49 protein-coding genes and 1 pseudogene (1 of these 50 only partly in view) are annotated in these 41,326 nt (G+C 33.5%); 29 read left to right on the forward strand and 21 right to left on the reverse strand.

All coding sequences use genetic code 11. The features are described 5' to 3' along the window. The 4 genes in view from IPK14_13740 to IPK14_13755 are tightly spaced (at most 17 nt apart) and all read left to right on the forward strand, a layout consistent with a single transcriptional unit that may run on beyond the window. Positions 1-167, forward strand: partial view of a tetratricopeptide repeat protein gene (locus tag IPK14_13740; protein MBK7994394.1) — the 3' portion only. The gene continues 7,471 nt to the left of window position 1, outside the view; 167 of the gene's 7,638 nt are visible here — the last part of the coding sequence; its start codon lies beyond the left edge, outside the window; the stop codon is at positions 165-167. 17 nt (positions 168-184) lie between these two features. After that, positions 185-1,105, forward strand: a complete 921-nt coding sequence (locus IPK14_13745; protein ID MBK7994395.1) for a hypothetical protein — start codon at positions 185-187, stop codon at positions 1,103-1,105. Between the two features lie 6 nt (positions 1,106-1,111). Further along, on the forward strand, positions 1,112-1,273 hold the full coding sequence (locus tag IPK14_13750; protein MBK7994396.1) for a hypothetical protein: 162 nt from the start codon (positions 1,112-1,114) through the stop codon (positions 1,271-1,273). Continuing rightward, positions 1,267-2,967 (forward strand): hypothetical protein, encoded by a 1,701-nt coding sequence (locus tag IPK14_13755; GenBank protein ID MBK7994397.1) that lies wholly within the window; start codon positions 1,267-1,269, stop codon positions 2,965-2,967. Before IPK14_13750 ends, IPK14_13755 begins: the two co-directional genes overlap by 7 nt. A gap of 8 nt (positions 2,968-2,975) precedes the next feature. On the opposite strand, the gene IPK14_13760 is transcribed toward IPK14_13755, so the two are convergent. Together IPK14_13760 and IPK14_13765 are read right to left on the reverse strand one after the other, a co-directional pair. After that, complete coding sequence (locus IPK14_13760; GenBank protein MBK7994398.1) at positions 2,976-4,070, reverse strand: hypothetical protein; 1,095 nt, start codon at positions 4,068-4,070, stop codon at positions 2,976-2,978. Between the two features lie 165 nt (positions 4,071-4,235). Beyond that, on the reverse strand, positions 4,236-4,412 hold the full coding sequence (locus tag IPK14_13765; protein MBK7994399.1) for a hypothetical protein: 177 nt from the start codon (positions 4,410-4,412) through the stop codon (positions 4,236-4,238). A gap of 668 nt (positions 4,413-5,080) precedes the next feature. Here IPK14_13765 and IPK14_13770 point away from each other — a divergent pair. The 4 genes from IPK14_13770 to ccsA all read left to right on the forward strand — a co-directional run bounded on the left by IPK14_13770 (position 5,081) and on the right by ccsA (position 9,005). Continuing rightward, positions 5,081-5,236: a hypothetical protein gene (locus IPK14_13770; GenBank protein ID MBK7994400.1), complete on the forward strand. Its 156-nt coding sequence runs from the start codon at positions 5,081-5,083 to the stop codon at positions 5,234-5,236. A gap of 170 nt (positions 5,237-5,406) precedes the next feature. Next, positions 5,407-6,300 carry a tetratricopeptide repeat protein gene (locus tag IPK14_13775; GenBank protein MBK7994401.1) on the forward strand — a complete coding sequence of 298 codons (894 nt, stop codon included), beginning with the start codon at positions 5,407-5,409 and terminating at the stop codon, positions 6,298-6,300. A gap of 53 nt (positions 6,301-6,353) precedes the next feature. Then, a complete protein-coding gene (locus tag IPK14_13780; protein MBK7994402.1) occupies positions 6,354-7,235 on the forward strand; it encodes a hypothetical protein in 882 nt (293 codons plus the stop codon). 120 nt (positions 7,236-7,355) lie between these two features. Continuing rightward, the gene (gene ccsA / locus IPK14_13785) at positions 7,356-9,005 is read left to right on the forward strand and encodes a cytochrome c biogenesis protein CcsA (protein ID MBK7994403.1); all 1,650 of its coding nucleotides are present in this window, start codon (positions 7,356-7,358) and stop codon (positions 9,003-9,005) included. Between the two features lie 76 nt (positions 9,006-9,081). Here ccsA and IPK14_13790 read toward each other — a convergent pair whose 3' ends face one another. Genes IPK14_13790 through IPK14_13800 form a run of 3 tightly spaced genes read right to left on the reverse strand, consistent with a single transcriptional unit; the run spans position 9,082 to position 10,926 of the window. Beyond that, complete coding sequence (locus IPK14_13790) at positions 9,082-9,870, reverse strand: ATP-grasp domain-containing protein (GenBank protein ID MBK7994404.1); 789 nt, start codon at positions 9,868-9,870, stop codon at positions 9,082-9,084. A 32-nt stretch (positions 9,871-9,902) separates the two neighbouring features. Further along, on the reverse strand, positions 9,903-10,328 hold the full coding sequence (locus IPK14_13795; protein ID MBK7994405.1) for a hypothetical protein: 426 nt from the start codon (positions 10,326-10,328) through the stop codon (positions 9,903-9,905). Between the two features lie 31 nt (positions 10,329-10,359). After that, a complete protein-coding gene (locus IPK14_13800; GenBank protein MBK7994406.1) occupies positions 10,360-10,926 on the reverse strand; it encodes a DUF1684 domain-containing protein in 567 nt (188 codons plus the stop codon). Positions 10,927-11,168: 242 nt separating this feature from the next. Here IPK14_13800 and IPK14_13805 point away from each other — a divergent pair, with 242 nt between their 5' ends. From IPK14_13805 to IPK14_13815, 3 genes are all read left to right on the forward strand, one after another. Continuing rightward, positions 11,169-11,693: a hypothetical protein gene (locus IPK14_13805; GenBank protein MBK7994407.1), complete on the forward strand. Its 525-nt coding sequence runs from the start codon at positions 11,169-11,171 to the stop codon at positions 11,691-11,693. Positions 11,694-11,851: 158 nt separating this feature from the next. Continuing rightward, a complete protein-coding gene (locus IPK14_13810) occupies positions 11,852-12,193 on the forward strand; it encodes a CoA-binding protein (protein MBK7994408.1) in 342 nt (113 codons plus the stop codon). 22 nt (positions 12,194-12,215) lie between these two features. After that, positions 12,216-12,659, forward strand: a complete 444-nt coding sequence (locus tag IPK14_13815) for a hypothetical protein (GenBank protein MBK7994409.1) — start codon at positions 12,216-12,218, stop codon at positions 12,657-12,659. Positions 12,660-12,723: 64 nt separating this feature from the next. Here IPK14_13815 and IPK14_13820 read toward each other — a convergent pair whose 3' ends face one another. The 3 genes from IPK14_13820 to IPK14_13830 are packed head-to-tail and all read right to left on the reverse strand — an operon-like array spanning position 12,724 to position 14,126. Next, entirely contained in the window at positions 12,724-13,527 is an 804-nt protein-coding gene (locus IPK14_13820; protein ID MBK7994410.1) for an anti-sigma factor, read from the reverse strand. 2 nt (positions 13,528-13,529) lie between these two features. Continuing rightward, on the reverse strand, positions 13,530-13,688 hold the full coding sequence (locus IPK14_13825) for a hypothetical protein (GenBank protein MBK7994411.1): 159 nt from the start codon (positions 13,686-13,688) through the stop codon (positions 13,530-13,532). A gap of 42 nt (positions 13,689-13,730) precedes the next feature. After that, complete coding sequence (locus IPK14_13830) at positions 13,731-14,126, reverse strand: hypothetical protein (protein MBK7994412.1); 396 nt, start codon at positions 14,124-14,126, stop codon at positions 13,731-13,733. Positions 14,127-14,471: 345 nt separating this feature from the next. On the opposite strand from IPK14_13830, the gene IPK14_13835 reads away from it, so the two are divergent. Next, positions 14,472-14,948 (forward strand): hypothetical protein, encoded by a 477-nt coding sequence (locus IPK14_13835; GenBank protein MBK7994413.1) that lies wholly within the window; start codon positions 14,472-14,474, stop codon positions 14,946-14,948. Positions 14,949-15,268: 320 nt separating this feature from the next. Here IPK14_13835 and IPK14_13840 read toward each other — a convergent pair whose 3' ends face one another. From IPK14_13840 to IPK14_13855, 4 genes are all read right to left on the reverse strand, one after another. Continuing rightward, a complete protein-coding gene (locus tag IPK14_13840) occupies positions 15,269-15,916 on the reverse strand; it encodes an amidohydrolase (protein MBK7994414.1) in 648 nt (215 codons plus the stop codon). A 24-nt stretch (positions 15,917-15,940) separates the two neighbouring features. After that, entirely contained in the window at positions 15,941-16,519 is a 579-nt protein-coding gene (locus IPK14_13845; protein MBK7994415.1) for a TetR/AcrR family transcriptional regulator, read from the reverse strand. A gap of 132 nt (positions 16,520-16,651) precedes the next feature. Continuing rightward, entirely contained in the window at positions 16,652-17,191 is a 540-nt protein-coding gene (locus IPK14_13850) for a hypothetical protein (GenBank protein ID MBK7994416.1), read from the reverse strand. Between the two features lie 29 nt (positions 17,192-17,220). Beyond that, positions 17,221-19,323 (reverse strand): hypothetical protein, encoded by a 2,103-nt coding sequence (locus IPK14_13855; protein MBK7994417.1) that lies wholly within the window; start codon positions 19,321-19,323, stop codon positions 17,221-17,223. Between the two features lie 16 nt (positions 19,324-19,339). Between IPK14_13855 and IPK14_13860 the strand changes: the two genes are divergently transcribed. After that, positions 19,340-19,498, forward strand: a complete 159-nt coding sequence (locus IPK14_13860) for a hypothetical protein (protein MBK7994418.1) — start codon at positions 19,340-19,342, stop codon at positions 19,496-19,498. Positions 19,499-19,678: 180 nt separating this feature from the next. Here IPK14_13860 and IPK14_13865 read toward each other — a convergent pair whose 3' ends face one another. Both IPK14_13865 and IPK14_13870 read right to left on the reverse strand, forming a co-directional pair. Beyond that, positions 19,679-20,521 carry a VCBS repeat-containing protein gene (locus IPK14_13865; GenBank protein ID MBK7994419.1) on the reverse strand — a complete coding sequence of 281 codons (843 nt, stop codon included), beginning with the start codon at positions 20,519-20,521 and terminating at the stop codon, positions 19,679-19,681. 126 nt (positions 20,522-20,647) lie between these two features. Then, positions 20,648-21,190 carry a pseudouridine synthase gene (locus IPK14_13870; GenBank protein ID MBK7994420.1) on the reverse strand — a complete coding sequence of 181 codons (543 nt, stop codon included), beginning with the start codon at positions 21,188-21,190 and terminating at the stop codon, positions 20,648-20,650. Positions 21,191-21,439: 249 nt separating this feature from the next. On the opposite strand from IPK14_13870, the gene IPK14_13875 reads away from it, so the two are divergent. From IPK14_13875 to IPK14_13890, 4 genes are all read left to right on the forward strand, one after another. Continuing rightward, positions 21,440-22,222, forward strand: a complete 783-nt coding sequence (locus tag IPK14_13875; protein MBK7994421.1) for a hypothetical protein — start codon at positions 21,440-21,442, stop codon at positions 22,220-22,222. Between the two features lie 364 nt (positions 22,223-22,586). Next, on the forward strand, positions 22,587-23,741 hold the full coding sequence (locus IPK14_13880) for a carbohydrate binding family 9 domain-containing protein (GenBank protein MBK7994422.1): 1,155 nt from the start codon (positions 22,587-22,589) through the stop codon (positions 23,739-23,741). Between the two features lie 68 nt (positions 23,742-23,809). Then, positions 23,810-23,998: a hypothetical protein gene (locus IPK14_13885; GenBank protein ID MBK7994423.1), complete on the forward strand. Its 189-nt coding sequence runs from the start codon at positions 23,810-23,812 to the stop codon at positions 23,996-23,998. 272 nt (positions 23,999-24,270) lie between these two features. Then, positions 24,271-24,993, forward strand: coding sequence for a hypothetical protein (locus tag IPK14_13890; GenBank protein ID MBK7994424.1), 723 nt, complete (start codon positions 24,271-24,273; stop codon positions 24,991-24,993). A gap of 44 nt (positions 24,994-25,037) precedes the next feature. Here IPK14_13890 and IPK14_13895 read toward each other — a convergent pair whose 3' ends face one another. Together IPK14_13895 and IPK14_13900 are read right to left on the reverse strand one after the other, a co-directional pair. Further along, on the reverse strand, positions 25,038-25,502 hold the full coding sequence (locus IPK14_13895) for an alpha-glucosidase C-terminal domain-containing protein (GenBank protein MBK7994425.1): 465 nt from the start codon (positions 25,500-25,502) through the stop codon (positions 25,038-25,040). Then, positions 25,429-26,934: a maltodextrin glucosidase gene (locus IPK14_13900; GenBank protein ID MBK7994426.1), complete on the reverse strand. Its 1,506-nt coding sequence runs from the start codon at positions 26,932-26,934 to the stop codon at positions 25,429-25,431. Before IPK14_13900 ends, IPK14_13895 begins: the two co-directional genes overlap by 74 nt. Before the next feature lie 255 nt (positions 26,935-27,189). Here IPK14_13900 and IPK14_13905 point away from each other — a divergent pair, with 255 nt between their 5' ends. The 4 genes from IPK14_13905 (at position 27,190) to IPK14_13920 (ending at position 30,247) form a co-directional block, all read left to right on the forward strand. Next, entirely contained in the window at positions 27,190-28,668 is a 1,479-nt protein-coding gene (locus IPK14_13905) for an ImmA/IrrE family metallo-endopeptidase (protein ID MBK7994427.1), read from the forward strand. Positions 28,669-28,892: 224 nt separating this feature from the next. Further along, entirely contained in the window at positions 28,893-29,081 is a 189-nt protein-coding gene (locus tag IPK14_13910) for a hypothetical protein (GenBank protein MBK7994428.1), read from the forward strand. 151 nt (positions 29,082-29,232) lie between these two features. Beyond that, positions 29,233-29,499 (forward strand): hypothetical protein, encoded by a 267-nt coding sequence (locus IPK14_13915; protein MBK7994429.1) that lies wholly within the window; start codon positions 29,233-29,235, stop codon positions 29,497-29,499. After that, positions 29,471-30,247 carry an FHA domain-containing protein gene (locus IPK14_13920; protein ID MBK7994430.1) on the forward strand — a complete coding sequence of 259 codons (777 nt, stop codon included), beginning with the start codon at positions 29,471-29,473 and terminating at the stop codon, positions 30,245-30,247. Before IPK14_13915 ends, IPK14_13920 begins: the two co-directional genes overlap by 29 nt. An 11-nt stretch (positions 30,248-30,258) precedes the next feature. Here the strand turns inward: IPK14_13920 and IPK14_13925 are convergent. Continuing rightward, positions 30,259-31,010 (reverse strand): annotated as a pseudogene (locus IPK14_13925) (NAD-dependent deacylase). A gap of 142 nt (positions 31,011-31,152) precedes the next feature. Here IPK14_13925 and IPK14_13930 point away from each other — a divergent pair. The 6 genes from IPK14_13930 to IPK14_13955 all read left to right on the forward strand — a co-directional run bounded on the left by IPK14_13930 (position 31,153) and on the right by IPK14_13955 (position 36,388). Further along, on the forward strand, positions 31,153-32,526 hold the full coding sequence (locus IPK14_13930; protein ID MBK7994431.1) for a PrsW family intramembrane metalloprotease: 1,374 nt from the start codon (positions 31,153-31,155) through the stop codon (positions 32,524-32,526). Continuing rightward, the gene (locus IPK14_13935) at positions 32,526-32,918 is read left to right on the forward strand and encodes a hypothetical protein (protein MBK7994432.1); all 393 of its coding nucleotides are present in this window, start codon (positions 32,526-32,528) and stop codon (positions 32,916-32,918) included. The genes IPK14_13930 and IPK14_13935 overlap by 1 nt, the downstream gene beginning before the upstream one ends. 62 nt (positions 32,919-32,980) lie before the next feature. Further along, on the forward strand, positions 32,981-33,901 hold the full coding sequence (locus IPK14_13940; GenBank protein ID MBK7994433.1) for a bifunctional 5,10-methylenetetrahydrofolate dehydrogenase/5,10-methenyltetrahydrofolate cyclohydrolase: 921 nt from the start codon (positions 32,981-32,983) through the stop codon (positions 33,899-33,901). 24 nt (positions 33,902-33,925) lie between these two features. Continuing rightward, the gene (locus IPK14_13945; GenBank protein ID MBK7994434.1) at positions 33,926-34,537 is read left to right on the forward strand and encodes a dephospho-CoA kinase; all 612 of its coding nucleotides are present in this window, start codon (positions 33,926-33,928) and stop codon (positions 34,535-34,537) included. A gap of 70 nt (positions 34,538-34,607) precedes the next feature. Continuing rightward, positions 34,608-35,513, forward strand: coding sequence for a universal stress protein (locus IPK14_13950; GenBank protein MBK7994435.1), 906 nt, complete (start codon positions 34,608-34,610; stop codon positions 35,511-35,513). A 194-nt stretch (positions 35,514-35,707) separates the two neighbouring features. Continuing rightward, positions 35,708-36,388, forward strand: a complete 681-nt coding sequence (locus tag IPK14_13955) for a redoxin domain-containing protein (protein MBK7994436.1) — start codon at positions 35,708-35,710, stop codon at positions 36,386-36,388. Positions 36,389-36,466: 78 nt separating this feature from the next. Here IPK14_13955 and IPK14_13960 read toward each other — a convergent pair whose 3' ends face one another. Beyond that, positions 36,467-36,970: a hypothetical protein gene (locus IPK14_13960; GenBank protein MBK7994437.1), complete on the reverse strand. Its 504-nt coding sequence runs from the start codon at positions 36,968-36,970 to the stop codon at positions 36,467-36,469. 167 nt (positions 36,971-37,137) lie between these two features. On the opposite strand from IPK14_13960, the gene IPK14_13965 reads away from it, so the two are divergent. After that, positions 37,138-38,340 (forward strand): MFS transporter, encoded by a 1,203-nt coding sequence (locus IPK14_13965; protein ID MBK7994438.1) that lies wholly within the window; start codon positions 37,138-37,140, stop codon positions 38,338-38,340. On the opposite strand, the gene IPK14_13970 is transcribed toward IPK14_13965, so the two are convergent. Next, on the reverse strand, positions 38,329-38,802 hold the full coding sequence (locus tag IPK14_13970; GenBank protein MBK7994439.1) for a DNA starvation/stationary phase protection protein: 474 nt from the start codon (positions 38,800-38,802) through the stop codon (positions 38,329-38,331). The two genes, IPK14_13965 and IPK14_13970, sit on opposite strands and share 12 nt — an antisense overlap. Before the next feature lie 29 nt (positions 38,803-38,831). Beyond that, positions 38,832-39,521 carry a pirin family protein gene (locus IPK14_13975; GenBank protein ID MBK7994440.1) on the reverse strand — a complete coding sequence of 230 codons (690 nt, stop codon included), beginning with the start codon at positions 39,519-39,521 and terminating at the stop codon, positions 38,832-38,834. Between the two features lie 190 nt (positions 39,522-39,711). Between IPK14_13975 and IPK14_13980 the strand changes: the two genes are divergently transcribed. After that, on the forward strand, positions 39,712-40,653 hold the full coding sequence (locus tag IPK14_13980) for a hypothetical protein (GenBank protein ID MBK7994441.1): 942 nt from the start codon (positions 39,712-39,714) through the stop codon (positions 40,651-40,653). A 24-nt stretch (positions 40,654-40,677) separates the two neighbouring features. On the opposite strand, the gene IPK14_13985 is transcribed toward IPK14_13980, so the two are convergent. Continuing rightward, positions 40,678-41,326: cholesterol oxidase (locus IPK14_13985; GenBank protein ID MBK7994442.1), on the reverse strand; the 649-nt coding region annotated here is incomplete at its 5' end.

Raw genomic sequence — 41,326 nt, forward strand, 5'->3', positions numbered from 1 at the left:
GTCTAGGAGATTTTGAGCTAGCAATAAGGTTTCTTAAAGCTATGCAACCAATAACAAATAAAGAAGTAGAAGCCAAACTACAAAAGCGGATTGATGATTTAACTTACCAAAAGGAAGCTAAATCCAAAAACAGCCAAAAAGTAGAAACTAGTTCTTTATCCAGATAAATAGAAAAGTGGTTATTATGAAATTATGGAAAGGTTTTTATTCAAGAATTTTTGCTTTTACATTCTGTTTTATGTTAGGAACAGTGATAGCAATATTAATTATTAAAACTCCTGATAAATTAAAAATAGTTATAAAAGAACCTGTTGAAAATAAACAGGTTAGTAAAGCTTATCCTAGCCCAGAACATATAGTTAGTTTGATTACTCATCCTGAGCCAATAATAAGACGAGGGATTTATCAAGAGCTATTTTTAAGGCCAAAAAAAGACAATATCTATTATGACTATCAAAGAGATATTGAATATCCTGAACGCGCCGACAATGTAAAACTAGAGTATATAAAGCTAGACAAAATATCAGAAACAGCCGTTATCAAATTTGTTCATTTAGGAAACCCTAGCGCGATTATTTTGCAAAAACAAATTAATGGATGGGTAGTAATTGATTGCCTTAGTAGTTGGGGAAAATCTTTTGATAAAAATTTAGATAGCTGGTTGCAAACAGTATCTTTAATTGAACCAAATGTTTATGAAATATTAGTTAGAGAAGTTACAACTGATGCTAGTAGTTATCATAGTCAATTAAGTATCTTGAAATTAATTAACAACCAGCTAAAAAAAGTTGGAGAGTTGCCAGAACTTGTTGTTAAACAACATCCTAATAAGAAAAAAGATTGGGCTGATATTAAGAATTTAACAGTTACTACTTACCAAAAACCTAATAGCTCTAACCCAAATTTTTTATTAAACATCAAACAAGAAATAATCTATTACATAGGAGAAGTACCAGAATATATATACTGGTCTGATATAGATAATTCTTGGCATACAGCTAAACAGCATTGGCATAACCGGGCTTATAAAGTTTTAGAGGTTATTGATCAAAAAGAAGTAGTTTTGCAATGGAGCAGTGAAAAACAATATTTTGTTAAAAAGTAGGTTGTTATGAAAATACATAAAATTTTAATTACATTCTCAGCAATAATTATTATTGTCACTTTACTTATTATTAACGGTTATTCGGCTCGTAATGTCAGGTCGCTAGCAGCCGACTTTCCACGAGGCGTGCTAGTTTTGCACAATTTAACGATTTACCCACAATGTTAAAAAGTTGGAATAACTCAGAACTTAAAGAGCGTTATTTGTCTAGCACAAATTATCAGCAATTTACAGAAAGACATTTAGGCAGAAAAATATCAGATCGTTTTACTGATCTTAGCCAAGGGTTAGGGATAGAAATTAATGATCAATTTTTGGATGAAATAAGCGAAAAACAAGCCGCTATAGCAATTTATGATATTGGTCGCTTAGATGTGGTTTTTATTGCTCCTTTAACAACAGAAAAATTTTTGCTTTCTAACTTACTTGCTAATAAAAGTAACTTTGAAGAAAACAAGCTAAAATCCGGTGCTAAATATTTTGTAAAAGAAATAAAAGTTGATCGAGAACGTCAAACACAACGGATAAGTTTTGCTTTAGAAAATGGCTATTTTATTTTGACTACTAATGAACAATTGATGATTCGTACTCTAACCAATGTAAGCAGCAAAATAACTTCGCAATCTACAGATAGATTAACTTCAGAGCCTACTTATCAAAATTTGATTAAAAAAATAACTCCTCACTATGCAACTATTTGGGTAGCACAAGAAAAACTGAATAAAGATTATTATTTTCGTAACTACTGGATAATGAAAAACTTAGATGAGCTAAAAAATATCCAAGCTGCAATTTTTGATATTGAATTAAAAGATAAAGAATGGCGTGAAGAACGATATTTTTTAACAAAAACAGACCTAACAGCTAAACAAATTCCTTCTTTGGAAGTAAAACGTATCAATCAATTTATTCCTGATGATCTGCCTTATCTAAAAATAGAGGCTGTAGATCAAGAAAATAAAATTTCTAAAACCATACATAACTATTTGTTTGATAATGACTTAGAACCAGCAAAAGCAACAAAACGCCACTCATATTATTACTATGCTGAAGCTGAACAATCCGAACCCTCGGATTATTACTATAATGATTATGTAGATTACTATTTATATGAGTATGATTTTAATAAACAGATAAATGATCCAGTAGATGCTGATGATTTAGAAATTACTCCAAAAACAAGTTATTACAAGCGTGCAAGTGTTTTGGAAAAACTTGATCAAATTTTTACAAATGCAAAAACTGTTGCATTACTTCAAGAACCACAAGCTATAGACGGGCCGCTATTTGCAGAATTTCATAAAGCAATTATTGTTAGTTTGGAAGATGCTGCAAATTTTGATCAATTAGCTTTTGAAACAGTAGTTTCTAAGCTAGCGTCTGATAGCACGATGATTGCAGGCAATAGCAATAATCTTTCTTGGCAAAATTTAAGCGGTCAAACCAGAATTTTAACAATGCCAATGTTGGGTTGGGAGATTTGCTATCAACTAAAAGGACAAGATTTAATTATTAGCAATAATAGAAATTTACTTAAAAAAATGGAAAAAAATGCTAGCAGCAAAAGAAAACTAGAAAATATTTCTAGCAAACCGATTACAAATTTAACTGTAATTGATTTTACTCAAAGACAACAGGTTTTTGATGGTATTTTTAGCAAAATACAAGAAGACGCAATTGACGATTACCAAGAAACACATGCAACATCAGATGCTAGCACAGAAGATTTTTTTACAGGAAATATTGCAAGTTTGCTAGATAGCGTTTCACCAGTAGAAAAAATTATTATCACTAAAGATAGTAGTCAAGGACAGTTTCATGAACTTATTCGTATCAAATTTACTCAGGATAAGTCAAATTAACAGTTTTGTTAATCGACTAACTTAACGTCTGTATCAAACTTGTTATATTTATTAAAAGAAATACAGTTAAGAGCAGTAAAGCGATCTTCTCGGCTTGTTAAAGAAACTTGAGCATTAACAGGTAGTAAATAGTCTCTACCAGCAATATTTACCCAGCCAAAATCTACTGAAGAAGTAGCATCTAGGATGGGAAAAGTATAAGGAATTTCAATTGATTCTTGTTCCATTCTTAAGATTTGTTTAGATTCTTGATGGATATAGAGCCGACCTTGATAACCAGTAATAACTTGGGCATTGCCAATTTTTATTTGTTGGCGAGAGTTTCTAGTTTCTACTCTATATTCAAAAACTAAGCAGGGTTGTCCATAAAAATTCGTACTGCCTTTTTCGGTAAATAAAGTTTTTGATTCTGGGCTAAAAATAGCTGATAGCTGACCTGCAAATTGACCAGTAGAAGTTAGTCCACCAACTTCTTCAAATGTAGTATTAGCAGCACGCCCATTTTTTAGTTTTAGTTTTATGTCTTCGCCACGATCTGCAGCATAGCTAACGGCTAATTCTAAATAGTCGCCTAGCTTCCAGCCTTCAACTAATGGGCGGCCATAACGTTGGACTTGTTGACGAACAATAAAATTAGGAAGCGAAGAAACATAGGCTAGAGCGACTTTTCTTGCCTGCTCAATAAATGGAAGTGATTTAAGGTTTTGTTTTTCTTCGTCAGAAAGATTTTCTATTACTTCTGTTTCTGTAGTTTTTGGCTGGGTCATCAAAGCTTTGCGACGTTCATCAGCACGTGCTAAAGCATTATTAACAATACTGGCTCGGAAAAATCTTAGTTGGTTAAAAAGTTGTTCTTGTGGGACAAAATTTATTCCTCTTTGATCAACATCTGCGGCAATATCATCAAAATCCTGACGTGCTGCCCGTGCTGCTTTTACCCGGTTTAAGATTTCATCTTGAGATAATGGAGGTTGTGCAACAAAAGAAATTAGAGATGAACCTTTACTAACTTCTTTATTAACTTGACTAAAATTTGGTTGCTCTAGTGAAAATATTAAGAAAAATATAGCAAGTAAATAAAATAGTTTTTTTTGTTTAGCCATAACTCTACCAGTATTACTCCAAAATGATTACTGAAAATTGATTTTTTAATCTTGACAAGCTTTAAGCTTTAACGCAAGAGCATTGACTAGATTTTATAGGTCAAAAATAAAAATGCTGAGATATTTCACTCAGCACTTTTACTTTTTAAGGTTAAATTTCGTTGATTAAACACTTAAAGTCTTTGTTGGTTCAGTTGTAGTAGAAGTTTTTTTAGGATTTTCCTTTTTAGCTTTAGTTTTGCTAATAGGGATAAATTTGCCAAAAGTTCCATCTTGTTTGCGTTCAATTAAATATTGACGACCTCGCCGGGTCATATAATGTTTATTGGTTGATTTAGCCATATAATCTGCACCCCTTTATTTTGTTTAAGTTAACAGTAAGTTCCCATAGACTAGATGCAGAAAATCTAATAATGGTTGAACTTAAAGATATTTTTTATCAATAGTTTTTAATTTTGTTTGCCCAGGGCAACTAAATAGTTTGCTTTGCCGATAAGCCTTCTGACTATTCCAACAAAACAGCAATAAATTTCATTATATTAATTTAAGGTATAAGTTTATGAGTATTAATAATATAAAAGGCAATCTTAGTGGAATAAACCAAGGCTGATTTACTAAAGCAACAAGAATTAACCGAACCATCAAAAAGTGGAGGCAATTTTGCAGGTTTATCTGTAAAGCAAGTTACACCTCCTAGCGATTCACCTATAGAATCAATGGCAGCACGTTCGCAAAATTTTAGTAGTTCTTATAACAAACCTATTACTAATATTGACCCTATACAAGATAATCAAAATAATTTTCCTCTCAGTTAAAAAAATGATTTAAGCCGTTTAGTTAATTCAATACAACAACTTCAATCTACAGCTAAGGGAAATGAAAATCCTAATTCTGCCGCAGGTACAGCATCTATAGACGCTCTTAAAAAAGGTATTGGTGCTAGTAGCACAGGTTTAGGAGAAGGCGTTAGCGGTGCGCGTCGTTTAGAAGCAACTAATGATCCTGTAAATATGAAAGATTCAGGAGAAACAGGTGCAGCACGTAAAGCAACAAGTCCAACAGATCAAGTTTCTCAGATTATGGCTAAAGTAGTAGAACTACAAAAACAATTAGTCAATGAATTATCTGATAAATCTTCAATAATCAAAAAACTAGAAAATAATTAGTTTAATAAATCAAAAACTAAACTATTTTGCTGGAAATTATCATTAATCTACCAAAATATAAGCTTTATAGAGAGTAATGGATCATCTATAAAGCTTATAAACATTTAGTAGACCTATGCTAGAATAGGTCACATATCTAAACAATTACCTCACAATTAGGAATCAACACCATGTCGCGTGCTGCGGAACAATTGTTTAAAGAAGGAAATGAACAATTTTTTATTGGTCAATTTAAGAAAGCAGCAGAAAATTTTGAGCAAGCTTTAAGCTTAATTACTGATGAGCCAGTGCTTTGGTATAACTATGGCTGCTCATTAGTTGAATTAGAGCGTTATGAGGATGCTCTTAATGCTTTTGCAAAGGCTGTTGAAATAAAGCCAGATTTTTACTTATCTTGGTTTAACCATGGGAATGTACTAAATATATTAGGTAGATTTGATGATGCCTTAGATAGCTATAACAATGTAGTAGAACTTAAACCAGATCATTATTTAGCTTGGAATAATCGTGGTTGTTCACTAGCTAGAATAGAAGAATTTGCCGAATCCTTAGAAAGTTATCAAAAAGCTCTAAATTTGCGTTCAGACTATAGACCTGCTAAGTATAATCGAGCTTATGTTTTAGCAAAAATAGGGCAATTTGAAGAAGCAGCAGAAATTTATGAATCAGCTTTGCAGTTAAGAGCAGAAGATCCTGCAATGTGGAATAATCGAGGAGTTGTACTTACACGTGCTAACAGATTAGCAGATGCTTTATATTGTTTTGAACAAGCTATTCACTTAAAAACAGATTATTACAAAGCCTGGTATAACCGAGGCTATGTATTAGCAGAAATGCAGCGTTATGAGGAGTCTTTGGAAAGTTATAATAATGCTCTACAAATATTACCTGATTACGGTACAGCACTTTATAATTCTGGGTATGTATTGATAAAACTAGGGCGTATTGCTCAAGCAGCAGAAGTTTTTACTGAGTATGTAAAGCTTTGTCCAGTGTCTGAATACACAGATTTACTTAATCAACAGATAGCTAGATTGCGACAATATGCACAGAAATATCAATAGGTGATAATTTTTATGTATTTAAAAAATTAAGTTTATTAATATATGCAAGCTTAATGCTTATTATCAGCATTCTACTTTTACCATCAATTCAAGCTAATAAATCCTCAATTAATTTAATTAAGGCACAAATAGAAGGTATTAACCCTCAAGCACTTGGAGAACAACTCTTACTTATAGATGATGGTAGCGGTGATGGTCGTTATGGTGGAACTGGTGATCCTGGATTTGGTTGGTTTAATTCATTAAAACCTGATGGCTACCCAGCTACACTTAAAGAAGTAAGAATTGCTTTTAGTGATGGATCACGAGGAGTATTAGCTGGCTCACCTCTAAGAATTGCCGTTTATACTGATCCTGAAGGAAATGGGCCAGATGCAAATCAAACGCCTGCCGTTTTATTTCCTGTAACCTGTAATAATCCTGGTAATTTTGAAAGTTACCTTCTACCAGAATTAATTACTATTAACTCTGGTAATTTTATTGTTGGGGTAATTGACACTATTTTTATTGCTGATTTACCTGCTTTTGGTGACACAGTTGGTTTGGTTAAACCTATTGGTAGTCAATCTTATGTAACTCTTGATGCTGGTAGGACTTTTTTGCGGGTAGATGAAGTTTTTCCTAACTTTCAACTTCAACCCGTTGCTTGGTTAATACGAGGTGTAGCAGATGTTGAAGGTCTATCACCTGTAATAACTAGGGCCCTTTACAAAAAAGGCAAACTAAAAGTATTTGGTCGCAATTTTTCTGATAACGCAATTATTCGTATAAATGGAGAGAGAATTAATTTACCTATAAAATTTGCTCCTATTAAAGGTAGGTTAATGATAGAAGGTACACCAGAGCAATTAAACTTAAGAGAGACTGGACGAAGCAATAAATTAGTAATTGTTGTTGACGGTGTAGCCTCGGAAGTTTTTGATTTTACTAGCTAAACTTATCTGTTGAGCCTAGCATAAGCTGTTTACATAATTTATAATTTGGGTAATTTTCTTTTTAACATTCTGTTAATAAACTAACTTTCTAATAACTGTACTAAGCTTGGAGGGATAAAAATGTCTTCAAAAGCAGAAGCCGCGCACTATTCACCACCTAGTGTTTCTGGCGAAAATTGGTTTAACATAAACTCTTTACTTCCAACAATTATTGCTATTGTTGGAGCAACTGTTTTAGTTCTAGTTCGTTTTCAAGGTACTAAGCTTGATGTTTTAAAAGAAGCTAGCCAAACAAACTTGGCTTTGATTTGCTATTTAGCATCTTCTTTGTTTTTTGGTATGTATTTGATGGGACGCGAACCATTAATGAGAAAATTAGGCATGTGGACAATGATTCTAGGTTTTATGCTTAATTTTTCTGCTTGGGGAATGCGCTGGATTGAATATACAGAATTTACTAAAGCCCAAGGCGATATGGTGACAATTTGGCCTACATTACCTTTGGCCGAAAAAATTAACCATACTTTCCCACTTTCTAATCTCTACGACATTACTTTAGGGTTAACTACATTTTTAGGTCTTACAGCCGTTTTAGTAGGTGTACGTAAGAGATATGAATTTTTAGGCGCGGTGACAATGCCTGTTGGTGCGCTATTTTTAATCCTAGCTGTATTTTTAGGTAATGATATCACTCAACCAATCCAACCAATTTTAAGAAGCTATTGGCGACCAATACACGTAGGTGTAGCGGCTTTAAGCTATGGTATATGTGCCGTTACTTTTGCTGTTGGAATAATTTACCTATTAAAAGACAATATGAAGCCTGAAAGAATCGCTTTAAGTGTTGCTCTATTCGGTTTAGGTATTTATTTACTAGTAGCAGCACTTTTTGGTAACTTCTCGCTTACAGGTGGAAGTTTTGGAATGAATATAGTGATGCTTACACCAAAAGTAGGTGAGCAGCCCATTAGGTTTTCTGGAGCAAGAGGCGATTTTCTAACAGCAGAATTTCCTTTTGTCGGACGATTTTTACAATTAGTTGTAGTGCTGTTTTTGGCTTCTTCTGCAATGTATCTTAAGGATATGTTTTTAGGAGAAGATGCAAAACTACGTAAAGCTGCTAATGCTTTGTTTGGACTTGCTGTTTTATTACAAGCTTTAGCTGTAGGTACACTTTACTATCAAATGAAGACTGTCAAAGATTTTTCTCCTTATATTTCAGCTTCAAATATGGCTAAGGTGGAAGCATTGCTTGGAGATGATGGTCATAATCATGATGATGGTGGTGGAGCAGACCATAAGCATGTGGATGGAAAAGCTTGGCTAACTCAAATGGGCCCAAACCTTAGAGTTAATTTTAGCTCTAACCCAGTTGTTAGCACAGGATTTTTTGTAATTATTGTTGGTGGCTTGTTCTTTGGATTATTTAAGTTAAAAGGTGAGCAAATCTTAAAGAATATTCCTCCGCTAGAAGTACTAGATGATCTTAACTATAAACTAGTCTCTGTATGTTTTCCAGGTTTTACCTTAATGTTAATTTTAGGTGCTGTTTGGGCAAATGAATCCTGGGGAACTTATTGGAGTTGGGATCCTAAGGAAACTTGGGGACTTGTAACTTGGCTAGCTTATGCTGGTTTCTTACATACCCGCTTTACACATGGCTGGAAAGGTCGTCGTTCTGCATATTTTGCAATCATTGGTTTTGCTTTTATGCTTTTTACTTACTTAGGTGTAAGTTATTTGCTACCTGGTTTACATTCTTACGCATAAAAGCTAGTAATTTTGTTAGATTTTCAAAAGAGCTAGGGATGTTCTCTAGCTCTTTTGCTTTAAGATTTGCTAGGTTTTAAGAACGGTTAATAATCCATTGCTTATCTTGGTTTGTTAGTAAAGAAGTTTTGATAGAAGCTCTAGAAATAACTTTAAGAACTTCATAAGGATCACAACCATAAATTCCTGACCCCCAGGAAGGATTAGCTTCAATAACAGCCCAACCACGATCAGCTATAAATCCTATATCTACAACAACTGATGGTGGCAAGGCTACTTCTGAATCAGCTAAAAAGTTTTCAATAAATGCTTTTGCTTCTATTATTTCATCTTTAGAAGCAAACCAATTTCCTTCATCATCTTGTGCTGTTTTACCATTTCTTGCATAAACAGAGATTGTTGCAACACTTCTTTCAATTATAAAACTCCTAAATTCTGACATCCAATTTACAACTTCAGATATTAGTATAGGAGTATTGCTAGGAAGTAAGTCTGCTGATGGGATTATTTCGCCTTGCTCATATATTTTTGCCCTAAAACATTTATCATCAGCAGGTTTTATAAAGATTTTTTCTTCTATTTTTTCTAACTGGCCTAGTGTCTTATACTGAATTTGCCGTTTTAGATATTTCAATGGTAGCTTAACCAACCAATCAAAAGTTGGCTCAATTAGCGAAATTTCTAAATTTTCTGAAACCACAGCAGCAAAAAGGGATTCGCCATAAATTACAACTATGGAATCAACAATATTTGGTGGCATTCTCCATGACACCAACCTTTCAACCTTCCAACCAAGTTCTTTTGCTGTCCTCCAAAGACTTATAGAATCTTCTGTATATCTTGGAGGTAAAACTAATATTGGCATAGTTACTTATTTAGTTGAGTTATAAAGATATTTTACCTTCCACCAAGCATTGAACTTACAGTTCGGTTAGTAGCATCTAGTGTTGCACGGGCTGCCGTTTCAGCATCTGCCCCATTTTCAGAAAGCTGACATGCCCCTAAAAGCTCAATAGCTTCCCCAACAGGTTGAATAAAGTAATCTGTTTTAAGCAATACAACTAAAAATTTATGGCTTTGTCCACCAAATTCTTTAATAGTAATATCTGAAATCTCAAACTTGACAGGTTTTGGAGTAGATTGCTCTAAGGCTACTAGAGTAGCTTCAACAGCTAAACGTAGCCTATTGCTAGGGTTATTTTCACCTTTTTTGATGCCCGTGTAGGTTTTGTCTTGGGTATTAAGTATAACGGTTGCTTCTATTTGTGAGTTTTCTAACTCAGTAAATATTGCTTGTTTTAATATTAATTTATATCTAGCCATAGATTTTTTCTCGAAAAATAAAAATTAATTCTTACTCATGATAATTTTTTTCTCCAGCACGAACAGCTACTTTTAGTGTGTTTTGTTCTGGTGGAAGGGGACAACTAAAATCTATATTATAAGCACAATATGGATTATAAGCTAAGTTAAAATCAATTATGTAAATACCATTAGTATTTTCATCTAATTCTAGGTAGCGACCTGCTCCATAAGTTTCTTTTCCAGAAGTTGTATCACGAAAAGGAATAAAAAGCCTTTTAGGATCAACATCTGTAGAAAGTGACTTAAAAGTATCTAGCGAGCATTCAACGCCATCTAAAGTAAATTTTAATGCTCCATAACAGATATATACATCTTTTTCACCCTTGCTAGTTAGCATTTTAATTTGTTCTTTATCTTTGTAAACTTCAAACTTTGCATCAAGGCGATAATTTAGGTTTACAGGAAAATAATTTAATCCCTTAAAATTAGTTCTTTCTTCTTTTAATATTGGACTATCTGGAGAAAGCTTTAAGATACGATCTTTTTCTTGGCGAGAAGCTTCTATTTGTTCTCTTAAAGTTAGAGGGCGATTAGGTATATTTGATGAAGTATCCATAGATTCACTGCTCACAAGCTTAGGCGCATTGCCCATGTTACAACTACTAATTAAGATTACGAGTAAAATAAATAGCAATTTACTATACATAATATATCCTTAAAGTTGGACTAAGTAAGAAAAGTAGCTCTTTTTAGGTTAGAATAATTGGCTATTTAATTAAATAGCAACTATGCTAACATTATTAAATTTTATAAAAATCTAACTAACGTAATACTTTTATTTTAGGAGTTTTGTGCAAAATGTTAAATCGTAGAACATTTATATATACAACATTTTTAACAATTTTTAGCCCAAATATTTTTTCATTTTCAATTAAAGCCGCAGAAAATGCAGATTTTAATGGAGTTTGGGTATTAGACAAAGAAAAAAGCGTTAACTTACTCCAAATATTTGCAACCGTCCAAGAATATTTACTAATCATTAAACAAGATAACAAAACAATAACAGTTTCTACAGAATTCCAAGGGCGAGGACAAAAAATTTCTAGCGAACCAGACACTTTTCCTATGGATGGTACTACTGTAGAAAAAGCTGATAGAAGAGGTTTTATCCAAAAAAGAAGTTTTCGTTATAATGCAGCTAATGAACTAGTTGTAGAAACAGAAAAAGTTTTTACAGGTGAAGTGCAAATGCCTAATAGTAGCGAAAATGAAACCTGGAATATTTCTGGTGAAGGGGTTTTAACCATTACTATTACACCTAAGAATAATAGTGAAAATAAACAAGTACGTGTTTTTAACAAAAAAACACAGTCAGGTATCTAGCTATTATTTCAAAAAAATTTTGCAATAGCTAGGTGACAAATAATTGCTTGGCTTATAAGGGATCAAAGTTGGAGAATTGGCAAAGTAATATTATCAGTGATGATGTTGCAGCTATTAAGCAATTATTAGGAGCTAGTAAAACTATTGCTGTAGTAGGTATGACAGCAACAACTTATAAACCATCTTATTATGTTCCTAAATATATGCTTGACCAAGGTTACAAAATAATACCTATTAATTCAAAGTTAACGGAAATTGAAGGGATTAAATGTTTTGCTAATTTATTAGAAGTTCCAAAACCTGTTGATATAGTACAAATATTTCGTCGTTCTGAAGATGTTTTCCCACATGCTGAAGAGGCTCTGGTAATTCAGCCTAAAGCTCTTTGGCTGCAAAGCGGTATTATTAATAACAAAGCAGCAGAATTATTAGCTAAAAATAATATACAAATAATAATGGATCGCTGTATGTATGTAGATCATCGAGATTTTTTTGCTTAATATTTAATCCCTGGGGTAGTTTATGCAGGAAAATACAAGTTTAACTATTAAAGAAAAAACTCCAATCAATTATGTGTTAACTGCCGGATTGGTTACTTTTGTACCAATTCTTTTAATGCTTAGTTTAATTAATGCTAACCCATTTTCATTAGGTAGTTTTATTTTAATAATGATAATTTGGTCAGTAACTTTAGGCCGAGGATGTTCTTTAGAAATTTCAAAAAAAGGCATTAGACAATATTGTTGTGGAATCCCTCTATTTTTAATTAAATGGGATGAAATAGCTAATATTACTTATAGCCATACTCTAGCTGGGCCTCGCTATCGTATTAGATCACGTACTTCCCCTTTAGCTGTAATTGATTTACCTGTTGATGATGCTAACTTTTCAGTTATTAAACAAGCTATTGCAGAACAAGGTGTAGTTTTATCACAATCTCCAAAAACTCCAAGTTTATTAATTTGACCTCTTAAAATAAAAAAGCCCAAGATAGCCTTGGGCTTTTTCTTTAAAAACAAACTTAAAATAATTAAATTGGGCCTGATAAATATATAGCACCTCTAGGTGTTACACTACCACCTTCAGGTTCTAAGGAAATAGCAGCCTCCTGAATATTTTGGCATTTACGAGGTGTAGCCAAAGGCAATTGAGCATTACCACTAGCATCAGTTTGGAATATTCCACCACTAACAACATTTTGATCCCCTGTAATAAACCATAGTTGATAGACTTTACCTTTTGGAGCAGGGGGTAAGTTACTAATATAAAATAACCAAGTGTTTTGGTTAGTATCCCAAAAAGCTTGACCAGAAGCTTTATTAATTAGTTTGCTATCTAAAATAATTAATCGTCGGCTACTACCAATACTGGAAATAACTTTTTGTTTTTGGTTAATTTGTTCTTTTAGTGTGTTAATTTGTGCTTCTTGCAAACTAGCTTGTAGACGAGCGCGTTTATTGAATTCAATTAGATAAACAGTTTCTGCTAAAAGTAAAAGAATTACTAAAGAAGCAGCTATACGACCTAATAAGTTAAAAGTAGTTTGATACCAAGGTTTAGTAGGAATAATCAACTTAAATGGCTTTTGTGGCCTGGTTTCACTACAAACACGATTTAGTAATTTTTCCTTAACACTTTCACTAGGGTTAGAAAGAGGGATACTACAAACTAATGAGGTTAAAGACTCTCTTAGTTGTGCAACGTCTTCTTCACAACTACTACAACCTAGGGCTAAATGTTTTTCTATAGCTGCTATATCACTAGGGGCTAACTCACCCAACAAATAACAAGCTAGAGAATCTTTAAGTTCTTTATTTAAGCTACATTCAATCATAATTAAATATAACGTTTTAACTTTTCACGTAAGATTTGTATTCCTGTGCGAATACGGGTTTTTACTGTGCCTAGAGGCTCTTGTAATTGAGTAGCTATTTCGCTTTGGCTTAAACCAGCAAAATAAGCTAATTCTATTGCCATTCTTTGTTTATCGCTCATTTCTTATAAAGCATTAATCACAGCTTCACGGCGTTGAGCAGTCTAAAAATTTTCTTCAGGATCTAATGCACTATCTATAGATGAATCATTAAGATTATTATTATCAACTACATAAAGCGTGTTGCTAATACGATCTCTAGCACGACGACGATCTATAGCACGGCTTCTAGCAATCATTACTAGCCAAGCAACTACACTACCGCGGTTTTCCCTATATTGGCTAGCTTGTTGCCAAATTTGCCAAAAAACTTCTAAAGTAACTTCTTCTGCTTCTGTGCGACAATTAAGAACTTTTAATGCTAAAGAAAAAACTAACTTATTATAACGGTCATAGAAGTCTTGCAAAGCTATTTGATCTTGCTGTGCCATTCTTGCTATTAAGTCATAAGCAGTTGATTCTGGTATTTCTGGATTTAATAAAATACGTTTTGCTTCCACTATATATGTACGCGCTGAAAATCAATTTGGATTACTTACTTCTTAGGCAATTTGATTATAACAACCTTCTCTCAAGTTGCCAATTGCACTACAAATAAAACTTACAATCAATAGAGATTTTAGAGCATTTTAGAACCTAAAGACGCAAATAGTTATAAGTTACACGATATGCTTCATAAATTAAAAAAAATGAAATAATATTAAACAATAATATATTCTAACTAATTGTTTATCAATAAGTTATGAAATTTCATAAAAATATATATTTTTGGCACAAGAAATGCCCTAGTAGCAGGCACAAAAAAGTTAACACAAAAATAAGTTTTCTAATAGATTTTTTAAGGAGTGTCTTGCTATGAAAAAAGTTTTCTACACCAAATAGGTTTTGCCACTTTAGGTGCTATTGCTTTATTATTCACCCTTTCCGTTGATGCTAATGCCCAAAATCGTAACTACAATCAACGCTATGATTATAATGATCGCTACAACAATAACTTCTATTCTCCTGCATGGGAAAATGGCTATCGCTTAGGTTTTGGCGCAGGAAGCAATGATCGCAGTTATAGAAATTCTTTTGATGTAGATCGCAGTAAAACTTATCGTGATGGTGATAGTGGTTATCGTCGTGAATTTGGCGATAAAGATGACTATAAACGCGCCTTTAGAGATGCCTTTGAAGATGGTTACAGAGATGGTTATAGTGGTCGTCGCTCTCAATTTGATCAAGTAAATTATCGTAATAATAATCGAAGAAATAGAAATAATTTTCCAAATAGTTGTCCTCCAGTTCAAAATAATAGACGTGGTGGATGGCGTTATTAGTTAATTGGATTAGTTAACTTTAAGTAAATTAAGAGGTTAGAAAAATTTTTCTAACCTCTTTTCTTTTTATTGCCACAAATTTAGAGCGTTTTTATATAACCATTTTTCCATAACATCTGGTTTGATTGGTAAAGCTTGAAATTCTGTTGTTATTTCTACCAATGGCCTACCTAGTAAAAATGCCCCTGTACCAAAAAGCACCTGATCTTGAATAATGCTATTGGCAAAAGTAAATAATGGTTCTCAACCTGTGCCTGCTTGAGTTAGATACTTAGGACGATGTGCAGCTAATTCTAAATAAACATTTTGGTGTTTACGTGCTAAGAGGATGCTTCCAAAATCCAAGGATACCCACCATGACTAAGAATTAATTTTAGCTCTGGAAAATCACAAGCTACATTGTCAAAATGTCGTGGATGAGCTAACTCGTTGTGACGCATTTCTGTCCAATTGGCTGAAGCATGTACACTAACAGGAATGTCTAACTCTACACATTTAGCATAAAAAGGATAATAACGCCGATCATCTGGCGGAAGCCCAATCATAAAGGGTCTTAAGCTTAGACCCTTGAAATTTTCCTCTTTTACAAGTCTATCAACTTCTTTTACTGCTCGCATTCCTTGAAAAATATCTGCACCAGCAAACGCAATAAATCGACTAGGGGCTTCATGTAAAATTTCCGAAATTAAATAATTAGGTGAAAATGTTTTTCCTGTGCTGGTAAGCTCATCAAACCCAGTAATTAAAGATTTATTGATTCCAGCTTTATCCATTAATTTTACATATTGTGCGACTGATAAGCCTTGGTGAAATTTATCAATAAATCTTTCAACAGATTCTTCTGTAGCAGTTTCATGATAGAAAATTCGTAAATATCCTAGCATTTGACTAGGAAAATTGTCTCTTGCATGCGCAAGAAATTTTGGCGTTGGGACAAGAGGTGCCCACATATCAATAATTTGAGACATTTTAGCTCCTTATAAAAAGTAAATTTAATAAGCTATTGATTTCCAAGCTGCTTCTGCAAGTAATTCGCTAGCTAGCTCAAGGCTAGTTTTTACCCTGCCTGCTAGCCAATGACGGGAAAATTCTTGGCTCGGGCCAATTAAAATTGATAAATAAACATCCATTGGTAAGTCTTTGATTTTAGAAGCTTTAATATGAGGTTTTAACCACTTTGATAAGGCTTGAAATGAATCTTTGTTCATTGTTTTTAGGGTAGCTTTTTGGTTGCCAATGAATTCAGCTTGTCGAGTATGGAAAATATAGCGTGCTAAATCAGCATTTTTGCTAATCCATTGTAAGTGGTATTTGACTAGAGCTTTAATACCTAATTCTGCATCTTTGTATTCTTCTAATTCCTTTATTAAACCAGTTTGATAGCTTTGTAGCCCTTCAATATAGAGACTTGCTGCAAGTTGCTCTTTACCTCCAAAATGATGGTAAATACTACCAGTACTAGCTTGAGAGCGAGCGCGAATTTCCTCAATTGTAGTTGCTTGAAAACCTATTTGGTTAAAACACTCTAATGCAGCTTTTAAGATACTTTCGCGGGTAGATGGTTTATTCATAGTACTAGAATAATATTCTAAAATAATATTCTAGTCAATTAGAAGTCTTATAATGTTTTTTAATAATTTAAGTAGATTGATTAAAAAGTTTGTAATTACTTGTGTTGTAAAGGAAATCGGCAAATAATTAGATTACTCTAACGTAAGTATAAAAGCGTCAGAAATTCTATTTTCAACCATAACTTGGATTAAGTTATCTCCTGATTGTAAGTTTAACTTACGTTTACTGCCTTTTAGGGTGAGAGAAAAATTAGATTGACTAATAATTTGTTGACTTACATCTTGGTCATTAATAATAACTTGTGCGCCGTTTATGCCATAGTCACGACCTTGAATAAATAGCATTTGTTTGTCAAAAACTGCATCAACAATAAATACTCCATCTATGATGATGTTAAAAGAAGTTGTAGCAAAGCGATTATCTGAAGTAGTAACTTGTACAACCACATTGCTAAAAGCAGGTGAAAATAGATTTGGCATTAAAATTATAGTTCCTGTTCCATCTCCATTATCAATTAGATTTACAAAATCTGGAGCAGTTAGCAAAGATAAAGTTAAATTTTCATCTCCTTCAGGGTCAAAAGATGTTACAGGGATTTCTATAACATCAATTGGGCCTATTATTTGGTCATCGATTTGATCAATTATTGGGTTTTCTTTAGCTCTAGGCACAACATTAATAGTTAAGCCAACTGTGCTGCTTAATCCAAAATGTCAGTTGCTGTTACAGCACAAACATTTAACCCAAGATCCTCAATTGTTGGAGCAATAGTTAAATCTGTACCTTCTGCTATTACAAACTGATTTTTATCACAAACAACATCAATTATTACTTCATCATTTTCTGGGTCATTTACTAGTAAAGAAACAATCACTGTATTATCTACTGCTACAGTTTGTTCAGGGATTGGTTGAATTATTGGAGGGTTATTAGGTTGTACTATTAGAGTAAAATAATCACGATTAAATAGAGGTTGTCTTCCTCCAGTTCCGCTTTGGGCTAAATCAGTTCCTTGAACAGCAATGCGAAAGATTGCTGGATTTGGCCCGGTTTGTGAAAAAAGGGAAGTATCAATAGTTAAAACTCCTTGACCTTCAATAGTATCAATAGTTACAAAGCGTGGAGGTTGTTGACCTGTTGGAGTTGGTACTAAGCTAAATGTAACGGGATCCCCCTCAATATCATCACCAATAACAGGGATAGTTACAATTTCGCCTGCTGTAACAAATTGTTTTTTTCCCTTTCCAAACTCAGCATTTAAGTCTTTTCGGTCAATTATTATTCTAGGCGCATGATTTAATATTCTTGTGTTGTTGGCATCAATCCAAATACTTCCATTTACAGAAACATGCAAAACATCTGCTGCGCCATTAAAAAAATCTGAATTAGTAAACCAACCAGAAACACAACCTATAAAAGTATCTGCTCCAGCAATAAAAGGGTCACTGCCCCCATATTGTGGGCTTCGCTGCGGTCTAACAGTTCTCATTGTTCCAGCCGTAGCATTACCAACTAAGTAAATTGATGAACGAAAATTTCCTTGATTTAATTGGCTACCTGTTACAACTAAATCAGAAAACCCATCAGCATTAAAGTCTCCAGCAGCCATTAAAAAATTAGCTCCACCAAAAGCAAAACCTAAACCTGTTTGACCTCCTCGACCTGTAACTATTCCAGGGCCACCCAATCGATCTTCTAAAATTAGACCTGGAAAACCATTAATTGTATCGTCAAAAAGCGGTATTGGTGGTTGAACTATGAAATTGCCTGGTTGCGAAGGTTGATTAATTAAAAGTGTTACAGAAGAAATTATTGAGTTACTAATTGCACTAGTTCGACTTGATGCTACAGCAAAGTCAGGGAAGCCATCTCCATTAAAATCTACTATTTGTGGTCGTCCATCTCCAAAGAAATCTGCTTGACCACCTGCAATAGAAATAGCAATGTTTGGAACAGCTATTAAACTAGTTAAAATAAAGCTTCCATCCATTTTACCAATCAAAACAGAAACTAAAGATTGATTGCCAGCAGAAACATTACCTTGGTTAATTACCATTAAATCAGGTATATCATCATCGTTAACATCTGATAACTGAGCAGACACAGGGATAAACCCGCCAGTTTCACGAAATTTTAGGTCTAAAAATAGATTTGTCCCGTCATTCATTGCTGTAACAGCTAAACTAGAGGCATAATCAATATAAACCAAGTCGCTAGCACCATCTTGATTAAAATCTGCACTCATAATATTAGTTGGGCCAGTTGTAGCAACAAATTGACGAAAAAGTAAATCGTTTCCAAAATTGCCTACTCCATCATTAAGTAATACTATTAATTGACCAGTACTAGTATCATTATTGTTTCTAGCAATTACAGTGACAGCAATATTATTTAAGCCTATATTAGGGTCAAAAAAAGTAGTTAATGAAGTAGGACGCAAAAAACTGTCAGTAAACATATCTCCAATAACAATAGGAACTATTTGTTCTGCCCCATCGGTTGTAATGTTATAGAGTAAGTAAATTATACCTAGATTTTGCTCCATTATTGCTAAATCATTATTACCACCAATACCATCAAAATCAGTTGCAGGAGAAATATTAGTAACTACTTGTAGGAAAATAGGTAGTAAATTATTAGCTGAAGGTAAAAATAACACGCCACCTGTAGAAGTATTTGATGGAGTGCTTTCCGCAAGTACAATATCGTCAGCCGCAATTTCTTCACCTAAAGGAATACCTTGACCAATAGCAATAGCAAATGGGTTAACTAAAGGAATACCATTAATATTGTTAAGTACCATACGGTTAGTAAATAAAGTGTTAATATCTCCTAAAAGTATTGTGATGCTTGCAGGAACGCTTGATCTTGCTTGTAAAATGGCTAAATCTGCTAAATCATCATTATTAAAATTTATGGTTGTTACTGCAACGGGATTATCAACTGGAATTGGCCTAGGTGTTGTGTATCCACCATAGGATTTGCCTTAAATATAGTTACTCGATTAAGAGATTGACTTATAGAAATTATTTCAGGAAATCCATCAAAATTAAGGTCTTTAACAATTAAAGCTGTTGCACTACCAGCATTTGCTAAAGTAGTAAGAGGAATAAAATCTAATAGGTTATTTTCAAATATTTCTACACCAAAAGAAGTAGCTAAAAAATATCAAAGTCTCCATCTGAAGATGATCCTAAATCAGAAATATTAGCCATTTCTATTGCAATGGCTTTAGTTGTAACACTTTGACCAAGAGAGGTTTGACCAACAATTGAGCCACTAGCAATAAGATTTAAGTCTGCCACACCATCTGGGTTAAAACCTCCTGTTATGCTAAAAAAAACTTCTATTTCTGCATTAGTTTCTCCTTGTTCAGCTACTGCAATATCAAGAATGTTATCTAAATCTAAAATACCTGTAGAGGTTGAAATGATTTGGTTGCCAGTTTTTGTTCTTAACGCACCATTTGGAGCATTAGGATCGCCAAAGCGATCAAAACTTTTTGCACCTCTAACAAAAAAAAGACCTGTCATTACTTCTATAAAACCATCTTCAGCAATAACTATGTCCGTTAATCTATCTCCTTCTAAATCAGTTAATTCCAGTGCAACAGGTCTGGAAATAGTATTAATAATACGGGGTAATTGAAAAGTGCCATCTCCAGCACCAAGAAAAATTAAAATGCAATTTTTATCTATATTATTATTTATTAGTGTAGTTGCCTGAGCAGAAATAATATCGTTAAATCCATCGCCATTAATGTCACCAATGCCAACATCAATAGTATTTATTGTTGCTAAACCATTGGGTTGAAGACCACGAAGTTCATTAAAATTGCTATTAAGAAAGCCTGTATGAATGGACGCAGCTACTAAACCGACATTAAAAGGGGCGACAACAGGTTGTGTAGCTTGAAAATCAAAATCCTGTGCTGGTAAATCCCTAACAAATGCAAATAGACAAACTACTAGCCCTAGTAGTGTCCAAACTACAGCTTTCATGCGTTATATATTACCTTTCCGAAGAAGCTTAAAACAGGCAAGTTTAGAAAATAATCTGTCTTTATATCACTTTTATTTTAAGTAAGCTAGGCTTGTTTGAAAAACTTATCAACTTAGTAAATTTTACTAATTAATTTTTAATTCCTGCCATTGACCAGGTTCTAAATTGTCTAAATGCCAATCCCCAACAGCTTGACGAATTAACCTTAAAGTTGGATAACCAACTGCGGCTGTCATCCGTCGCACTTGGCGGTTACGTCCTTCTCTAATAATTAGCTTTATCCAGCTAGTAGGAATGCTTTTACGTTCACGAATTGGTGGAACACGCGGCCAAATATTTGGTGACTCAATCAAACTAACTTGAGCAGGTAGAGTTAACCCATCATTTAATCTTACTCCTTGGGCTAATTGTTTTAATGCTTCAGGATTAGGAAGCCCTTCTACTTGAACTAAATAAGTCTTTGGCATTTTATTTTTAGGATCTGTGATTAAATGCTGTAACTTACCATCATTGGTAAGTAAAACAAGTCCTTCACTATCATAATCAAGCCGTCCAGCAGGGTAAATATTTGGTATTTTAATGTAATCGCTTAGTGTCATTCTTTGACCATTATCAGTAAATTGACATAATACTTGATACGGTTTATTAAGTAAAATTAATCTTCTCATACGTAAATAGCAAATACTAAAAATTCTTTACACCATATGGTTAAAGACTCTTTCTAAATCAGTTTCCAACTTGTGAGCAAAAAAAATTTTGGTTCTTAGTAGGAAAATTAATAAAAGTATAAAGCTTTATTTCTCAAATAAATAAGAATTTTTGCAGAAAAATTTATCTATTTAGCAAGTTTTGGCATTGTAATTGTTATAGAGAAAGCCAACAAATACAAAATCTTTTAGCAACAGGAGATTAATCATATGTCAAGAAATTTCAATAAATTAACTACTTCTTTAGCAATTATTTTTAGTCTTATTTTCTTACAAGTTCCAACTTTTGCACAAAATCCAAATATTAATAACCAACAACCAAATACTTCTGTAAATAATAGAAATTACTATGGCAGTTATGATAGAGATTATGACCGCGGCTATCGTGAAGGCTACAAATCTGGTTTTAGCGATGGAAAACGCGATGCTGAACGAGAAGTAAAAAATCTAACTAATAGAGATCTTTACTCAACAAACCGTAGTCGATCTGCTGCTGAGCAAGCTTATGCTAATGGTTTTTCCGCAGGTTATGAACAAGGTTATAACAAAGGATTTGACGAAACTTTAGCACAAGCTATACAAAAATGGCGCACTCGTGGTTATCAAGATGGCTATAATATAGGTGTAAAAGATGGTCGTCAGGCTTCAACTCGAAATCAAGCAGATGATTTCTTAAGACGCGCTCCTAGAGGTACTAATAATTTACGTAATAAACTACAACGTGCTTACGAAGAAGGCTTTATTCAAGGGTACAAAGTAGGCTTTGATAAAGGCTTTCAAGAACAAAATAGAGGTTCACAAAAAGAATTTGAAAGAGGTTATAGAGAAGGCTTTAAATTAGGCTTCCAAGATGGGCAAAGAGCTTCTAAATCTAATCGTAGAAATGAACAAGGAATTTACAACAGACGTAGCCAACAAGAAAATGATTATGAACGGGGCTACAGCAAAGGCTATAGTGAAGGTTTTGAACGTGGTTTTAGAAATACACGCTAGAACTTAACTAGTTTGTTGCTAAAGGGATACAAAATTAAGACGGGTCAAATGCCCGTCTTTTTTGTTTTTCTACCTATCAAAAGGCTATAGTTTTTATTTCCTAGTTGTTTCTTACTTATTGATAGAAAATCACTTAAGAGATAATCAGCACTCAAATTTGATATAGAAAATTAATACTTTTATGGTAAACTCTAAAAACACTCTGTCTTAATTATTAAAATATAAAAATATTAACTTAATAAATATGTCTTAGGTGGAATAAGAAAATTAAAATTATATTATACTTAGGAAACAATTTTTTTTTAGTAACGTTGTTTGTTATCCGCCAAAACATTTCTTTATTAATTAATGCTAGAGGCATTTAATGAAACCTTTAATTAAGACTGTACTTGTAGTATTTGGTTTATGCTTTTTTCCTAGTGTTTTGCTAGCACAAACTAACATAATTACTAATGGAACACCCGTTTTACCACCCGAAAAACTCCAACCCCTTGTATTAAACAAATTTACAGAAAAACCAGTTATTGATGGACGATTAGACGAAAATGTTTGGAAGACCACACCTGTAGCTACAGATTTTTATCAAACCCAACCTGGCGACAATATCCCACCTACACAAAGAACTGAAGTCCGCTTTGGCTATGATGAAAAAACTCTTTATATTGCTTTTCATGCTTATGATGAGGCTGATAAAGTTCGTGCAAATATCGCTAAAAGAGATGAAATATTTAACGATGATTACATAGGCGTTTATTTAGATACTTTTAATGATAAACGCAGGGCTTATGTATTTTTCTTTAATCCATTAGGTATACAAGGTGATGGAATTTTTAATGAAGGGATGGGGGAAGATTATAGTGTTGATGTAGTAATGGAATCTAAAGGCACAGTTACAGAAGATGGATATGTTGTTGAAGTAGCTATACCTTTTAAGTCATTGCGTTATCAAGCAGGTAAAGATAAAGCTTGGGGTCTGCATGTTTTCCGTCGTATTAGAAGAGGTAATAATGAGTTAAATTCTTGGATGCCTATTTCACGAGAAAGAACAGGAACCTTAGTCCAAGCAGGACAATTAACAGGCTTTGAAGAAGTTTCTACAGAACGAAATATAGAAATAATACCTAGTTTAACCCTTTCAGAAACTGGAAGACGAGTTACAGCTAACCCAATTACTTCAGATGGACGCTTTATTAACCAATCATTAATGCGAGATTTAGGATTAAGTATAAAAGTAGGATTAAGTCCAAATGTAACATTAGATTTTGCTGTTAATCCAGATTTTGCTCAAGTTGAGGCTGATGCTACAGTAGTTACAGCTAATCAACGTTTTCCAATTTTTTTTGAAGAAAGACGACCTTTTTTCTTAGAGGGTGTAGATATATTTCGCACACCATTAGCAATTGTAAATACTCGAACTATTGTTGACCCTGATGTAGCTGTTAAATTAACAGGGAAAAGGGATAGAGACACTTTTGGGTTATTTTTATCCTCAGATAATGCCCCAGGAATTTTTCTTTAGAGGAAAGAAACAATGCTAATTTACGACCTGCTATTGAAAAATTTTTAGATAAAAATTCTTATGTTGGTGTGGCTAGAGTAAAACGCGATATTGGGCAGGATTCTAACATTGGAATAATTGCTAGTAGTTATAGTTTTATTGAGCGACATAATAATGTTTTAGGATTTGATGGACGTTTTCGAGTTGATCCAAAAACAATTTTTACTTTTCAAGTTGTTGGTACAAATTCACGTCGTTTCTTTTTGATCCCAAAATAGGCAAATCAGAATATCGCACAGGTAATGGAATTGGTTATTTTTGGAATTTAGACTATACCGGCAGACGATTTGGTTATTTTATTGAAGGAATTGGACGTTCAACTAATTATCGTGCTGATGTAGGGTTTACCCGTCGAGTCAATAATAATACTAATACGGGTTTTATTCGTTTAAGTACAGATCCTAAAGCTAATGCAAAGTTAATTTCAATAAGGTTTATCAACTTTGATCAAATTAATTATGATTGGCAAGGACGAGTTCAAAACTGGACAATGAATCCTGAAATTAGTTTTAATTTTGCTAGACAAACCTTTATCAGTGGAGGTTATAGTCGTAGATATGAACGGCTTTTTGAAGAAGAATTTGGGCCTAAACGAAATAATAATCAATCAGGAACTTTTCTAGGTGATGCAGAACGCTCGGCATATAAAAATTCTTGGTTTTTTTCAGCGGAAACAACTCCTGTTAAGCAATATTCCCTATTTTTCTTTATTGCACGTACTACAAACAATTTTGATTTTGATTTTGGTGCAGGCCCACGTTTTCCACGTGTTAGCCCTCAAGCTTTAATTAATCCTGATGCACCACTTGACCCAGGCAAAGGAAACGAACTAGCTATAAATGCAGGGCTTAATTACCAGCCAATAGATAAATTTAGACTTTCATTTGAATATAACAGAAGCAAATTAACTCGTAATGACACAAAACGAGTAGCATTTGATGACCATATTTTTTCCTTAAAATCTAATTATCAATTTACTCCTTTTACTTTTATTCGCACTCGTATTGACTATGACACGCTAGCTACAAGGGCAATAGGGCAATTATTACTAGGTTGGACACCAAATCCAGGCACATCACTTTTTGTTGGTTATAATGCTAACTTAAATGTTAATGGTTTTAGTCCTTTTACAGGTGTTGCTGAACCTGGACTTAGGCGAAATAATCAGACATTTTTTATTAAGATGTCTTACTTAATTAGACGTAGTTTTTAAGTTTAAGCTCTCAAAAAACTTCTAGTAATTTGAGAGCTTAAAAATTAAAATTTCTCTCGCCAAATTTGCATAGCAACTGCTGAATGTTTACCTAAAGAAAGTTGTCCATGATGAACATTTCTTTCTTGTCTGCTTATTAATTCTTCCCAAGCCGTACCATCAGCAATTGCAGCATGACGCACAGGTAAATCTTTTAATTTATCTTTACCACGTTTTACAACAACAATAATTCTTTCTTGTTCACTTTCTCTTAAAAATGCAAACGTTTGATTTGCAGCATATATTATTTGGAAACCTCCCCAGCAAAGAGCCGTAGAAGAGCGTCTTAAACGGATTAGGCTATGATAATGTTGATATAATTTTTGGTTCCATTTCTTTTTATTCCAAACCATACAACGACGATTATCAGGGTCAGCTTTTCCTGCAAGGCCAATTTCATCGCCATAGTAAACACATGGAATGCCCTGGATAAGTAAGTAGTAATGTTGCAGCAAGTTTAGCTTTTTCAACATCTTCACCAACAAGGGTTAAAATTCTTGGTGTGTCATGACTACCAAGTTGGTTAAATTGTTGTGTAGCAATTTGCCAAGGAATTGTAGCTAGAAAATTTTGCAATTGTTTAGCAAATGCTTCTGTTGGTAGTGTTTGAGAAGTGTCTAAATCTTTAACGAAAGCTTTATCAATGTCAAAACCCGCCAACCAATTAAGAAGTGGAAAAGTAAAACCTCGGTAATTCATGCTTGCATCCAATTCTTCACCTTGCAAATGAGCAGTACCATCATGAAAATGTTCACCTAAAAGATAAGCTTCTGGAAATTCGGCTTTTACTGCTCTACGAATACCGCGACCAATTTTATGTCCAAGTTGTGCTTCTCCTTGTCTAGCTAGCATGTTGGCTACATCTATTCGCCAACCATCAATAGAAAATGGAGGTCTAAGCCAATGACGTAAAATAGAATCTTGTGCTGCATACATTCTATTTCTTAGTTTTTCACTACGATAATTTAGTTTAGGTAAACTAGAAATTCCCAGCCAAGAAGCATAATTATTAGGACGTGAATAAAAAGTAAAAAATTCTGCTGTTTCGCTGTTAGGGTTTGTTTGTGCATCAATAAACCAAGGATGCGTTGCCCCACAATGATTTAACACTATGTCTAACATTAAACGCATTTCTTTTTTATTTAATTCTTGTCTTAGCTTTACTAGGGCAGAGTTACCCCCAAAATGAGGATCTATATTAAGAAAATCTGCTGTATCATATTTATGATTACTTGGAGCAGTAAAAATAGGGTTAAGATAGATAGCATTTATACCTAATTCTGTTAAATAGTCTAAATTTTTATATACACCAACTAAATCACCTCCAAAAAACTCTACTCCGCCAGTTTCACCATGTGGACGAGGTAGTTCACCCCAGGGACGAGAAATTACAGGTTGGTTATAACAAAGATACTCATCAGATTTTACATTTGATTTTTTATCTCCATCAGCAAAACGATCTGGAAAAATTTGATAAAAAACACTGTCACGAATCCAACAAGGAGCATTAAAATCAACTAATAGCTTAAAATCTGTATGATCTAGAGGGGTGTGTTGTTGTATTCCTGCGCCGCTAAACCACCAACTTCCATTTATTGAATGAATAAAAAAACGGTAGTTAAAATGCTTCATTGTAATTACAACTTTAGTTTCCCACCATTGACAAACATTAATGGTTTTCGCGTAAAAATCTCCAGTTAATGAATCTGCACTAATCGGGTACATTGGAGTTAATGATTGTTCTCCATCTGGACAGGTACGTAAATAAATTGCTTTGATAGGAGCATCAATATCTGCTCTAATTTTAATTGTTACGGTTGTTCCTAATTTTTCATGTTCTAGTTTGACATAGAGCAAAGAACTATCATGATGAACAGATTCTATCCAAGAAAAAGTGGTCACAAATTTTACTCCTACAAATTTAGATTTATGGTTTTGGCAATATTAATCTAAAACACTTAAAACTCACAGTCTAAAAAATATAAACAAATTGAGGTGTTGGTTTCTCAAGATGAGGGATAGATTGCAATCCCATAGGCAAAAATGATAGTATCGACAGCTTAAAGTTAATATTAATCTTATAAGTTTTAGCTAATTTGAAAAATACTTGCTACCTATATTTTAGGGTAGTGTTAAACCATAAAGAGTCAATTTTCTATGAGCCTGAATATTCCAGTAATCTTTGGGATGAAATTAAAGAAATTTCGTGAAGGACATGGGATGTCATTGACTGATTTCGCTTCTCGTTGTGATTTATCACCTTCTTATGTTACAGAAATAGAACGTGGTAAGAAATACCCAAAAACAGAAAAAATTGTTCGTATGGCTGAAGTTTTGGGACGTAATTATGACGAGTTAGTATCACTAAAACTTTCTGAAGAACTAGCACCTCTTGAAACATTTCTTTCCTCTCCAATCTTAAAAGATTTTCCTTTTCATTTTTTTGGTATTGCTTTAACAGATTTGTTAGAAATAATGACTCGTAGCCCTTCAGAAGCGGCTGCTTTAGTAGAAGCAATGGTAGATATTGCTAATCATTATCAAGTAGGTGTAGAGCATCTTTTTCGTGCAGCATTGCGAGCTTATCAAGAACGTAAACAAAATTATTTTGAAGAAATAGAAGAAGCTGTAGAAGAATTTGACAATAATTATGGTGATCCATCTTTACATGGCTACTCCTATGAGCAGCTTTGTAAATTAATAAAAGAATTTTATCATTATCAAATAGATGAAAGCTCTTTAGCTGAAAATCCTAAACTTCAAGGTTATAGAGCAATACTAATTCCTAGAGAAGAGCCTAAACTATTGATTAATCCTCGCTTAAACTTGACGCAAAGAAAATTTCTTTTAGCTAGAGAAATAGGATATCAATTTTTAGGCTTAAAAATTAGAGCTTTAACCTCAGCACCGGAACGAGTAGACTCTTTTGAGCAGGTATTAAATGATTTTAAGGCTAGTTATTTTGCAGGTGCTTTATTAATAAAGAGTAAATCTATTAGAGCCGATATTACAGACTTTTTTTCACTTTCTGAATGGAAACCAAAAGTTTTTCTTTCTCTTTTAGATAAATATGGTGTAACACCTGAAATGTTGCTTTATAGATTGAGCGAAATTATTCCGCGCTTTTTTGGTTTCAAACTTCACTTCTTGCGCTACAATGAGGAGCAAGGTAGAGTAAAGCTAGTAAAGCAATTTAATATGTTTCGTTTGCTGGTTCCTAACGGCTTGGGTTTAACTGAGCATCATTGCCGGCGTTGGTTAGGTTTAAGACTTCTACGCCAACTTCGGAGTGCGCGTAGAATAACGACTCATCCAATTGTTGGGATACAAATTTCTAGATTTATTGAGGAACCAGATAATAAGTTTTTATGTTTTGGACTAGCACGTCCTTTAACCTTAAATCAAAATGCTAATTCTAGTGTTACTATTGGAATGCAATTTGATGAAAATTTAGAAAAAACAGTAAAATTCCTTAAAGATCGTGCTATTCCACGTATAGAAGTTGGAACTAGTTGTGAACGTTGCCCATTACCAACAGAAGAATGTACAGAAAGAATAGTTCCATCTACAATAGTAGCTCAAATAGCAGAAAATCGTGAGCGTGAAGAGGCTTTACGCCAATTACTAACACGCTAAATCCTTAATTTATAGAGTGAATGCATGAATGTATTTTCATCTGATGAACTACAAAAAAGAATTATAAATTTAGCTAAACGCCTAAGTGTACCACCAGATTCTTATTTACTTGTAAGAGTTGATTTTGATGAGCCAGAAAAATAAAACTTTGTATTGATGGCTTAACACTTGCCTTTATTAGTCATTGTTATCATAAACACCCCCGCGGCGAAAATGTTTATGAAGTGATGGAAGAAGTAGAAAAATACCCTGAAGGTAGTGAAGAAGCTACTATTTTAGAATCACGAGCCGAAGCCGCAGCAGCCTTAGAAATTCCTTTTATTGTTAAACTTAATGATATTTTAGAAGATTATTATGTTGTGCGACGAGAACTAGAACAATTTGTTGAAGATCTTGAAGATCTAAACAAATAAATTTCTAGTAAATATTTTGCTTGTCTAAAACTTATTTTTTAAAGTAAACTTGTTTTAATCCTAAACCATTTTGCCTTTGTTATATCAATTAAAATTCTAGCAGGGTTTTGCTTATATTACTTACTTTACTGGTCTTTATTTGGTTATAGTTATGGACTTTAATAACAAATATTTACAACAAATAGAAAAATATCTAATTGCTGCCGCAGAAAGAAGTTGGACAGTAACCGAAGAAGATCTTGATGCTCGTGAAATTGTTTATCAAATAATCGATCAAGTAAAACAAAATAGCTATAACTATGGTAGTATTGTTTGTACACCAAATATAATCACAATTTCAATTCCAGAAACAAAAGCAGAAAAAGTGGAAGATCTAGAAATGATCTTTAATGGCGAAGAATTTTTTGCGTTCTTATGAAGCTTTTCTTGCTAGTCAAAATTTAAGTCTATTTAATGCTGTTAGAGTGGAAGTTCAGACTGTTAGCAAAGGTAATAGTCGGGTAATGTATCGTCGTGCTGGTTTTGCTCTAGATTGGCCAGGGCCAGAAATGTCAGCCGAAGATGTTTTAGTCACTCTTGATATGACCAAAAGAACTGTAACATCTGTACAAGCACCTAGCCCCCAAATTCCTCAAATAGGGCGATTGACAGCACATAATGCAGTTGTTTATCAAAATCAATATTTAATTACCAAACCAATAGTTTATATTGGGCGGATGCGTAGTGTAATTAATGAACAAACAGGAAAATTAATTAGACGAAATGACTTTGTTTTTGCTCACCTAGAATCGGCAGATGCACTCTCTAATAGTGTTTCTCGCCAACATGCAACAATATTCTTTCGCAATGGTGCTTTTTTTCTGCTAGATCATGGAAGTTCTAATGGAACAGCCATTCAACGAGGTGGTACACATACAGAAGAATTTGTAGTTACATCTAATTACACACAAGGTGTTAAGTTAGAACACCGTGATTTATTAAGGTTTGGTTCAGCCTGGGTAAGCTTTGAACTTGTTTCTGTTGCAGAACTTAACAATAGTCAACAGGCTAGACCTGCTGATCCTTATATAGAAAATCCAAAACGAACTGGACAAATAACAAAGAATATATCTACAACAGAGCGTTCTAAATTAGACAATACTGCTAGACGTTTTCAAAATGATTAAGTAAATAATAGCTAACTATTTTTAGATTTAATTAGCTCCATTAGTTTAGGCACTATTTCGCCTGCTTTTCCTTCTAAAAATACATCCATCAAATAAGTAAGAGCAGATTCTTGATTGTTAACTTCAATTAAAAAAGCTTTTGAATTTTTTGCATAAACAGGAATTGATGCTGCTGGTTGTACAACTCCTGCTGTACCAATTACTAAACAAACATCACAATTTCTTGCTAGACTAAATGCCTGTTCTAAAGTGTCACTTGGAAGCGATTCTCCAAACCAAACTACTCCGGGCCGTGCAAAACTTCCACAACTACACCTAGGAGGTATGCTACTATGATCTAATTCTATGTCATTAAGTAATTTACCTTCCTTAAAACAACGATTTTCCATTATTCTTCCATGAAGTTCTAAAACTTTTTTGCTACCTGCTTGAGAGTGATAAGCATCAACATTTTGTGTCACAACAGCTAAGTTTAGAAAATTTTGCATTTCTGCTAATGCGTAATGTGCAGGATTAGGTGAATTTTTACGCACAATATCCCGACGGTACTCATACCAGTCCCAAACAAGTTTAGGGTTATTTAAAAATCCTGTAGGGGATGCTAATTCTGCTGGGTCATATTTTCCCAAAGCCCAACTTGTGCATCACGAAAAGTAGGGATTCCACTTTCTGCTGAAATTCCTGCTCCGGTTAATACTACTATTTGTTTAGCTTGTGATAATATTTCTACTGCAATTGATAATTGTTTAGTCAATTTTTCCATAGATTCCTTTTTGATATTTGGTGATAAAATAGGTTTTTGGATATTAAGGATTTTTTGTTAATTATGCTACAATTAGAAAAACTTAGGTTATTTTGCTAGTATCACTTATCAACTTATTTAATTTAATTTTTGGTAAAAAATTATGAAATTACGGCTAATAATTCAAAGTGGCTCATTAACAGGTCAAGAATTTCAATTAGAAACAGGCTCTTTATTATTAGGTAGAGGAACAGATTGTTCACTACGATTTGATCCAAACAAAGATGCTGGTGTATCAACAAGGCATGCTGTTATTAGCTTAGAGTCAGATGGTTTTTATATAACAGATCAAAGAAGCACTAATGGCACATTTATTAATGGAAGTCGTGTTGAAAGAGCTTTATTGCAAGCTGGCAGTTTAATCCAACTTGGTTATCAAGGGCCAAGTCTTCAAGTTATTATTGAGCAAGATAACTCAAAGATATTGCCTACTTTAGTACAACAACCACCAATATTAAATCCAACTGTAGTTGATAGCCCACAAAATTTCTTTTCCCCTCTTGCTGCTAATAATCCTGTTTTTTCTCCTACTAACCAAAATAGGATGCCTCCAAATAATACACCACTAGCAAATCCTGGGTTTTCAGTGCCAATAAATCCTCCAATAAATCCTCCAAACCCACAAATGAATTTTCCAGTAAATCCAAACCCTTCTATGAATAGCCCTGTTTATGGGCAGTATGGGCAAAATCCTGCTAGTCCTTTAGCAAATGGTACGGCTTTACTTAAACAATCCTTTAGCAATATAGGTGTTTATAACCCAGAAAAAGAAAAGAATAGCACTAAAACTATTAGTATAATTGCTAGTTTAGGTGTTATGGCAGTATTAATGCTAGTGGTTGGTGTGATAATGCTAAGTTCTATTGGGTTGGCTGGATCAATAGTTGGCACAATTTTAGCCTTTACTCCTGCTCCTTTTTATTTACTTTTATTTCTTTGGCTAGACCGTTATGATCCAGAACCGGCTTGGGCCCTAGGTGGGGCATTTGCCTGGGGTGCTTTGGTAGCTGTAATAATATCTTTTTTTGTTAACACAATTTTTGGTGCTGTAATAGGTGGATCTTTAGGTGATATATTAGGAACTGTTGTTTCTGCTCCAGTGATTGAAGAAGCAACAAAAGGACTAGGCGTTTTACTTATTTCTATATTTTTACGCAAGGAATTTGATGATATTTTAGATGGTATTGTTTATGCAGGAGTAGTAGCACTAGGATTTGCTACGGTAGAAAACGTGCTTTATTATGGTAGAGAGTTTGCTTCTGCTGGTGTTGGCCCGGGATTAGTTGTTATTCTTTTCCTTAGAGGTGTTTTATCACCATTTGCCCATGCTTTATTTACCTCTATGACGGGCATTGGTTGTGGAATTGCTAGAGAAACTCATAATAAAACCTTAAAAATAGTAATGCCATTAGCTGGTTATATAGGAGCAGTAATTTTGATGCTCTTTGGAATGGTATTGCAGTTGCGGCAAGTATAATGCTTGGTTTTATTGGCTATTTTATAGTTTATCTTGTTGTTTGGGTGCCATTATTTTTAATTATGCTTGGAGTAATGTTTTATATGGCTAGCCGAGAAGCCAAATTAATTAAAGAAATGTTAGCAATTGAAGTAGCACGAGGCTTGATTTCTCCTGAAGAATTAGAACTAATAGGTTCTTCTTTAGCTCGCTTAAAATGGTTATCTACAACTGCATTTAGCGGAAATTGGAAAAAATTTACTGCACAACGCCAATTTTTACGCTCAGTCACAAAACTAGCTTTTTGTTATTGGCATGTGGCACGTGCTAGCAAGGCTGGAGGCCAAACCCAAAGCCTACCACAAATTCCAAAATTTCAATTAGAAGTGAAGGCACTAAAAGCAGAAATTTAATAAATAGCTTAAGTATTTATAATAGAATTGTAACTTATAATAAAGCAGGAGAATATTTTTTCATGACAGCAAAATTGCTTGATGGGTTAAAAGTAGCAAAACAAATTAAAGAGGAAGTAGCAGCAGAGGTAAAATATTTATTTGAGTCTTATCAAGTAAAACCAGGGCTTGCAGCAGTGATTGTTGGAAATGATCCTGCTTCTGAAGTTTATGTAGCAAGCAAAGTAAAAACTTGTGAAACTTTAGGGCTTTATTCAGAAAAACATGTTTTGGCAAAATCTACTACAACAGAAGAGTTACAAGAATTAATCTTTAAGCTAAATAATCAAGATAATATTGATGGAATTTTGGTACAAATGCCGCTACCAAAACAAATTGATGCAGATAAAATTTTTGCATCCATTTCTGTTAACAAAGATGTAGACGGATTTCATCCAGAAAATGTTGGTAGACTAGCATTAAAACAAACAGGTTTTGTTGCCTGTACTCCTGCTGGAGTTATGGAACTTCTAAAACGTTATGATATTGATCCAGCGGGAAAACGTGCTGTTGTACTAGGTCGTAGCCGAATTGTTGGGCTACCTTTGGCCCTACTTTTAATACATGCAAATGCTACTGTAACGGTTTGTCACTCTAAAACAGCTAAATTAAAAGAAATTACACGAGAAGCTGATATTATAGTTGCTGCACTAGGTCAGACGGCCTTTATAACTACAGAGCATATAAAATCAGGTGCAATTGTTATTGATGTTGGAATTAATAAGCTTACTGAAGAAACAGAAATCTTACGTTATTTTCCTGATTATACTAAACGATTAGAAGATTTAGAAAAAAAAGGTTATACCCTTATTGGAGATGTTGAGCCAGATTGCGAAACTATTGCAGGATATCTAACTCCTGTGCCTGGGGGAGTTGGGCCGCTAACAATTGCTATGCTAATGAAAAATACCGTTAAAGCTGCTAAGTTACGACGTAATTTATAGTTATTAAAATTATTAGGAAAGTTTATGTTAAAAGTTGGTTTAACTGGTGGAATTGGTACTGGTAAAAGCCATGTAGCAAAAACATTTATTGAATTAGGTTGTTATGTTTTTGATGCAGATAAAATTGCTCGTCAAGTGGTTGAACCTGGGGAAGTTGGATTTGAAAAAGTAGTAGCAGAATTTAGTAAAGAAATATTGGCCGAAGATGGGACAATTGATCGTGCTAAATTAGGGCAAGTTATTTTTAGCAGTCCAGAAAAACGAGAAAAGTTAAACCAAATCCTACACCCAATTATTATTGATAAACAAGATAGTCTAATTTCAGAAACTATTAATCAAGACCCAAATGCTATTGTTATCATAGATGCTGCACTAATGATTGAAACGGGTAGCTATAAGAGGTTTGATAAATTAATTGTTGTTTATTGTGACAAGGAAAGCCAAATAGAGCGAGTAATGAAACGAAATAATTTATCTCGTAGCGAGGTAGAAAGCCGAATTAACTCACAAATGCCTAGTGATGAAAAACGAAAATATGCTGATATTGAAATTGATACTTCAGGGTCTTTTAAAGAAACAGAAGATAAAGTAAAGGTTGTTTATCAAGAGTTAAAAGGATTAGCCAAAAAGAAATAATAATTATAGGCATATTATTTGCGTTTTAGATAAATAAAAGTTGTTATCTTACAGGCTAAGGAGCAAAAAAATGATTACAATGAAAAAAATTCTTTTCCCTACGGATTACTCTGAATATGCTGAACAAGCTTTTATTTATGCAGTTGACCTAGCTAGACGCTTTCAAGCAGAACTTCATATTTTACACGCCATAGTTAATTATAGTTATGCTGGGTATTTTTCCCCAGACCAAGAGAACTTATATAAAAACCTGCGAAAAAATGCTGAATATTTAACAGAAGATTTAGTGGAAAAATACCAAATTAGCGATCTAAAAGTGGAAAAATTATATTTTCCTGCTCTTTCTGCTAGTTCTATGATTGTAGATTATGCCAATCAATTCCAAGCTAGTCTAATTGTTATGGGAACTCATAGCCGTCAAGGTTTAAGTCATTTAGTACTTGGTAGTGTTGCAGAAAATGTTATCCGAACTGCTACTTGTCCAGTTTTAACTATTGGTAAAGGTATGGCTATGGATAGAGATTCTAAGCTAATAAAAAATATTCTTGTGCCAATAGATTTTTCTTCTCATTCCAAACAATTGCTTAGTTATGCTATGGATCTAGCTAAGAACTATCAAGCTAAATTGCAGATTTTACACGTAATTGACACACCTGTTTATCCAGCCTTTTATGTAATGGATCAAATAGCTTTTACTTCTGTAGCAGAAAATATAAAAACAAGAGTAGTGGAAAATCTAAATAGTTTAGTTAATGAATTAAAAGAACCTAGCGTTGAAACAGAAATTTTTGCTGTTGAAGGTCGAGCAGCAAAAACTATTGCTGAATTTGCAGAAGAAAATGACAATGATCTAATCCTTATAGCAACTCACGGACTAACAGGAGTTGAACGCTTTTTATTAGGTAGTGTAACTGAGAAAGTAGTACGTTTAGCTAAAACACCTGTTTTTACTGTAAAACCCAAAGAAAATAATTAATTTGCAAATATTTGTTATTTTCCAAAATCTATCTTTTGGCTATTTTCAAACTACTTGCGAAAAAACTATAATTTATTGCCAAATCCCAAAATTACTAAAATTAGGAGGTAAAGTAGCTATTTCTAAAAATTTAGAATCTAGCTGCTTAAATTTTTATGAAAATAAGGCTATTGATTGCCACTTTAGTAGTAATAATGAGTATTGCTTTTAGTGGCTGTGCAAGTTCTACGGCTGATAATAATATAGTACCAGCTAACAATACTGCTAATAATTCTACAGAAAAAAGTAACTTAAATGTAAATAATAATGCTGATGCAACAACAAATGCTAACGTAAATACTGCAACTTCAGCCGTAACAGTTGGCGCACCTGCACCAACATTTTCTCTTGAAGATCAAGATGGTAAAAAAGTTTCTTTAGGGGATTTTGCTGGAAAAATTGTAGTTTTAGAATGGATTAATCCTGATTGTCCATTTGTTAAACGCCATTATGATGCTAAAACTATGACTACTACAGCAGAAAAATATAAAGGCAAAGATGTTGTTTGGTTAGCAGTCAACACAACTAGCTATATGGGTAAAGATAAATATAAAGAATGGATCAAAACTCATAATATTTCTTATCCTATCCTAGATGATCATGAAGGTTTAGTTGGCAATATGTATGGCGCAAAAACTACACCTCATATGTATATTGTAGGAAAAGATGGTAAGCTAGCTTATCAAGGTAGTATTGATGATGATCCAGGTGGAGATAAGGGTAAAGAAACTATCAATTTTGTAGATCAAGCTTTAGCAGAACTAACAGCAGGTAAAAGTGTTAGTCAACCACAAACTAAACCTTATGGTTGTTCTGTTAAATATGCTAAAAAATAAAATTTAACTCTATAAAAACTCTAAAGTTCTGCAAACAAAAATATTTTTATGTTATTGTTTGCAGGACTTTGCTATTTGTTATAGCAAACAACTAGATTTAATCTTTGTTAAAGGTATTTGAGTTAAATAGTTTACTTGTTTAGAAAGGATTGTTTCTGTAATTATTTCTACTTTTTCTTCTTCTTTATTTCTTTCTTCTATAGCTAGATCAATGCGTTGTAATTGTTGCCCAAACCTAACAACATGAACTAATTCATGTGTAAGAACATAAAGCAATAAGTTAAACAAATCTCCTTCAATATTATTAAAAGTATTGAGTATTTTTGTATCTTGAAGGCAAATACAATAAAGGTCTTTATATTCTATTTTTTGATTAATTTTGCAAGTATATTGATAACACAATACTTGAGCTAACACAGTATCTAAACGTTCATTAATTGTTAATTCTTCTTGGGTTTTTACTTCATAACGTAGCATTGTCCATTCACGAGGAGCAAGGCAATAAAAGCAACTAACTAAATACGCTGCTTGTTGAGTTGCTTGGCGAACTAACTGCAATTCTTGGCAGGTAAATAGCCTCATAACTACTCCAAAGTAAATAAAATTGTTGTTATTTTAGCAAAAATTACTTTTTACTTTTAAGTTTAGTTAGCAAAAATAAGGATCTTTCTTGCTCCAAAGCAACTAGCCTGATTATTTATCTGTAGTATACTGAAAAACTATTTTTAAAAAATCAATTGAGTAGAAAAATGAAAAAGCTGTTACCAATATTTCTTATTATTTGGGTCGATCTGCTAGGTTTTAGTATTATCCTCCCTCTTTTACCTTATTATGCTAAAAGTTTACAACTTTCTGACTTTTTAGTTGGCTTACTAGTAGCTAGTTATTCTATTTGTCAGTTTATTGCTGGGCCTATTTTAGGCGAAATGAGCGACCGATTTGGACGGCGACCTTTACTGCTTTATAGTCAATTAGGCTCTTTTACAGGCTTTCTTCTTTTAGGTTCAGCCCTTTTTTTACCTCATTCAATTGTTTGGTTATTTATCTCTCGTATAATTGATGGATTTTCTGGTGGCAATGTTACTGTAACACAAGCTTATATTAGCGATGTACTTGAGCCAGAGGAATGGACTAAGGGTTATGCCTTAATAGGTGCTGCTTTTGGGCTAGGATTTTTATTTGGCCCCGCTTTAGGTGGCTCTCTTTCTGTTTATGGCTACCAATGGCCTGCTTATGCTGCTGCTCTTTGTTCTTTAATTAGCATTACAGGAACATTTTTCTTGTTAAAAGAACCAAATCGTCGCCTTAATCCAGATAGAAAAGGTGGATTCTCTGTTTATCTAAGAGTTATTGAATACTTTAAAATTTCTAGTTTAAGAAATTTATTAGCAATTTTCCTCTTTTTTGTTCTTCCTTTTAACTTATATACCTCAATGTTTGCTCTTTATGCCTTAAAACAATTAAGTTTTACTGCACGTGATACGGGCTATTTCCTAGCTGTAGTTGGTTTACTTGGAATAATTTGGCAAGGTGGAGCAGTTAGCCCAATAGTTAAAAGATTAGGAGAAAGTAAAGCTTTAATGATTGGCTTGTTGGCTAATATGATAGGACTACTAAGTATAGTCTTTGTTGATGTTTGGTGGAAATTAATTATTGTGGCTATCTTTTTTTCTTTTGGAACAGGTATGACTAGACCATCGCTTACAAGTTTAATTACTCAGGGCTGCTCCAGAAGATCGGCGTGGGGGTGTTTTAGGTGTTACTTCATCTATAGAAAGTTTTTCTCGAATTGCTGCCCCCTTGATGGGCGGATGGGTTATAGGAAGCCTACATCCAAATTGGTTAGGACTTGCTGGAGGCGGATTAACTTTAATTGCTTTAATACTTACATTTTTAGGACGATAAAGCCCAAGGGGGCTTTATCGTTTACTGGGTACTACTTAATCTTCTAAATAGGATCTTAACATCCAAGCCATCTTTTCATGCTGTTCCATTAAACCTGTTAGAAAATCCCCAGTTCCAGCATCATTATTATCATTACAGACTTGTAAATCTTTACGTAAGTGATTAACTATTAATTCATGATCAGCAAGTAAACTAGCTAACATAGTTTGGGCGTTAGGATACTCGCTAGGTCGTTCACTTACACGAGCTTTTTCAGAAAATTCTCGTAATGTTGCCATAGTTTTACTGCCTAATGCACGAACTCTTTCTGCAACATCATCAATAATTGTATCTAGTTCATCATATTGTGTTTCAAAAAATTTATGTAGCTCACTAAAATTTGAGCCTGTTACATTCCAATGATAATTTCTGGTTTTAGTATAGAGTACATATTCATCAGAAAGTAAAGTATGAAGTATTTCTACTACTTCGGCTCGTTGTTCTGCTGTAAGTCCAATGTTGGGTGTCATATGTTTTCTCCTTGAGGTACCAATATTTATTAAGCCAAATCAAAAAGTAAAATTTCTGAGTCTGTTTTAGCTAAAAATGTTAAGTCAGTTTCTTCGCTAATAGCAACTCCATCACCTTGATCTAATAATTTATCATTAAGAAAAACGCTTCCTTTTGCAATTTGAATCCAAACATAACGATTTGGAGACACTTTATAGCTAATGGATTGATTTGCTAATAGTTTAGTTACAAAAAGGTCAGCATCTTGATGTATTTTTACTACTGTTTCTGTAGCATCTTTTGATGCAATTAATTGCCATTGTCCATTTGTTAGATTAATAGCTTTTTGTTCATAACCAGGCTCAATACCTTTCTTTTCAGGTATTATCCAAATTTGTAACAAATGGACAAGATTAGTTTGAGAAGCATTATATTCACTATGAGTAATTCCTGTGCCAGCACTCATACGCTGAATTTCTCCCAGTTTTATAGTAGAACCATTACCAAGGCTATCTTTATGTGCTAATTCACCAGATAAAATATAAGTAATAATTTCCATATTCTGATGAGAATGTGGGGCAAATCCTGCACCAGCTTTTACATAGTCTTCATTAATTACTCTTAAACTGCGAAAATGTATATGTTGCGGATCATGATAATAGTTAAATGAAAAACTATGATAACTATCCAGCCAATCTATTTCTGTTCTTCCGCGCTCATTGCTAGCTCTGACTTTCATAAACCCTCCAGTATTTTTTTATTATTAAATTTAGAATAATTCTAATTCAAATAAATTTATTGTCAAGACAGCATTGCCAAAAAAATAAAATATTAAGCAATAGTTAAGTGAGTTTTTGTAAAAAGTAATAGATAATCAATAAAATTTATAGAAAAGAGACTTAGCCATGCAAAAAAGATATAGAGGTTTAATGTTACTGTGTCAACTAGTAAGTGTGATTATTCTATTAACTACAATTAAGGTTGATCAAGTAATAAATTATACTGTTACAGCACAAAACAATGTAAGCACAAATGTTAAACCTACATTGCAAATCCCAAATAATACTTTAATAACTCGGCGTAGCCCAAAATTAAATGGAGATGGAAAAGTAGAAGGTTCTATAAGAATTTTGTCAGGCGAATCTTTTGATATAAATGGTAATTCAACCGTAGCAGGTGATATTTATGTGCCAGGAAGCCCAGAAATTAACAAATCATCAGGTGCTTCTTATAAAGGTACAGTAATAGGAGATGGAAAAGATTATCCTTCAAACTATGTAATTAAACTAAATGGTAGTTCTACAATCAATCATATAATCACTCGTACTGACGCAGTAACAATTAATCAAATTCCTTTTGTTACTGAACCTAAAGGAACTAGGGATGTTTTTTTAATCAAAGGAGATAGTCCTGGGGATTTTTCTACTATTAGAGATTTGGTTTTAACTCGCAGATATAACTTGGCATTAGCTGTTCCAGAAGGTAGTTATGGCATTTTAAGAGCGCATGGTAAGTCAGCTTTTATATTAGGTGTAGATAATAAAGAAACTATATATAATTTACACTCCTTAGAACTAAACTCTAATACATTAGTAGAAATAAGAGGTAAGGTAACTATTAATATTCAAAATAGTTTAACCTTAAATAGTAACTCCAAAATAGGAGATGCTAAAAAAATAGCAGATTTAACAGTAAATATTAAAAATGGAGAAGTTAAACTTAATAGCAATACAAGATTATATGGAACAGTCAATATTCCAGAAGGGGTATTAACTCTTAATTCAAATAGTAGGTTAGTTGGACAAGTAATTTGTGATAGCGCAAATTTTAATAGTAATTCCTTATTAACCTATATTCCAAACAATAATTAAGACACAGAAAATAGGTTTTATTTTCTAAGCTTGCACGTGACTCATTACATATTCAGATAGTGCAGTGATGGTTAAAGAAGGGTTGACACCTACATTTCCTGTAATCATTGAGCCATCACAAACATACATATTGTCATAGCCAAAAACACGGCCTTCAGGGTCAATTACTCCTTTTTCTGGGCTATCACCTATGCAGGCACCACCTAGGATATGTGCTGTAACAGGACAACTTAAAAAAACTTCTGTTGTAGCTGATTTAGGGATTCCATCTATTTTTTCCGCAAGTCTTCGAGTTATATCATTTGCTACAGGAATATATTTGGGGTTAGCTTCTCCATGTTCTTGAGATGTAAGTAATTTAATTGAGCCACTTAAACTTCTTTTTGGAATTAGTCTTATAGAATTATCCAAGGTTTGCATAGCCAAAACTATTGTGCTACGTTTGGCCCAATCAAAAGGCCAAATGCTACGACAAAAATCTACAGGATGTTTAGCAATATTAGATAAAAATTTTAGTGGGCGGGTAAGTTTTGAACCATCAGCAGTTAAATAAACAAACATAAAAGTATTGATATCTGAACCAGCAGGAAATCTTACCATTTCTATATGAGTATGCTCATCAGGAAAAATGCTAGAAGCAATTGCAATACCTTTAGAGTAATCTTTATCTTTG

This window comes from Blastocatellia bacterium (genome assembly GCA_016713405.1).
Lineage (GTDB): Bacteria > Acidobacteriota > Blastocatellia > Chloracidobacteriales > JADJPF01 > JADJPF01.

Excerpts from the sequence above, each read along its gene's own strand:
- IPK14_13745 (MBK7994395.1), top strand. The coding sequence starts at position 185 with ATGAAATTATGGAAAGGTTTTTATTCAAGAATTTTTGCTTTTACATTC.
- IPK14_13750 (MBK7994396.1), top strand. The coding sequence starts at position 1,112 with ATGAAAATACATAAAATTTTAATTACATTCTCAGCAATAATTATTATT.
- IPK14_13755 (MBK7994397.1), top strand. The coding sequence starts at position 1,267 with ATGTTAAAAAGTTGGAATAACTCAGAACTTAAAGAGCGTTATTTGTCT.
- IPK14_13760 (MBK7994398.1), bottom strand. The coding sequence starts at position 4,070 with ATGGCTAAACAAAAAAAACTATTTTATTTACTTGCTATATTTTTCTTA.
- IPK14_13765 (MBK7994399.1), bottom strand. The coding sequence starts at position 4,412 with ATGGCTAAATCAACCAATAAACATTATATGACCCGGCGAGGTCGTCAA.
- IPK14_13770 (MBK7994400.1), top strand. The coding sequence starts at position 5,081 with ATGAAAGATTCAGGAGAAACAGGTGCAGCACGTAAAGCAACAAGTCCA.
- IPK14_13775 (MBK7994401.1), top strand. The coding sequence starts at position 5,407 with ATGTCGCGTGCTGCGGAACAATTGTTTAAAGAAGGAAATGAACAATTT.
- IPK14_13780 (MBK7994402.1), top strand. The coding sequence starts at position 6,354 with ATGCTTATTATCAGCATTCTACTTTTACCATCAATTCAAGCTAATAAA.
- ccsA (MBK7994403.1), top strand. The coding sequence starts at position 7,356 with ATGTCTTCAAAAGCAGAAGCCGCGCACTATTCACCACCTAGTGTTTCT.
- IPK14_13790 (MBK7994404.1), bottom strand. The coding sequence starts at position 9,870 with ATGCCAATATTAGTTTTACCTCCAAGATATACAGAAGATTCTATAAGT.
- IPK14_13795 (MBK7994405.1), bottom strand. The coding sequence starts at position 10,328 with ATGGCTAGATATAAATTAATATTAAAACAAGCAATATTTACTGAGTTA.
- IPK14_13800 (MBK7994406.1), bottom strand. The coding sequence starts at position 10,926 with ATGGATACTTCATCAAATATACCTAATCGCCCTCTAACTTTAAGAGAA.
- IPK14_13805 (MBK7994407.1), top strand. The coding sequence starts at position 11,169 with ATGTTAAATCGTAGAACATTTATATATACAACATTTTTAACAATTTTT.
- IPK14_13810 (MBK7994408.1), top strand. The coding sequence starts at position 11,852 with ATGACAGCAACAACTTATAAACCATCTTATTATGTTCCTAAATATATG.
- IPK14_13815 (MBK7994409.1), top strand. The coding sequence starts at position 12,216 with ATGCAGGAAAATACAAGTTTAACTATTAAAGAAAAAACTCCAATCAAT.
- IPK14_13820 (MBK7994410.1), bottom strand. The coding sequence starts at position 13,527 with ATGATTGAATGTAGCTTAAATAAAGAACTTAAAGATTCTCTAGCTTGT.
- IPK14_13825 (MBK7994411.1), bottom strand. The coding sequence starts at position 13,688 with ATGAGCGATAAACAAAGAATGGCAATAGAATTAGCTTATTTTGCTGGT.
- IPK14_13840 (MBK7994414.1), bottom strand. The coding sequence starts at position 15,916 with ATGTCTCAAATTATTGATATGTGGGCACCTCTTGTCCCAACGCCAAAA.
- IPK14_13845 (MBK7994415.1), bottom strand. The coding sequence starts at position 16,519 with ATGAATAAACCATCTACCCGCGAAAGTATCTTAAAAGCTGCATTAGAG.
- IPK14_13855 (MBK7994417.1), bottom strand. The coding sequence starts at position 19,323 with ATGGTACTTAACAATATTAATGGTATTCCTTTAGTTAACCCATTTGCT.
- IPK14_13865 (MBK7994419.1), bottom strand. The coding sequence starts at position 20,521 with ATGAAAGCTGTAGTTTGGACACTACTAGGGCTAGTAGTTTGTCTATTT.
- IPK14_13870 (MBK7994420.1), bottom strand. The coding sequence starts at position 21,190 with ATGAGAAGATTAATTTTACTTAATAAACCGTATCAAGTATTATGTCAA.
- IPK14_13875 (MBK7994421.1), top strand. The coding sequence starts at position 21,440 with ATGTCAAGAAATTTCAATAAATTAACTACTTCTTTAGCAATTATTTTT.
- IPK14_13880 (MBK7994422.1), top strand. The coding sequence starts at position 22,587 with ATGAAACCTTTAATTAAGACTGTACTTGTAGTATTTGGTTTATGCTTT.
- IPK14_13890 (MBK7994424.1), top strand. The coding sequence starts at position 24,271 with ATGAATCCTGAAATTAGTTTTAATTTTGCTAGACAAACCTTTATCAGT.
- IPK14_13905 (MBK7994427.1), top strand. The coding sequence starts at position 27,190 with ATGAGCCTGAATATTCCAGTAATCTTTGGGATGAAATTAAAGAAATTT.
- IPK14_13915 (MBK7994429.1), top strand. The coding sequence starts at position 29,233 with ATGGACTTTAATAACAAATATTTACAACAAATAGAAAAATATCTAATT.
- IPK14_13920 (MBK7994430.1), top strand. The coding sequence starts at position 29,471 with ATGGCGAAGAATTTTTTGCGTTCTTATGAAGCTTTTCTTGCTAGTCAA.
- IPK14_13930 (MBK7994431.1), top strand. The coding sequence starts at position 31,153 with ATGAAATTACGGCTAATAATTCAAAGTGGCTCATTAACAGGTCAAGAA.
- IPK14_13935 (MBK7994432.1), top strand. The coding sequence starts at position 32,526 with ATGCTTGGTTTTATTGGCTATTTTATAGTTTATCTTGTTGTTTGGGTG.
- IPK14_13940 (MBK7994433.1), top strand. The coding sequence starts at position 32,981 with ATGACAGCAAAATTGCTTGATGGGTTAAAAGTAGCAAAACAAATTAAA.
- IPK14_13945 (MBK7994434.1), top strand. The coding sequence starts at position 33,926 with ATGTTAAAAGTTGGTTTAACTGGTGGAATTGGTACTGGTAAAAGCCAT.
- IPK14_13950 (MBK7994435.1), top strand. The coding sequence starts at position 34,608 with ATGATTACAATGAAAAAAATTCTTTTCCCTACGGATTACTCTGAATAT.
- IPK14_13955 (MBK7994436.1), top strand. The coding sequence starts at position 35,708 with ATGAGTATTGCTTTTAGTGGCTGTGCAAGTTCTACGGCTGATAATAAT.
- IPK14_13960 (MBK7994437.1), bottom strand. The coding sequence starts at position 36,970 with ATGAGGCTATTTACCTGCCAAGAATTGCAGTTAGTTCGCCAAGCAACT.
- IPK14_13965 (MBK7994438.1), top strand. The coding sequence starts at position 37,138 with ATGAAAAAGCTGTTACCAATATTTCTTATTATTTGGGTCGATCTGCTA.
- IPK14_13970 (MBK7994439.1), bottom strand. The coding sequence starts at position 38,802 with ATGACACCCAACATTGGACTTACAGCAGAACAACGAGCCGAAGTAGTA.
- IPK14_13975 (MBK7994440.1), bottom strand. The coding sequence starts at position 39,521 with ATGAAAGTCAGAGCTAGCAATGAGCGCGGAAGAACAGAAATAGATTGG.
- IPK14_13980 (MBK7994441.1), top strand. The coding sequence starts at position 39,712 with ATGTTACTGTGTCAACTAGTAAGTGTGATTATTCTATTAACTACAATT.